Origin of the sequence: Pseudomonas sp. zfem005 (assembly GCF_032621735.1) — a bacterium.
GTDB classification, from domain to species: Bacteria; Pseudomonadota; Gammaproteobacteria; order Pseudomonadales; family Pseudomonadaceae; genus Metapseudomonas; species Metapseudomonas solani.
This window is the reverse complement of the sequence record NZ_JAVYJE010000004.1, coordinates 230,687-286,577: the sequence shown is the minus strand read 5'-3', so window position 1 is coordinate 286,577 and position 55,891 is coordinate 230,687. Positions and strand designations below refer to the sequence as shown.

At 65.7% G+C, this 55,891-nt stretch carries 50 protein-coding genes and 1 pseudogene (2 of these 51 cut by a window edge); 22 read left to right on the top strand and 29 right to left on the bottom strand.

Annotation, left to right across the window (positions count from 1 at the left end; all coding sequences use genetic code 11):
* The 10 genes from RTW82_RS10890 to RTW82_RS10845 form a co-directional block, all read right to left on the bottom strand.
* Positions 1-306 carry the 5' end (the start) of a response regulator gene (locus RTW82_RS10890; RefSeq protein ID WP_021217481.1) on the bottom strand. Its footprint begins 324 nt before the window's first position, so 306 of the gene's 630 nt are visible here — the first part of the coding sequence; its start codon is at positions 304-306; its stop codon lies beyond the left edge, outside the window.
* Positions 303-2,126 carry a PAS domain-containing protein gene (locus RTW82_RS10885; protein ID WP_316925094.1) on the bottom strand — a complete coding sequence of 608 codons (1,824 nt, stop codon included), beginning with the start codon at positions 2,124-2,126 and terminating at the stop codon, positions 303-305. Before RTW82_RS10885 ends, RTW82_RS10890 begins: the two co-directional genes overlap by 4 nt.
* Before the next feature lie 189 nt (positions 2,127-2,315).
* Complete coding sequence (locus RTW82_RS10880; RefSeq protein WP_316925093.1) at positions 2,316-3,062, bottom strand: substrate-binding periplasmic protein; 747 nt, start codon at positions 3,060-3,062, stop codon at positions 2,316-2,318.
* Positions 3,063-3,382: 320 nt separating this feature from the next.
* Positions 3,383-3,814: a YbaN family protein gene (locus tag RTW82_RS10875; RefSeq protein ID WP_316925092.1), complete on the bottom strand. Its 432-nt coding sequence runs from the start codon at positions 3,812-3,814 to the stop codon at positions 3,383-3,385.
* A complete protein-coding gene (locus RTW82_RS10870) occupies positions 3,795-4,382 on the bottom strand; it encodes a biliverdin-producing heme oxygenase (protein ID WP_316925091.1) in 588 nt (195 codons plus the stop codon). Before RTW82_RS10870 ends, RTW82_RS10875 begins: the two co-directional genes overlap by 20 nt.
* Positions 4,383-4,520: 138 nt before the next feature.
* Positions 4,521-7,145 (bottom strand): TonB-dependent receptor, encoded by a 2,625-nt coding sequence (locus RTW82_RS10865; RefSeq protein ID WP_316925090.1) that lies wholly within the window; start codon positions 7,143-7,145, stop codon positions 4,521-4,523.
* A gap of 695 nt (positions 7,146-7,840) precedes the next feature.
* On the bottom strand, positions 7,841-8,863 hold the full coding sequence (locus tag RTW82_RS10860) for a FecR family protein (protein WP_316925089.1): 1,023 nt from the start codon (positions 8,861-8,863) through the stop codon (positions 7,841-7,843).
* Positions 8,860-9,339: an RNA polymerase sigma factor gene (locus RTW82_RS10855; RefSeq protein WP_371877160.1), complete on the bottom strand. Its 480-nt coding sequence runs from the start codon at positions 9,337-9,339 to the stop codon at positions 8,860-8,862. The genes RTW82_RS10860 and RTW82_RS10855 overlap by 4 nt, the downstream gene beginning before the upstream one ends.
* Before the next feature lie 175 nt (positions 9,340-9,514).
* Complete coding sequence (locus RTW82_RS10850; protein ID WP_316925088.1) at positions 9,515-10,015, bottom strand: VOC family protein; 501 nt, start codon at positions 10,013-10,015, stop codon at positions 9,515-9,517.
* Positions 10,016-10,095: 80 nt separating this feature from the next.
* A complete protein-coding gene (locus RTW82_RS10845) occupies positions 10,096-10,983 on the bottom strand; it encodes a formate/nitrite transporter family protein (protein WP_316925087.1) in 888 nt (295 codons plus the stop codon).
* Between the two features lie 222 nt (positions 10,984-11,205).
* Between RTW82_RS10845 and RTW82_RS10840 the strand changes: the two genes are divergently transcribed.
* Positions 11,206-11,532, top strand: coding sequence for a hypothetical protein (locus RTW82_RS10840; RefSeq protein ID WP_316925086.1), 327 nt, complete (start codon positions 11,206-11,208; stop codon positions 11,530-11,532).
* Positions 11,533-11,562: 30 nt separating this feature from the next.
* Here RTW82_RS10840 and RTW82_RS10835 read toward each other — a convergent pair whose 3' ends face one another.
* Positions 11,563-12,126, bottom strand: a complete 564-nt coding sequence (locus tag RTW82_RS10835) for a GNAT family N-acetyltransferase (RefSeq protein ID WP_184490486.1) — start codon at positions 12,124-12,126, stop codon at positions 11,563-11,565.
* Positions 12,127-12,341: 215 nt separating this feature from the next.
* Between RTW82_RS10835 and RTW82_RS10830 the strand changes: the two genes are divergently transcribed.
* Positions 12,342-12,545 carry a hypothetical protein gene (locus RTW82_RS10830; protein WP_021217469.1) on the top strand — a complete coding sequence of 68 codons (204 nt, stop codon included), beginning with the start codon at positions 12,342-12,344 and terminating at the stop codon, positions 12,543-12,545.
* Between the two features lie 292 nt (positions 12,546-12,837).
* Here RTW82_RS10830 and trhA read toward each other — a convergent pair whose 3' ends face one another.
* From trhA to RTW82_RS10815, 3 genes are all read right to left on the bottom strand, one after another.
* A complete protein-coding gene (trhA, locus tag RTW82_RS10825; protein ID WP_316925085.1) occupies positions 12,838-13,455 on the bottom strand; it encodes a PAQR family membrane homeostasis protein TrhA in 618 nt (205 codons plus the stop codon).
* 126 nt (positions 13,456-13,581) lie between these two features.
* Positions 13,582-14,499 (bottom strand): polyphosphate kinase 2, encoded by a 918-nt coding sequence (gene ppk2, locus RTW82_RS10820; RefSeq protein ID WP_043246035.1) that lies wholly within the window; start codon positions 14,497-14,499, stop codon positions 13,582-13,584.
* A gap of 171 nt (positions 14,500-14,670) precedes the next feature.
* Positions 14,671-15,048, bottom strand: coding sequence for a hypothetical protein (locus tag RTW82_RS10815; protein ID WP_021217465.1), 378 nt, complete (start codon positions 15,046-15,048; stop codon positions 14,671-14,673).
* 290 nt (positions 15,049-15,338) lie between these two features.
* Between RTW82_RS10815 and RTW82_RS10810 the strand changes: the two genes are divergently transcribed.
* Positions 15,339-16,208, top strand: a complete 870-nt coding sequence (locus tag RTW82_RS10810; protein WP_265168665.1) for a LysR family transcriptional regulator — start codon at positions 15,339-15,341, stop codon at positions 16,206-16,208.
* Between the two features lie 46 nt (positions 16,209-16,254).
* On the opposite strand, the gene RTW82_RS10805 is transcribed toward RTW82_RS10810, so the two are convergent.
* Positions 16,255-18,105: a zinc-dependent metalloprotease family protein gene (locus RTW82_RS10805; RefSeq protein ID WP_316925084.1), complete on the bottom strand. Its 1,851-nt coding sequence runs from the start codon at positions 18,103-18,105 to the stop codon at positions 16,255-16,257.
* 21 nt (positions 18,106-18,126) lie between these two features.
* A complete protein-coding gene (locus tag RTW82_RS10800) occupies positions 18,127-18,807 on the bottom strand; it encodes a hypothetical protein (protein WP_021217462.1) in 681 nt (226 codons plus the stop codon).
* An 801-nt stretch (positions 18,808-19,608) separates the two neighbouring features.
* Between RTW82_RS10800 and RTW82_RS10795 the strand changes: the two genes are divergently transcribed.
* From RTW82_RS10795 to RTW82_RS10760, 8 genes are all read left to right on the top strand, one after another.
* Complete coding sequence (locus RTW82_RS10795) at positions 19,609-20,301, top strand: hypothetical protein (protein ID WP_316925083.1); 693 nt, start codon at positions 19,609-19,611, stop codon at positions 20,299-20,301.
* 20 nt (positions 20,302-20,321) lie between these two features.
* Positions 20,322-22,172: a zinc-dependent metalloprotease family protein gene (locus tag RTW82_RS10790; RefSeq protein WP_316925082.1), complete on the top strand. Its 1,851-nt coding sequence runs from the start codon at positions 20,322-20,324 to the stop codon at positions 22,170-22,172.
* A gap of 421 nt (positions 22,173-22,593) precedes the next feature.
* Positions 22,594-23,643: a putative 2-aminoethylphosphonate ABC transporter ATP-binding protein gene (locus RTW82_RS10785; protein ID WP_316925081.1), complete on the top strand. Its 1,050-nt coding sequence runs from the start codon at positions 22,594-22,596 to the stop codon at positions 23,641-23,643.
* A 13-nt stretch (positions 23,644-23,656) separates the two neighbouring features.
* Positions 23,657-25,372, top strand: a complete 1,716-nt coding sequence (locus tag RTW82_RS10780) for a putative 2-aminoethylphosphonate ABC transporter permease subunit (RefSeq protein ID WP_410478788.1) — start codon at positions 23,657-23,659, stop codon at positions 25,370-25,372.
* Positions 25,373-25,387: 15 nt separating this feature from the next.
* Entirely contained in the window at positions 25,388-26,215 is an 828-nt protein-coding gene (gene phnX, locus RTW82_RS10775) for a phosphonoacetaldehyde hydrolase (protein ID WP_316925080.1), read from the top strand.
* 56 nt (positions 26,216-26,271) lie between these two features.
* Positions 26,272-27,291, top strand: coding sequence for a putative 2-aminoethylphosphonate ABC transporter substrate-binding protein (locus RTW82_RS10770; RefSeq protein ID WP_316925079.1), 1,020 nt, complete (start codon positions 26,272-26,274; stop codon positions 27,289-27,291).
* A gap of 97 nt (positions 27,292-27,388) precedes the next feature.
* A complete protein-coding gene (locus RTW82_RS10765; protein ID WP_316925078.1) occupies positions 27,389-28,519 on the top strand; it encodes a TIGR03364 family FAD-dependent oxidoreductase in 1,131 nt (376 codons plus the stop codon).
* Positions 28,520-28,680: 161 nt separating this feature from the next.
* Positions 28,681-32,148, top strand: a complete 3,468-nt coding sequence (locus tag RTW82_RS10760; RefSeq protein WP_316925077.1) for an AAA domain-containing protein — start codon at positions 28,681-28,683, stop codon at positions 32,146-32,148.
* Between the two features lie 3 nt (positions 32,149-32,151).
* Here the strand turns inward: RTW82_RS10760 and RTW82_RS10755 are convergent, their stop codons facing one another.
* The 5 genes and pseudogenes from RTW82_RS10755 to RTW82_RS10740 form a co-directional block, all read right to left on the bottom strand.
* A complete protein-coding gene (locus tag RTW82_RS10755; protein ID WP_316925076.1) occupies positions 32,152-33,432 on the bottom strand; it encodes a hypothetical protein in 1,281 nt (426 codons plus the stop codon).
* A gap of 243 nt (positions 33,433-33,675) precedes the next feature.
* Positions 33,676-34,215, bottom strand: a complete 540-nt coding sequence (locus RTW82_RS10750; RefSeq protein ID WP_316925075.1) for a cysteine hydrolase family protein — start codon at positions 34,213-34,215, stop codon at positions 33,676-33,678.
* Positions 34,216-34,411: 196 nt separating this feature from the next.
* A complete protein-coding gene (locus RTW82_RS31680; RefSeq protein WP_410478794.1) occupies positions 34,412-34,849 on the bottom strand; it encodes a CZB domain-containing protein in 438 nt (145 codons plus the stop codon).
* 45 nt (positions 34,850-34,894) lie between these two features.
* Positions 34,895-35,227, bottom strand: a pseudogene (locus RTW82_RS31675) (methyl-accepting chemotaxis protein); the annotation flags it as partial.
* A gap of 486 nt (positions 35,228-35,713) precedes the next feature.
* Positions 35,714-37,147, bottom strand: coding sequence for a PLP-dependent aminotransferase family protein (locus RTW82_RS10740; RefSeq protein WP_316925073.1), 1,434 nt, complete (start codon positions 37,145-37,147; stop codon positions 35,714-35,716).
* Between the two features lie 210 nt (positions 37,148-37,357).
* On the opposite strand from RTW82_RS10740, the gene RTW82_RS10735 reads away from it, so the two are divergent.
* On the top strand, positions 37,358-37,609 hold the full coding sequence (locus RTW82_RS10735; RefSeq protein ID WP_316925072.1) for a hypothetical protein: 252 nt from the start codon (positions 37,358-37,360) through the stop codon (positions 37,607-37,609).
* Positions 37,610-37,722: 113 nt separating this feature from the next.
* A complete protein-coding gene (locus RTW82_RS10730; RefSeq protein ID WP_316925071.1) occupies positions 37,723-38,019 on the top strand; it encodes a DUF2892 domain-containing protein in 297 nt (98 codons plus the stop codon).
* Between the two features lie 443 nt (positions 38,020-38,462).
* On the opposite strand, the gene RTW82_RS10725 is transcribed toward RTW82_RS10730, so the two are convergent.
* The 3 genes from RTW82_RS10725 to RTW82_RS10715 are packed head-to-tail and all read right to left on the bottom strand — an operon-like array spanning position 38,463 to position 43,787.
* Complete coding sequence (locus RTW82_RS10725) at positions 38,463-41,549, bottom strand: efflux RND transporter permease subunit (RefSeq protein WP_316925070.1); 3,087 nt, start codon at positions 41,547-41,549, stop codon at positions 38,463-38,465.
* Positions 41,546-42,643: an efflux RND transporter periplasmic adaptor subunit gene (locus tag RTW82_RS10720; protein WP_316925069.1), complete on the bottom strand. Its 1,098-nt coding sequence runs from the start codon at positions 42,641-42,643 to the stop codon at positions 41,546-41,548. Before RTW82_RS10720 ends, RTW82_RS10725 begins: the two co-directional genes overlap by 4 nt.
* Positions 42,636-43,787: an efflux RND transporter periplasmic adaptor subunit gene (locus RTW82_RS10715; RefSeq protein ID WP_316925240.1), complete on the bottom strand. Its 1,152-nt coding sequence runs from the start codon at positions 43,785-43,787 to the stop codon at positions 42,636-42,638. Before RTW82_RS10715 ends, RTW82_RS10720 begins: the two co-directional genes overlap by 8 nt.
* A 215-nt stretch (positions 43,788-44,002) precedes the next feature.
* Here RTW82_RS10715 and RTW82_RS10710 point away from each other — a divergent pair, with 215 nt between their 5' ends.
* On the top strand, positions 44,003-44,230 hold the full coding sequence (locus RTW82_RS10710; protein WP_263402597.1) for a hypothetical protein: 228 nt from the start codon (positions 44,003-44,005) through the stop codon (positions 44,228-44,230).
* An 8-nt stretch (positions 44,231-44,238) separates the two neighbouring features.
* On the opposite strand, the gene RTW82_RS10705 is transcribed toward RTW82_RS10710, so the two are convergent.
* Together RTW82_RS10705 and RTW82_RS10700 are read right to left on the bottom strand one after the other, a co-directional pair.
* A complete protein-coding gene (locus tag RTW82_RS10705; RefSeq protein ID WP_021221853.1) occupies positions 44,239-44,466 on the bottom strand; it encodes a DUF2188 domain-containing protein in 228 nt (75 codons plus the stop codon).
* A gap of 130 nt (positions 44,467-44,596) precedes the next feature.
* A complete protein-coding gene (locus RTW82_RS10700; RefSeq protein ID WP_316925068.1) occupies positions 44,597-44,872 on the bottom strand; it encodes a hypothetical protein in 276 nt (91 codons plus the stop codon).
* A 671-nt stretch (positions 44,873-45,543) separates the two neighbouring features.
* On the opposite strand from RTW82_RS10700, the gene RTW82_RS10695 reads away from it, so the two are divergent.
* Positions 45,544-45,852, top strand: a complete 309-nt coding sequence (locus RTW82_RS10695; RefSeq protein ID WP_184490469.1) for a hypothetical protein — start codon at positions 45,544-45,546, stop codon at positions 45,850-45,852.
* 64 nt (positions 45,853-45,916) lie between these two features.
* Entirely contained in the window at positions 45,917-46,219 is a 303-nt protein-coding gene (locus RTW82_RS10690; RefSeq protein ID WP_316925067.1) for a hypothetical protein, read from the top strand.
* 54 nt (positions 46,220-46,273) lie between these two features.
* Here the strand turns inward: RTW82_RS10690 and egtB are convergent, their stop codons facing one another.
* Positions 46,274-48,388 (bottom strand): ergothioneine biosynthesis protein EgtB, encoded by a 2,115-nt coding sequence (egtB, locus tag RTW82_RS10685; RefSeq protein ID WP_316925066.1) that lies wholly within the window; start codon positions 48,386-48,388, stop codon positions 46,274-46,276.
* Positions 48,389-48,916: 528 nt separating this feature from the next.
* On the opposite strand from egtB, the gene RTW82_RS10680 reads away from it, so the two are divergent.
* On the top strand, positions 48,917-49,354 hold the full coding sequence (locus tag RTW82_RS10680) for a phosphotransferase system, HPr-related protein (RefSeq protein ID WP_316925065.1): 438 nt from the start codon (positions 48,917-48,919) through the stop codon (positions 49,352-49,354).
* 146 nt (positions 49,355-49,500) lie between these two features.
* Here the strand turns inward: RTW82_RS10680 and RTW82_RS10675 are convergent, their stop codons facing one another.
* Entirely contained in the window at positions 49,501-50,178 is a 678-nt protein-coding gene (locus tag RTW82_RS10675) for a TetR/AcrR family transcriptional regulator (RefSeq protein WP_316925064.1), read from the bottom strand.
* Positions 50,179-50,335: 157 nt separating this feature from the next.
* On the opposite strand from RTW82_RS10675, the gene phlG reads away from it, so the two are divergent.
* Complete coding sequence (phlG, locus tag RTW82_RS10670; protein WP_316925063.1) at positions 50,336-51,220, top strand: 2,4-diacetylphloroglucinol hydrolase; 885 nt, start codon at positions 50,336-50,338, stop codon at positions 51,218-51,220.
* 41 nt (positions 51,221-51,261) lie between these two features.
* On the opposite strand, the gene RTW82_RS10665 is transcribed toward phlG, so the two are convergent.
* Positions 51,262-51,864 (bottom strand): TetR/AcrR family transcriptional regulator, encoded by a 603-nt coding sequence (locus RTW82_RS10665; protein ID WP_031288662.1) that lies wholly within the window; start codon positions 51,862-51,864, stop codon positions 51,262-51,264.
* A gap of 522 nt (positions 51,865-52,386) precedes the next feature.
* On the opposite strand from RTW82_RS10665, the gene RTW82_RS10660 reads away from it, so the two are divergent.
* From RTW82_RS10660 to RTW82_RS10645, 4 genes are all read left to right on the top strand, one after another.
* Complete coding sequence (locus RTW82_RS10660) at positions 52,387-53,469, top strand: hydroxymethylglutaryl-CoA synthase (protein WP_316925062.1); 1,083 nt, start codon at positions 52,387-52,389, stop codon at positions 53,467-53,469.
* A gap of 29 nt (positions 53,470-53,498) precedes the next feature.
* On the top strand, positions 53,499-54,695 hold the full coding sequence (locus tag RTW82_RS10655) for a thiolase family protein (RefSeq protein ID WP_184490463.1): 1,197 nt from the start codon (positions 53,499-53,501) through the stop codon (positions 54,693-54,695).
* A 12-nt stretch (positions 54,696-54,707) separates the two neighbouring features.
* Positions 54,708-55,148: a Zn-ribbon domain-containing OB-fold protein gene (locus tag RTW82_RS10650; protein WP_263402605.1), complete on the top strand. Its 441-nt coding sequence runs from the start codon at positions 54,708-54,710 to the stop codon at positions 55,146-55,148.
* A 203-nt stretch (positions 55,149-55,351) separates the two neighbouring features.
* A protein-coding gene (locus RTW82_RS10645) for a type III polyketide synthase (RefSeq protein WP_263402606.1) crosses the window boundary here: on the top strand, positions 55,352-55,891 show its 5' portion. The gene runs 510 nt beyond the window's last position; 540 of the gene's 1,050 nt are visible here — the first part of the coding sequence; the start codon lies at positions 55,352-55,354; its stop codon lies beyond the right edge, outside the window.

The following is a 55,891-nucleotide window of genomic DNA, read 5'->3' as shown; positions in this document are numbered from 1 at the left end:
CAGGTAGCCGCTGGCGCCAGCGCGCAGGGCACGTTGGGCGATCTGTGCCTCGTTGTGCATGCTCAACACCAGGATCGGCAGGCGCGGGTAGCGGCCGTGCACGCGGCTGATCAGGTCCTCGCCGCTGAGGCCGGGCATGCTCATGTCCAGCAGCAGCAGGTCGAACTCGCCCAGCCGCAACTGCTCCAGCACCTGGGCGCCGTTCTCCGCTTCCGCCGCCACCTGCAGGCGGGTGTCGAACTCGATGAGTTGCTTGAGGCCGCCGCGCATGATGGCGTGGTCGTCGGCGATGAGGATGCGGGTCATGCCGTCTCCGTAGGCTCGTTGATGGGGAAGGTGGCCTGCACCGTGGTGCCCTGGCCGGGGTGGCTGAAGATCACCACTTCGCCCCCCAGGCTGGTGCCGCGCTCGCGCATGCCGGCCAGGCCCAGGGAACGCTTGCCGACCTTGGCCGGGTCGAAGCCGTGGCCGTTGTCGGTGATGTCCAGCACGTAGCGGTCATCGACCTGCTCCAGGCTGACCACCGCCCGGCTGGCACCGGAATGGCGAGCGATGTTGGTCAGCGCCTCCTGGACGATGCGGAAGGCGGTGGTGGCCTGGCTGTCGTCCAGGGCCGGTGCGCCGCTGTGGGCCACCAGCTCGAGGGTGATCTGTGTGTGGTGGCTGCGGAATTCGTCGATCAGCCATTCCAGGGCCGGGTAGAGCCCCATGTTCAATGCCGCCGGACGCAGGCTGGTGGCGATGAAGCGCACCACGCCGATGGTGCGGTCGCACAGGGCCATGAGCCGCTCCACGTCCTCACCGAGCCCCGCGGCCTGCTCGCCGTACTTCAGGCGCAGCAGGGAAATGCCCATGCGCAGGGCGGTGAGGTGCTGGCCCAGTTCGTCGTGGATCTCCCGGGCGATCAGCTTGCGCTCCTCTTCGCGGGCGCTTTCCCGGCGGCTGGACAGCTCGCGCAGCTGGCGGTTGCTGGCGGCCAGGCGGCGTTCCGCCTTGCGGATGCCGCTGACGTCGCGGGCCACCGAGATGACGCTGGTCACTTCGCCTTCGGCGTTGCGCTCCGGCACCAGTTGCATGAGGTAGTGGATCTGCTGGTCACTGGGGCCGTCGATGCCGTGGATCAGTTCCTCTTCCATGGACTCGCCGGTGGCGGCGACCTCGCGCACCAGGTCGCCCATGATGTCGACCTGGGAGTTGTCGCCGAAGACTTCCCGTGCCGGTCGGCCACGGGCCTCCACCAGAGGCAGGCGGCACAGGGCTTCCAGGGCCGGGTTGGCGTAGAGCAGGCGGAAGTCGGGGGTCAGCCGGCCTATGGCGTCGGGCGTGTTCTCGATCAGCGCGCGGAATTGCCGCTCGTTGCGCAACAGGGCGTTGGCGATGCGCCGCCGCTCGGTGAAGTCGTGCATCAGCACGAGGCTGTAGGGGCGCTGGTCGTAGCGGAAGCGGTTGAACTGCATCGTCACATAGCGGGGGAAATCCTCCCCTGGGACGTGCAGCTCGCAACTGAGCACGCGCTGGGTGTCCAACGCTTCCTGCAGGCCATCCTCCCGGGCGAACAGTTCGGCGAACTGCTGCGTCAGCAGGGCCAGCACCGGTGCCAGCGGCTGCCCGACGAGGTGTTGGCGCGGCTGGCCGATCAGTTGGCAGGCGGCTTCGTTCAGGTAGCGGATGTTCTGCTCGCCATCGAGCAGCAGGACGCCATCGGCGGTGTAGTCCAGGGCGAAGCTCAGCAGGTGCATCTGCTCGGCCCGCTCCCGGTGCCCGGCAAGGGGTTGCAGGCGCACCAGGTAATGGGTGGGCTGGCTGCGACCGTCCTCGACCATGCTCAAGCCCAGGTGCAGCCAGCGATGCTCGCCGGACGCGGTGATGAAGCGCATCTCGCCACAGGACAGGTCGTCGTGCTGGCGATGTGCCCGGTCAAGGGCCTCGCCCAGTGCCTGGCGATCCCTGGGGTGCAGCAGGCTGTCCAGGGGCGTGCCGATCAGGGTCTGCCGGGAGCGCCCGAGCAGTTCCTCCGAGGCTCGGTTGACGTGGCGGACGGTGCCGTCCAGTTCCAGCAGGGCCAGCCCCACCGACGACGACTCGAATGCCCGACGAAAGATCTCTCCCCCAGCGCTGTGGCCCATGACTCCCCCGATCACGTGCGATGCGACTGACGGAGTATGGATCAGTGGCGAAATGCTGGCAGATTTTTGCTCAGGCCCGTCACTGACGCTGCAGTGACAGGGTGTGCTCCGGGGCATGCAGGGGGCAGATGGCCGCACCCGGGGTCCCACCTCGCGGCCGGGGGCGGCGTGCATCGGGCGCGGTGGGGGTCAGGGGGTGGGGGGCTCGACGCCTTGCTCGCGGTAGATGGACACCACCTCGCCATTGCGGCGCATGGCCTCCAGTTCGCGACCGAGGCGATCGTAGATCGCCGCGCGGTCGCTTTCGTAGAGCTTCTTCGAGACGGCGAAACGGTTTTCGACGCGGATCGGTTCGCGCAGCCCGGCGTAGGTGTAGTCGCTGAAACTGATGTTTTCAAAGGCCGTGTCGATGGCGGCCTTGTCCAGGACGGCGATGGTGTCGATGCGACCGGCGCGGAACATCCGCACCAGGATGTCGTCGTCCACCGCCGGCTGCTTGTGCAGAGCCTTGTCGGCGTCGAAACGCGGGAAGTACAGGGTGCTGCGCTTGACGCCGATGCGCAGGGGCGCCAGGTCCTCGTAACGCTCCACCCGTTGGGTGGGGCGGATGGTGAAGAGTATCTGCTTGTTCTGGGTGCCGATGCTCGGCAGGTAGTGCAGGTAGTGGTCGCGCTCCGGGTCGGGCAGTACCCGGGGCAACACGTCGATGCGCCCTTCACGCAGGTCCGCCAGGCTGCGGGCGAACGGCGCATAGCGCCACTCCAGTTGCAGCCCGGCGCGCTCCGCGGCCACTTCCAGCACCTTGACCAGGGGGCCGGTGGGGCGCCCGTCGATGCTCCACATCTCGGGCGGGCGGTCGCGCAGGTCCACACGCAGGGTGTCGGCCTGTGCCAGCACCGGGAGCAGCAGGATCAGGAAGGCAGAAAGCAATCGCATGGGAGGTTCTTCTATTTATTGTCCGTGCCCGTCGAGGGACACGCATGCCTGAACTGTGGTGCCGAAACCGCAGCGGCGCAACTCGACTCTCGTAGGGGGCGTCTTCGCCAGGCAACGCGGTGGGAGTGGGCACGAAGCCATGCGGGTTTCACCCGAGCCCGTGCTGGTGCGTCGTACCCCAGGGCGGCTGCTGTCGCCAGGCGGGCTGCAGGGATGATCGGCGCCCGACCTTAAACCGCGCCTGCTGGCTCAGCCCCGTGGCTGAGGGGGAGGCCGTGTGCGAATCGACGATGACGGCTATGGAACCACGCGGAGAGGGGTCAGCGTCGGTCCGGACGCGACCAGATCCACAGGTTGCCGAGCAGCATGCCGGCCATGACCAGGTAGAGCCAGGCGCCGTGGGGCAGGCTGATGAGCATGATGGCCAGGGCCAGGAGCATCGAGGCGCTGGCGGCGAGCTTGGCACGGCGGGCGATAGCGCGGCCGTTGCGCCAGTTCTTGAGGATGGGGCCGAACAGGCGGTGGTTGTCCAGCCAGTTGGCCAGGCGCGGCGAACTCTTCGAGGCGGCCCAGGCGGCGAGCAGGACGAATTCGGTGGTGGGCAGGCCCGGCAGCACCAGGCCGACCATGCCGACGCCCAGGCTGGTGTAGGCCAGCAGGGCGAAGAGCAGGCGGCTGATGCGCGAGCGCGATGGAGCGGGCGCGGCGACCGGGAGGTCGCCGGCCAGGGACTCAGGCGGGGGTGTCGGCACTGGCGTAGGCGTGTTGCAGCAGCTCACGGAAGCGGTTGAAGGCGGCGAGGGCGCCCTTGTCCACATCGGCTTCCTGTTCGGCGCTCAGTTCCAGGCCGTCGAGGGTACGGGTGAAGCTCTTCCAGCCTTCGGCGCGGCCACCGGCGGGTTCACCCAGGTGACGGGCACCGACTTCTTCGGTCAGGCCCAGTGCGGCGACGCGCTTGATCAGGAAGGCGGCGCCGAGCTTGGAGCCTTCGGAAACGAACAGCCAGCCCAGGGCTTCGGCGAAGCTGGGGTTCTGCACGGCGCCGGCGACCGGGGCGGGTACGTCGGTGTCCAGGTCGGCCAGGTCCAGGCGCGCCTGCTCGGCACGGCAACGGGCGGGCAGGTCGGGGAAGACTTCGACCAGCACGGCGTCCTGGTACAGGCTCTGCAGCTCGGCCTGGAACAGGTACTGGGCGACCACGAAGCGGGAGAAGTTCTCGCGGTTGGCGAAGGGATCGTTGGCTTTCACCGCCTGGTCCAGCTCGGCGTGGGGCGCGTGGGTGATCTGGTTGATGCGTTGGGAGCGGAGGGTGCTGGTCATGGAGTCATCCTGAAAATTGGCTTCTGTTGACGAGACGAACGAGCCTGTCCATCGCGTAAAAAATGCCCGCAAGGGGGTGTCGCGCCTGGCGGCCTCCCCATCACGCCGAAGCGGGAGGGGAGGCCTTGCCGTCGGCGATCAGATGTCCCAGACGAGGTTGACGGAGAAGTTGCGGCCCGGTTGGGTCAGGCGGTCGAGGTTGGCCGGGGCGGTCACGCCGGCCTCGCCGACGCCGTCGTAGCCGCGCACGTCATCCCACAGCCAGTACTTCTTGTCGGTCAGGTTGTAGAGGCCGGCGTTGACGGTGAGGTCGTCGGTCAGCTTGTAGTAGCCGGTCAGGTCGAGCATGCCGAAGCCCGGGGTGGCGAACTGGCTGGGGCTGCCATCCGGGGCGTTGAAGTTGTCCTCGTCGATGCGCGTCTTGCGCTTGACCAGGGTCCAGCTCAGCTGGGTGCCGAAGGCGACCTGCTCGTAGCCCAGGCCGAATACGCCGGTCAGCGGGTTGATGCTGTTCAGCGGCTGGCCGGTTTCGTCGTTGCGGCCACGGGCATAGGCAATGGAGCCCTGGGTGTAGAGGCCCGGGAATGCACCGAAATGCTCCAGGTCCAGGCGCCCCTTGACCTCCATGCCGCGGATGCTGGCACGGCCGATGTTCTTGCTCTGGAACACGGTCAGGCTGCCGCTGCGGCCGACGGCATCGTTGTCGAGGAAGTCGCGGTAGCGGTTGTAGAACACCGCCACGTCGAAGCTGCCACCTTCGAAGTTGCCACGCAGGCCGGTTTCCAGGCTGCGGCTCTTCTCCGGTTCCAGGTCCGGGTTGGGTTCGACGATGTAGCCCAGGGAGGTGTTCTCGAAGCGACCGTACATTTCCTTGGCGTTGGGGGTACGGAAGCCTTCGGCGTACTGGCCGAACCAGGTGTAGTTGTCGTCGAAGGCGTAGGTCACGCCGAACTTCGGCGATACACGCTGCCAGTGCTTGGTTTCGTCACTCGGGCGGAAGGTGCTGGTACCGAGGGTGCGCAGGTAGTCCGGGGTCAGCTCGGGCTCGAGGTCGGTGCGGTCATAGCGCAGGCCGGGGAGAAAGGTCCACTGGTTCCAGCGGATTTCATCCTGGGCGAACAGGGCGTAGGTCTTGACGGTGGGATCGGGGAAGTCGCTCTGCGGGGTCAGGCTGTCACTGGCGGTGGGGCTGACCTGGCCGACGCGGTTGGTGCACGTGCCGATGGAGGTGTAGCAGAAAGCGGTGCCGCTGCGCAGGCCGGTGACTTCCTGGTGCTTGAGGTTGAGGCCGTAGATCAGCAGGTGCTCGGTATCGCCGACGCTGAAGGCCTTGTCCAGTTGCGCATCGATCACCCACAGACGGTCCTTGTAGTAGGTGTCGCGGTAGCGCATCACGTCACGGGAGATGACGCCGGTGAAGGGGTTGCTGGGGACGTAGCGTTCCTGGGTGCTCTGGTCGGTCTTGGCGATCTGGTAGTTCAGGCTCCACTTCAGGTTGTCGGCCAGCAGGCTGTCGAGGGCGACGGTGTGTTCCAGGCCGAAGCGCTCGCGGGTGATGGTGTCGTTGCCGCTGCGCGACTTGTAGTAGCCGGAGCCCACGCCGATGGTGGGGGCGTTGAAGGGACCGCCGACGGCGCTGAGCTGGTTGGTGTCGCGGTCGTCCTTGTACTTCTCGTAGGTCAGTTGCAGGCGGTCGGTGTCGTTGTAGTTCCAGCCCAGCTTGGCCAGCACGTTGGTGGAACGCACGTCTTCCGGGTTGGCTTCGGTGCGGTCCAGGCCGGTGCCGCCGTGGCCGCCGAAGGATTCGGTTTCGTGACCGTTGCGCTGGGACAGGTGCAGCAGGGCGTCGAACTGTTCGTGGCGGCCGGCGACGGTGGCCGAGTTGAGCCAGCTGTCGTCGGCGGAGCTGTAGCCGGTCTTCAGGCGGGCACCGACATCGCGGCCGGGCTTGATGATGTCGTCGGCATCCAGGGTGAAGTAGCTCACCGCGCCGCCGATGGCGTTGCTGCCGTAGAGGGCCGAAGCCGGGCCGCGGAGGATTTCCACGCGCTTGACGATTTCCGGGTCCACGTAGTTGCGGTGGGTCTGGGCGTAGGGGCCGTAGAAGAAGCTGGCCGGCACTTCGACGCCGTCGATCTGGGTCAGTACGCGGTCACCGTCGATGCCACGGATGTTGTAGCCGCTGGTGCCGGCGCGCTGGCCGGCACCGCCGACGGAGACGCCCGGCTCGTCACGCACCAGGTCGCGGATGTTGTCGACGTTCTTGCGGTCCAGCTGTTCGCGGCTCTTCACGCTGACGGTGACCGGCACGGTGCTGGCGCTCTGCTCGTGGCGGGTGGCGGTCACGGTGGTGGGGTTCAGCTCCATGGCCAGGCCCTTGGCCGGGGTGCGTACCAGCACCACGCTGCGCTCGCCGACGGCGCGGTATTCCAGGCCGGTGCCTGCCAGCAGGCGCTGCAGGGCCTGTTCGGCCGGCAGGCGGCCATTGACGCCGGGGGACTGCACGCCAGCGGCGAGATCGGAAGAGAGGCCGACCTGCCAGCCGCTCACGGCGCTGAAGGCGTTGAGCGCTTCCACCAGGGGCTGGCGGGCGATGGCGAAGCTGTAACCGCCCTGGCTGGCCAGCTGGGTCGGCGCAGCACCGGTTTCGGCGGCCTGGGCGATGCCGACGGGCAGGCTGCCCAGGGCGATGGACAGGGCCAGCAGCGACACGCCGGTGGGGGCGGACAGGCGCAGGGTGGGGCGGTTTGAGCGGGTGGTCATGGGAGCGGCTCTCTTCGGTCCGTTAATCGCATTTCTAATGCGAATCAGTGTCATTGGCTTTTGACGAGACGAACGAGAAATCGCAATCGCGTAAAAATAATTTCGGAGTTATTCCGACGGGGCGTGACAAGGCCCTTAGGCGCGTGTCGGGCGAGGCCTCCGAACCGGCAACAGGGCTGCGCCCTGGTGAGCGCGAACGCATGGCCGCGCAGGGTGGATGACGCTCTTTTCATCCACCAGCGGAGTGACCGGCGAGCCCGAATGGTGGACCGATGAAGCGCGGTCCAGCCTACGCGCGGTTCATCGTCCTCATGCCCCTGCCCCCCTGCGAACGGGAGGCCTCCGAACCGGTACAGGGCTGCGCCCTGATGAACTCGAACTCATGGCTGCGTAGGGTGGATGACGCTCTTTTCATCCACCAGCGGAGTGACCGGCGAGCCCGAATGGTGGACCGGTGAAGCGCGGTCCACCCGGTCAGTCGTCCTCATGCACCTGCACCCCCGCGAACGGGAGGCCTCCGAACCGGCAACGGGCTGCGCCCTGATGAACTCGAACTCATGGCTGGCGCGTGGATGACGCTTTTTCATCCACCAACGGAGTGACCGGCGAGCCCGAGGCAGCCCTGGGCCGGGCGCGATTCAGCAGGGGTGGGAAGGAGAGGCGCGGGGTGGGTGCGGCTGAACCGGCCCACCCATTCAGTCGAGGATGACCAGGGCAGGGAATTCGTGGAGCTTGGCCGAGGTGATGTGGGCGAGGGAGCGCACCACGCCCAGGGGATCGTCCAGGCGGTAGTTGCCGGTGACGGTGCGCTCGCCCAGGCGCTCGTCGGTGCTGATGATCCAGCCCGGGTAGTAGCGGCGCAGCTCGGCCAGTACTTCACGCATGGGGCAGTCTTCGAACACCAGGCGGCCCTTGACCCAGGCCAGTTGGTCGGCCTTGCCATGGCGACGGTCACCGAAGCCGGCGGGCCCGATACGGATGCTGTCGCCGGCGCTGAGGCTGACGCGGGCGTTGTCTTCCCGCGAGCGCAGGTCGACTTCGCCACGCTCGACGCTGACTTCGGCCTCGTCACCCAGGTAGCGCACGGCGAAGGCGGTGCCGCGCACCGAGACCTGCACCGGGCCGGCGTCCACCTCGAAGGGGCGGTTGCGGTCGTGGGCGACGTCGAAGTAGGCCTCGCCCTGGTAGAGGCGGGCACTGCGCTGCTGGTCATCGATGCGGCTGGAGAAGGCGGTGTCGGTGTTGAGCAGGATGCGCGAGCCGTCGGCGAGCTCCAGGTTCTGGCGCTGGCCGACCTCGGTGAGGTGGTCGGCGCGCAGGCGCAGCAGCAGGTCGCTCTGCAGGCCCACGCCCACCGCCAGGAGCAGCACGGCGGCTGCGGCCAGGGGCTTGAGCAGGGCGCGGCGGACCGGGCGCTTGTGTTCACGGTCGAGGCGAGCGGCGGCGGCGGTGAGCAGCGGCGATTGCCAGAGGCTCTGGGCCAGGCGGAAGGCCAGGGCGTTGTCCGGCGAGGCGGCCATCCAGGCCTCGAAGCGGGCCCGGCATTCGGCGTCGGCGCTGTCGAGGAGGATCAGCCAGTCCAGCGCTTCGCCCAGGCGCGCGTCGTCTGCACCGGGGCCGGCTGCGGGCGGAACGGGATCGGGCTGGGGCACGGCGCCTACCTCGGATTCGGGGGCGCCTATTCTTGTCGAACCCGAGGCCGAGCGGAAGTCCTTCATGTCGGCGGATCCAGGCGGCTGAGCAGGTTCATGCAGATCGCCATGATCAGCTTGAGTTCCTTTTGCACCGTGCTGGGCGACACATCCAGCTCTTCGGCGATCTCCGCGTAGCCATGCCCGTGCAGGCGGCTGAGGATGAAGATGCGCTGCTGGCGCTGGGTCAGCTGGGACAGGGTGCTGCCCAGGCGCTGCAGGAGCTTCTCCGCGTGGAGCCCGTCCTCGGCCGAGGAGATGGGTGCGGCAACGGCTTGGATGACGTCGTCGGGCACATCGTCCATCAGCGTGCGCGATTGCATGCGCATGTGCCGCAGGTGGTCGAGGGCGAGGTTGCGGCCGGTCTGGAAGAGGAAGGGTTCGAGGTGGTCGATGGGGCGTTCGGCCAGGGTGCGGGCGACGCGCAGGTAGGTCTCCTGCACCAGGTCCTCGGCGACGCTGGGGTTCTTCACCATCCTGGCCAGGGTACGCAGCAGGGGCATGCGCTGGGCGAGGAATACGCTGTCGAGGTTGGAGGAGGTCACTGCAGCATCCGGCCACTGGAAAATGGCGCAAATGATAATCAGTTTTATTGGTGTCGGCTAGCGATCGCGTCCCGCACTCTCGCCATCGCCTGGAGGCCCCGTCCCGTGGGGCTCCAGGCGCCGTTCGCTCCGCTCAGCGGCCGTCGAAGGCCTGCTGCAGGGCGGCGATATCCAGCTTCTTCATGCCCAGCATGGCCTGGAAGGCGCGTTGGGATTTCACCGCGTCCGGCGCCTGCAGCATGGCGGGCAGTACCTGGGGCACGATCTGCCAGGACAGCCCGAACCTGTCCTTGAGCCAGCCGCATTGCTGGGCTTCCACCGGGCCGCCGGCACCCAGTGCGTTCCAGTAGTGGTCGACCTCGGCCTGGTCGCGGCAATCCACCTGCAGCGAGAGGGCTTCGTTGAACTGGAACAGCGGGCCGCCGTTGAGGGCGGTGAAGGCCTGGCCGTCCAGCTCGAAGGCCAGGGTCAGCACGCTGCCGGCGGGGCGGCCGTGAATCTCCTTGCCGGCCTCGCCGTAGCGGGTGACGGCGGTGATCCGCGAGTCGGGGAAGATGCCGATGTAGAAATCGACGGCGGCTTCGGCCTGGTGGTCGAACCACAGGCAGGGGGTGATGCGCGGACGGATGGGCATGGCGGTTCTCCAGTGCGGGCCGGCTCGAGGATAGCCGGCATACCCCTGGTCGTCTGGCGTGGCGGCGGATCGACAACCGTTCAGCGGCGGGTGTCCTTGCGCCGGGGCGGGGGCTCGGTATCCCGGGTGGGCCGCGGGCTGTCGCCGTCGCTGCGCACCTGGGCGTGGCTGATCAGGGCGAAGATCAGGCTGCCACCGACGATGTTGCCGGCCAGGGTGGGGCCGGCGAAGGTCAGCCAGAATTCGCGCCAGTCCAGGTGCCCGGCGAACACTAGGTAGGAGACCTCGGCCGAGCCGACCACGATGTGGGTGAAGTCGCCCAGGGCCATCAGGTAGGTGATGAGGATGATGATCCACAGCTTGGCGCTCTCCTGGGAGGGGATCATCCAGACCATGGTGGCGATCATCCAGCCGGAGACGATGCCCTTGGCGAACATCTGGTTGACGTCGTTCTCCATCACCTTGCGGCCGATGTCGAGGAAGGCGGCATCGGTGGCGGCATCGAAGATCGGCAGGCGCAGCATCACCCAGGCCACCAGCAGGGTGCCGGCCAGGTTGCCGGCGAGCACCACGCTCCACAGGCGCAGCAGGCGCCCGACGTTGTTCAGGGTGGGTTTGCTCATCACCGGCAGCACGGCGGTGAGGGTGTTCTCGGTGAACAGTTGCTGGCGCGCCAGGATCACCGCGAGGAAGCCCGCCGAGTAGCCGAGGCTGGCGATCACCTTGCTCGCCTCGCCAGCGGGCAGGCGCGCGTTGAACAGCCCCATGGCCATCAGCGACAGGCCCATGGTCAGCCCGGCGGCCAGGGCCGACCACCAGAGCGCAGCGGCGTTGCGCTCCAGCTCCTGGTCGCCCTGGGTGCGGATGATCTCGTGAAGGACGGCGGCCCGGGGTGGCTGGTTTTCGTCGACGTCCTGTTTCTCCCGGGCGGACAACCCCGGTGTCTTGCCGTCTTTGGCCTGGTTCATGGCGACTCCGCTGGTGATTGGCGTATCGGTTGATCGTCGGAACGCCCGGGAAGTTCGCCGCTTGCTGCTTGTCAGCTCACGCGGGCTGGCTACTCTTTCATGACCAAGTCGCTACGCCGGAAGGCCTGGCGACCACAGCGAGGCGCGGCCGCCCTTGGCGAGGGCTGCGGTCACGTCGGCAGTTCGCTACCAGGCCTTCGGCTTTCAGGGCAACGAAAGAAGATGGGATGGGACCTGAGCAAGCGCAGCGGCACCGAGCGCACCGGGCTGATTACCGACCTGGCGTTCCATGCGGCGGAGCAGGGCGAGCCCGTTTACCAGGACAGATCGACCGGCTGCGAGGACACCCAGCAGGCGTGCACCTACTTCAACATGGATGGCATGAGCGTGTGCATGGTGGGGCATATCCACGTGCAGCTGAGGGTGGCACGCACGGGCGCCGGATCATCGGCAGGCTGGCTGGGTTGGTCGGCGCGCCTGGCAGAACCGCGCTTCGCTGCATTGGCAGGCGCGGGCCATGGTGTGCCGCCGGGATGGCAGGCCCGCTGAGGGGCCTGCGTGTGAAGGAGGGATGAGCGGTTACAGGTCCAGGCGGTGGATCACCTGGGTCGGGTCTTCGGCATCGCGGCGACGCTGCAGGCCGAGCTTGCGGGCCAGGCCGCGCATGCCGGCGTTGCTCGCCGAGTCGATGGAGTAGAGCTGGCGGAAGCCGTTGCGCCGGGCGCTGTCCGCCAAGTGTTCGAAGAGGATGCTGCCGAGGCCGCGGCGCAGCCATTCATCGGCCACGGTCACGGCGAATTCGCACTGGCCGAGCTCGCCGACCTTGGCATAGCGGCTGATGCCGACTTCCAGCAGTTCGCCGTCCACATGGGCCAAGGCCACCAGGGCGACGCGGTCCTTGTCGTCGACATCCATGAGTTGGTTGAGCAGTGCCGGAGCCACTTCGCGGAACTCACCGAGGAAGCGGTTATGACGGGCCTCCGGTGACAGGCGGTTGATGAAGGCGCGTTCGCGCTCGCGGTCCTCTTCACGCAGGGGCCGGATGAGCACATGGGTGCCGTCTTCCAGGGGCTCGATCCAGTAATCGCCTCGCGGTGATTGGTGCAGCGGCTTGGCGACAAGGGCGGAGTTGAGTGCGGACATGGCTGTCTCCAGGTAAGGGAAAAGGGGCGGCGCATTGCGCCTATGCCTCCTGTTTACCCTTCTGGCGGGACCTTTGATTGATCGAAGTCAACATGCACTGGACGGTGCCCTGCGCCGGGTTGTCGCAGGGGCGTCGTGGACGGGACTGACCCAGGTCAATTTCCGCTCTGCGGCGGGCAGTAGCGTAAGGACAAAGCCATTGCCGGAGAACACCCATGGACAATCGGGACTGTGCATCCGCACACGCGTTGATCGAACTGCTGCTCCTGGGCTGCGACGGCCCGGAGCGGCCATCCTCGCCGCTGCTGGCTGGCCTGCTCACGGCCCGAACGCCAGGCGCGCGGCCGTCATCCGCCTCCATGGGCGATGCCCTGATGTCCGGCGGCCTCATGCCCCGGGCCTATTCGCGTCGGGATTGAAGCCACAGGGAGGGGCTGAAGCGGGGCCGAACATCGTTGTGTTGGGCCTCGCTGCGCTCGGCGCCAACCTACGGCACCGTGCTCAACCCGAACCACGGTGCTAACCGGTGTGTAGGGTGGATGACGCTCTTCTCATCCACCAAGCGGTGCTGCCGGGAGGCACCGAGCGATGGCAGCCCTGCGGCCTGCTGGGCGAATGAATTCGCCCCTACATTTGCCCCAAGGTCGCCCTGCACTGCACGCGTAGGTCGGGTGCAACCCGGCGGTTGCGACGCACGGTTTTTGCGGGTTTCTACACCACGAAACGCAGGATCGCCACGAAGTGCAGCAGGCTGCCGGCGATGACGAACAGGTGCCAGATGCCGTGCCAGTGGCGGAAGCGGCTGTCGAAGGCGAAGAAGATGATGCCGACGGTGTAGAACACCCCGCCCGCGGCGAGCCAGGTGAAGCCGGTGGTGCCCAGGGCGGCGATCAGCGGCTTGATGGCGATGAGCACGATCCAGCCCATTACCGCGTAGATGATGATCGACAGCACGCGGGCTTCCGTGCGCGGCTTGATCTCCTGCAGCATGCCGATGATGCCGAGCGTCCAGACGATGCCGAACAGCGTCCAGCCCCAGGCGCCTTTCAGGGTGACCAGGCAGAAGGGCGTGTAGCTACCGGCGATGAGCAGGTAGATCGACAGGTGATCGAGCTTGCGCATGATCACCTTCGCCCGCCCACGGACGCTGTGATAGACCGTGGAGATGCTGTAGAGCATCACCAGCGTCACGCCGTAGATGGCGACGCTGACGATCTTCGCCGTGCCGCCATCCAGGGCCGCCAGGACCAGCAGCCAGATGGCGCCGATGCCGGCGAGCACCGCGCCCACCAGGTGCGTCCAGGCGTTGAATCGTTCTCCGTGGTACATGCATCGCTTCCTCGAATCGCTGCGACTGCGCAGCGCGGCGGCCTTTATCGCTGAAAACGCCGCGCGCCGCGAGCGTTGTGTGTCTGCGATGCATTGGCGCGCGGGCGAGTCACGCCGGAAAGGCGGTCAGTACACGTCGGGCACGAGGATTTCCCGGGGCGTCGGGTTGCGCACGTAGTCGGCGTGACGCAAGCGTTGCGGCAGCTGCACGCTGGGCTGTTCCACCTCCTCGTAGGGCATCTGGCTGAGCAGGTGGTGGATGCAGTTGAGCCGAGCCTTCTTCTTGTCGTCGGCCTGCACCACCCACCAGGGCGCCTCTTCGATGTGGGTGCGTTCGAGCATGATCTCCTTGGCCTTGGTGTAGGCCTCCCAGCGGCGGCGGGACTCGAGGTCCATGGGGCTGAGCTTCCACTGCTTGAGCGGGTCGTGGATGCGCGCCAGGAAGCGCAGGTGCTGTTCCTGGTCGGAGATGGAGAACCAGTACTTCACCAGCTGGATGCCGGAACGCACCAGCATGCGCTCGAACTCCGGCACGGTGCGGAAGAACTCCTCGTACTGCTCGTCGTTGCAGAAGCCCATCACCCGCTCGACGCCGGCGCGGTTGTACCAGCTGCGGTCGAACAGGACGATCTCGCCGGCGGCCGGCAGGTGCGAGACGTAGCGCTGGAAGTACCACTGGGTCTGCTCGCGGTCGTTGGGGGCCGGCAGCGCGGCGACCCGGCATACGCGGGGGTTGAGGCGCTGCGTGATGCGCTTGATCACGCCGCCCTTGCCGGCGGCGTCGCGGCCTTCGAAGAGGATCACCACCTTGTGCCCGGTCTTGACCACCCAGCTCTGCAGCTTCACCAGCTCGCCCTGCAGGCGGAACAGCTCCTGGAAGTAGTTGCGCCGTGCCTGGCGCCCGGGGTTGTCCTCGACGTGGTTGTCGAAGTAGGCGTCCAGGTCGTGGCCGTCTTCCAGCAGCTCCAGTTCGAGTTCTTCGTCGCTGTGGTCCAGCAGCTCGCGATGGATGCGCTGTGCCAGCAGGTCGTTGCCAACGCTCATCTGCCACCTCCTTGGTTTATCGATTTTGCGGAGGTTATGACTCTTTTGTGACATGGAAGTGACAGGGGCCCTGAAACGAGTGAGCCCGCGCAGGCGCGGGCTCGTTGCTCGGGGAGGGAAAACCCGGCGCCCCGTACATCCCTGTACTCAAGGCGACGGGGGGAAACGCTATCAGCTGCAGGGGGCCTGGGGGCCGCCGGTCATGGTTTCGACGTTGTTGAGGATCTCGTTGCCCTTGTTGATCTTCTGGGCGTTCTCGACGTCCTGCATGGTGTAGCTGTTGTAGCCATTGTTGGCGTTATTCATGTTGGCCTTGGTCTGCATGATGCTGGTGCCGATTTCCAGCAGGCTGCGGCCGGTGGAGATCAGGTCGGCAGTGGCATTCGGGGTGCAGGGGGCGTTGGCCGAGGCGACCTGGGTGCCGGCGGCGGCATTGTTGGTAGCCGGGGGCGTGAACAGGCCTTGGGTCTGGCCATTCTGGGGGATGCAGCCGGTGGTGAGCAGGGTGGAGGCGAGGGCGAAACCGGCGGCGATTCCTTGGAGTTTCATGGGGGCATTCCTTTGGTGCGTGATCCGGGCCTACCTGGGCGGCAGGTGTCGTTATCGGCGTGGCGGCAGCACGGTGCCGCGGGACCCGGAGCGGGCGGGCGGGCCATAGCGCCTGCAGGGGAGTCTAGGGAGGGAGGCGAAAGGCTTGAATAGTACGGGTGTGCTAGTGCCTGTGAACCATTAGCCACTTTGCGTGTGTCGGCCAAGGTTCGGGGCGCCACGCCCTGCATGAAGTCGGCTCGCCGTCGCGCTTATAATCGCCGCCTCCCTTCTATTGGAAAGCAGCCCTCATGCTCAGTGCCGAGCTCAAGGCGTTCTACATGGTCGCGCGCCTGGGCAGCATCACCCAGGCCGCCAAGAAGCTAGGCCTGAGCCAGCCGACCGTCACCACCCAGATCCGCAACCTGGAAGGCCAGTACGCCGTCGAGCTCTTCCATCGCGGTGGCCGCCGGCTGACCGTGAGCGAGGAGGGTGCGCGCCTGCTGCCCATGGTCAAGGTGCTGCTGCAGCAGGAAGCCGATATCGAGTTCTTCCTGCGCAACAGCGGGCAGATGCAGGGCAGCCTGCGCATCGGTGCCACCTCGCCTTATTACATCCTCGGGCTGGTGCGGACCTTCCGCGAGCGCTACCCGCAGATCGAGGTCTCGGTGGAGATCGGCAACTCCCAGCAGGTGCTGGAGGCGCTGGAGGAATACCGCGTGGACCTGGCCGCCTCGTCGCAGAAGCTCGACGACCAGCGCCTTACCCGCCTGGTGCTGGGCAGCGACCCCCTGGTGCTGGCGGTGCACCGCAGCCACCCCCTGGCCGGGCGCGTGTCGGTGGATATCGCCGCCCTCAAGGGCCACAACCTGCTGATGCGTGAACGCGGGTCGATCACCCGCCAGCTCACCGAGGCGCTGCTGGAAAAGGCCGGCCTGGACATCGGCCCGCTGCTGGAGATCGGCAGCCGTGAGTCCATCCGCGAGGCGGTGATCCGCAATATCGGCATCAGCATCATCGCTCGCCACGAAGTGCCGGATAACCCCGAGCTGTGCGTGATCGAGCTGGAGCAGGCGCCGCAGATCGACGAATACCTCTACTGCCTCAAGGACCGCCGCCAGGCGCGTTTGCCGGCGGCCTTCATGGCCCTGGGGCGAGAGGCCTGCGAAGAGGGCCGCTGAAGGGCCCTGCAGGAGGGAAGCCCCCGGCAGCGCCGGGGGCCATGGCTCAGAGCCGGTTGAAGCTGACGTTGTCCAGGTACAGGGACTGGTCCTTGCGGGTGCCCAGTACCAGCAGTTCCACGCGGCGGTAGGTGCCGGCGGGGATCTGCACGTCCTGCTGCAGGCGGCTCCAGGTGCCACCCAGGGTGGGGCTTGCACCCAGCGGCAGGTAGCGACCCTGGCCGTTGGCATCCTCCAGGTAGAGGTAGCCGTAGGTGAGGCCCTTGATGCCGGCGTTGCGGCCGATCATCACGTCGGCTGCCAGGCGGTAGCCGAAGCCACCCTGCACCTTGCCCTGCAGCGGAATGCTGGCGCCGCTGCCTTCGTACAGGCGGGCGTAGCTTTCCAGCGAGGTACCGGTGTTGCCACCCAGGGCGACCAGGCGGGTGGTGCCATGGAAGCCGGCCCAGCCGGCCGCGCCGTTTTCGAAGTTCCAGCCCAGCTTCGAGGGAACGGAAGGCGTGGTCGGGGTGGTGGGCTTCGGCTCGGTCACCTCGGTCAGCTCCACCTCATCCACCAGCACGCTCAGGCCGTCACGGCTGATCAGGCCGACGTAGGTGGTGCGCGGCGGGGTCTGGGCGCGGGTGTAGGTGAAGGTGCGCTCCAGGGTGGTGAACTCGGTGCTGGTGACCGACTGGGTCAGGCCGGAAGCGTTGCTGTAGCTGATGCGGTCGTTGGCCTCGTGGAGGACGCCCAGGTAGATGTTGCCGCGCGCATTGGTGCCCTTGAGCATGACCTTGGCGCGCAGGCGGTAGCGGGTGCCTTCACGCAGGGCGGCGACCGGGGTGGCGAGGATGTCGCTGCCGCCCTTGGCCAGCTCGAACAGCAGGGCGTTGTCGCGGCAGGTCTTGCCGACGTTCACCAGGCTCATGCTGGCGCTGCCCAGCAGGCCCTGCCAGCCGTCCGCGGTGCGGAATTCACCGTTGGCCACCAGGCCCTTCAGGGCCGGCTTGTTGCACCAGGCCGGGGTCGGCGTGGTGGGCGGCGTCGTCGGTGGCGTGGTCGGGGTGGTCGGCGGGGTGGTGGGAGTGCCCGGGTTGGTGGGGTTCTGCGTCTCCGGCACCTTGGTCGCCCGCAGGGCGGCGATCTGCGTGGCCATGGCGTTCAGCGCGCGAGCGGCGTCGGCCTGGTTCTCCTGGCCGCAGGCCTGGTTGGCGCAGCTGCTGTCGACCACGCGCGGCGAGGAGAACAGCGGCGCCTGGGCGCGGGCGTTGAACACGTGGGGGTAGCCCATGATGGTGGAGAACTGGCCCTGCACGCCGTAGCCACGGCTCCATTCGAAGGTGCCCTGGTGCCAGCTGGACTGGTAGTAGCCCTCGGTCATGTCCTGCTCGTAGGAGTGGCGCAGGCCCATGTTGTGGCCGATCTCGTGGGCCATGGTGCTCAGGCTGCAATCCACGCCTGTGATGGCGTAGGCGCTGTTGGCGGAGCCGGATTGGAAGGTGCCGCTGTTCTTCGGCCCGGAGAGCACGTAGCCGATGCCGCACACGCCGTAGCCCTGGCCTTCCTGGGTGCGGCCGATGAGGTGGACCATGTCGGCGCCATAGGTTTCACGCAGCTGCTGCACGCGGCTGTCGGCGGCGAAGGCGGCCAGGTCGCGGCTGGAGACGGTGGGGTAGCTGGCCCAGTCCAGCAACTGGCGGTGCACCAGGCGCAGGCGCAGGTCGACGTTGCTTTTCTTGTAGGCGTTGTTGGCGTACTCGATGTAGCTGGCGATGCGCGCATCCATGTCGCGGCCGTTGGGCAGCGCCTGGGCGTCCTTGGTGTAGAGCACCAGCAGGTCCACGGTGCGGGGTTCGGCGGCATGGGCGGCCTGTACGGCGACGGCCAGCAGGGTGCCGATGAAGAGTCTTTTCATGGTGGGACGTTCCTTGTGGGATCAGCCTTGGGCGGGCGGCGGCAGGGGCGGCAGTTGCTTGGCGTCGGGGGTGATGATCGGGTCCGGCGTGGCGCGCATCAGCAGCTCGTTCTGGTCCGTCACCTGGGTGGCACCGGTGGCGTTGTCCACCACGAAGGACAGGGTCTGCTCGGTGGTGGCGAGGGTGATGTGGGTCTCCAGGCGGCCCTTGACCACGGTCAGGGTGTCGGCGTCGCTGCCGCCTTCCACCGCGCCGGTCCACACGGCGGTGGTGCCGGTGTTATGGGTTTGCTCCAGCGTGGCGCGCAGCGGCTCCGGCTGGCCCGGCACGCCCAGTTCCAGGGTGCGGCCCACGGCGAAGGTGCCCAGCAGCTCGGGGGCTACCTGGGTGCGGTACACGGCCAGCCCGTCCTGCTCGGCGGCCTGCAGGGAATCAGCCGTCCACAGGGCCAGGGGCGCGTCGGAGGCGCTGTCCGGCGCTGCAGCGGACGATGGATTTGCCGTGGCCTGGCCGCTGGTCTGGACCGCAGCCTGTGCCCCGGCTGTGCCAGGCAAGGACGGGAGGGACACGCTGCCCGCGCCGGTCGGGGCAGAGGCGACGGGCGCCTGCCCACTCTGCGCGGGGGTGTCCTGCAGCAGGACGGCGAGCGTCGTGCCGGCCGTCACCAGGGCGACGGCCGGGTAGAGCCAGATTTTCCGCATGGGTTCTCCTTTCATGCACCCGGCCTGGGCCGGGTAGTGGTGATCCGCCTGGGCACGTCCGTGATGCGCAGGCGGGTTCAGTCGACGAGCAGGCAGGCTGGCCATTGAACTCAATGACGAGGCCAGGGGCTGTTCAGTCGAGTTAGTGAAGTAGCGCCCCGATCAGGTGGGCACTCCTTATTCAAACGCGTGACGTCGGTTTGAATTGAAAAGTGTGTTTTCTACTATCAGATTGCCAGCGTATTAAGTTGCGCAAGTTCAACTAACGGAGACAGTGAAAAAGTCAGGCGCAATAATTGGAGCTGTTTCGCAACGGGTTGTAATCAAAGGGTTTTGTCGAACAATTACATCGGTGATGGCGACGGGTTATCAGCTGTTTGCTGCGGGATGTCGCCGGATTTCGCAATTACCCACGATTGGCGCCGGGGCTGTCAAACCAGCAATGTGCGAGAAATCCCAATTATTCCGACGGCCATTGAGTAGCGGGTTAAGGTGGCGGCTGGTTCACTTGCGGAAGTTGAACGCGTTCAACTTTATTTATGCCGCTCAACGTTCCCACGCTCCCGAATATCGACGTCAGGCAGCACAGCAGCGCAATGGTGTGATCCGGCGCCTGGCTAATAGCGAAAGCGTATTTATGCCCCATGCAGGCACTGTGATATCAATTTTCTGGCGTCAATAAATCGAACAACTGGCCGTTACCCCTCGCAACGGTCGAACCTGTTCCACGGTTCGTCAGGGATGCTCTTCCGTGGTTTCGCTGCCACCCGGCTGTGCCGGGTGAAACATGGGAAGGTGGTCATGCCCCGTACGCTCCTCTACCTGGCGGTTGCCCTGGTCACATCAGGTGTCACCTTCGCCGTCCTCCTGCGCGATACCCCAGCGGTCCCGGCCGTTACCCAGCACACCCCATCACCGACACCCCCGGCAGCTCCGTTGCCCGTCGCCCCGGCCATGGCGGGCGCTCCGGTGGCGGCCAGCCCGATGCCAGCCGCCGTGAACGTGGTGCCGGCACCCCACGTCGCCCCGATGCCGGTGGTGGACGCCCCCGCCGACACCCTGGTCGAACTCTGGGACAGCCACTCCCTGGTGCCCGAGCAGCAGCAGGAGATGACCCTTTACCGCACCCAGGTGGCGACCACCTCCCTGGGCGAACTGGCCGTCGGCAAGACCCTGCAGCTGGGTGTGCCCGGCCGCCAGGCACCGCTGCGCGCCACGCTGGACGAAACCCACAACACCGGCGGCGCTGCCGTCTGGAGCGGCGCGGTGGAGGGTGGCCAGCCTGAAGACACCCTCACCGTGGTGAAGGGCCAGCTGGAGACCCACATCACCCTCGCCACCCGCGATCAGACCCTGTCCATGGTGGTGGACAACGCCACCGGCAGCACCCTGGTGACCGACCAGAACCAGTTGCTGATGCGTGCCACCCCGGACGCCCTCGTGACCCCCGATTCCACGCCGTTGCAGCCCCTCCCGCCGCCGACCCGCGGCTGAGCGCTACAGGAACGATGACCATGAAGAAACTGCTCGCCTGCCTGGCCCTGCTCCTGCTGGCCCCCTTCACCCAAGCCGCCACCACCGAACCACGCACCGTCGACATCCTGGTGCTCTACACCAAGGACGCCCAGGCGCTGCCAAACGGGCGGGACATGAACGCCCGCATCGCCAGCTACATCGAATTCGCCAACAACGCCTACAAGAAAAGCAACGTCAACCTGCGCCTGCGCCTGGTCAACGCCCAGCCGCTCACCTGGGCCAGCTACCCGACCATCTCCGACAAGGACCTTTCCGCCTTCGCCGCCGACAGCCGCGTGCAGCAGCTGCGCGAGACCTATGGCGCCGACGTGGTGCAGCTGATCAGCCGCACCCAGGTAGGGCAGGGCTATGGCGTGTGCGGCATCGGCTACGTGCTCTCCGGGCCGAAGAACAGCGGCACCTTCCAGAACGGTGCCTGGGCCAGTGCCTACGGCATCACCGGGGTGGACTGCAGCCTCAGCACCATGGCCCACGAGATCGGCCACAACATGGGCCTGCGCCACTCCTATGAGCAGGACCAGACCGAGGGCTACTACACCTACCTGGCCCGTGGCATCCATCAGGGCACCTACGAGTGGGGCCGTGGCTACGGCGTGCAGGGGCGCTTCTCCACCATCATGGCCTACCCCCAGGTGTTCAACGCGTCCGTGCAGGCCCCGCTGTTCTCCACGCCTACCGTGGTCGATACCACCTGCGCCAACCAGGCCTGCGGCCGTGCCAGCTTCGCCGACGCCGCCCGCGCGTTGAACGACATGGCCGCGCAGATCGCCGCCTTGCGCCCGACCAAGGTGCCCGAGACGGTCAACCCGACCTCGACGCCCACGACCCCCACCACGCCGACCACACCCACCACTCCCACGAAGCCCACCCCGCCGGTCACCACGGCCTGGTGCGACAAGCCGGCGCTCAAGGGCCTGGTGGCCAACGGTGAATTCCGCACCCTGGACGGCTGGAAGGCCCTGCTCAACCTGGCCAAGCTCAGCACCCTCAACGTCGGCAAGACCTGCCGTGACGACGCCCTGCAGTTCGAGCTGCCGGCCGGCCGCGACGATGTGCTGGCCACCTCGGTGGGCGCACTGAAGGTCGGCGCCACCTACCGGCTCAAGGCCAAGGTGATGCTCAAGGGCACCAATGTGCGCGGCAATGTCTACCTGGGCATGCTCCACGAAGAGAATGCCGGCATCAGCTACAGCACGGCCAACGGTGTGATCAAGTCGGTGACCAGCAGCGAGTTCACCCCCATCGACGTCACCTTCGTCTACCAGCCGCCGGCCAGCGTCATCCGCAACACCTACCTGGGCCTGGTCAGCGTCAACCGCCTGGCCGTGCTGCTGGATGAGGTGGAACTCAGCGAAGTGACCCCCGCCAAGCCCATCACCCCGACGACCGCGGCCGCTTTTGGCTGGAACTTCGACAGTGCCATCGGCGAGTGGACGGGCTTCTACGGCAGCACCCGGCTGACCGCCCTGGCAACCACCGGCAAGTCCCTGGAGGTCTACGCCCGCAAGGCCGACGGCACCGGCGCCAGCCTGCTTCTGGCCGGCAAAGTGCAGCCGGGACTGTCCTACCGCTTCGCCGCCGACGTGATGGTGAGCCGCACCGCCAGCGTGGCCGCGCTGGCTTATGCCTACCTCTACCTGGAAGACAGCGCCGGCAACGGCCGGTTGCTGTCCCTGGGTGTGGTCAATACCAAAGGCGGCGCCTGGGGCAAGCTGCAGCAGAGCTTCCAGGTGCCGGCCGGAAACTACCGGCGCATGGAACTGATGGTGCTCAGCACCCGCTCCGACCAGTCGCTGTACCTGGACAACGTCAGCCTCAACCGGCTCTGATGCCGGCAGTCCGGCGCCCGGACCGGGGCGCCGGCTGCATCTGTACCTGGGACATCACGTCCCAGGGCACGGAGTCATCGACTCCATCGGAGACGTTCGAGCAAAGGCTCGACAGGATGAGTGGGTGCCGCAGGGGCGTGTGTTCAGCCGCTCGGCGCTGCAGGCGAATCCTGGCGGTTGCAAAGAGCCGCATGCCGCAGCGCGACTTGCTCAAAAAGGCGCTCTCTCCAGCGCTGCCGCCTTCCACCTTCAGGCTCTCGGCTTCCAGCTCTCTCACCTGGCCTATACCAAATCCACCAATGCCACTATCGGTGGGCTTGGGGTTATCGCCACATAGATTTCGCATTGCCTCCCTAGCATCAGCCTCGTCGAGTCGTACCGCGCTTCCTGCGTTACGCCCACCGTTCTACGAGGTCATGTCATGCATCACGCCGCCCATCTCCAGGTCCGCGACATCCATAAGCGCTTCGGCAGCTTCACCGCCCTGGATGGGGTGTCGCTGGATATCGCCGAGGGCGAGCTGGTGTGCCTGCTGGGGCCTTCCGGCTGTGGCAAGACCACCTTGCTGCGCTGCATCGCCGGGCTGGAGCGCCAGGACAGCGGCAGCCTGCACATCGGCCCGCGCGACATTTCCACCCTGCCGCCCCAGGCCCGTGACTACGGCATCCTCTTCCAGTCCTACGCACTGTTCCCCAACCTCAGCGTGCAGCAGAACATCGCCTACGGCCTGGCCGGTGCCAGCCGCGACGAAGCCCGCCAGCGGGTGGCGGAGATGCTGGAGCTGGTGGGCCTTGCCGGCAGCGAGAAGAAATTCCCCGGCCAGCTGTCCGGCGGCCAGCAGCAGCGCGTGGCCCTGGCCCGTGCCCTGGCGCCGTCGCCATCGTTGCTGCTGCTGGACGAACCCATGTCGGCGCTGGACGCCCGTGTTCGCGAGCACCTGTGCACCGAGCTGCGCCAGCTGCAGAAGAGCCTGGGCATCACCACCCTGATGGTCACCCACAACCAGGACGAGGCCATGCTCATGGCCGACCGCATCGCGGTGATCAACCAGGGCCGCGTCGAGCAATACGGCACCCCGCGGGAAATCTACGAAAGCCCGGCCACGCCCTTCGTCGCCGAGTTCGTCGGCCAGGGCAACTGGCTGCCGTTCCAGGGGCGCCAGGATGGCCACGCGCGAGTCGGCGAGCTGAGCCTGCGCCTGCCGGAAGCCGCAGGGGGGGCCGAGCAGGGCCGCCTGTTCTGCCGCCCCGAAGCCATCGCCATCGACCCGCAGCAGGGCGATGACAACCGCTTCCGCGCCCAGGTGCGCGAAATCACCTTCCTCGGCAACCGCTGCCGCCTGAGTTTCGAACTGGAGCAACTGCCTGGCCATCCGCTGCTGGCGGAGCTGGACCCGGCGCTGCTGCCGCGCCTGGGCGGTGCCGATATCTGGGTGGCCTTGCCGTCGCGCAGCCTGCAGGTGTTCGCCTGAGATGGCGCGGGTGATGGAAATGCCGGCATCGCTCAAGACCGCTCCAGTGCGGGCCGCACGCAGCGACCTGGGTGACCGCCTGTTCGTGGTGGGCGGCAAGCTGCTGCTCCTGGTGCTGCTGACCTTTGCCGTGCTGCTGCCCCTGGCGGCCATCTTCTGGCGTGGCTTCAGCGGTGAAGCCGGGCAGGGCGGTGGCCTGGTGGCGGCGCGTGAGCTGCTGGCCAGCGCCAACTTCCACTGGCTGCTGGGCAACAGCCTCAAGGTGTCACTCAGCGTCGCCGCCATCGTGGTGCCGCTGGCTTACCTCTTCGCCTATGCGCTGCAACGCACGCTGATTCCGGCCAAGGGCCTGTGGCGGGGCATTTCCCTGCTGCCGCTGCTGGCGCCGTCGATGTTGCCGGGCATCGCGCTGATCTACCTGTTCGGCAACCAGGGCCTGCTGCGCGGCTTGTTGCCGGACAACATCTACGGTTTCTGGGGCATCGTCCTCGGCCAGGCCATCTACACCTTTCCCCATGCGCTGATGATCCTGCTGTCGGCGCTGTCCCTGGCCGATGCGCGCCTGTTCGACGCCGCCTCCAGCATGGGCGCCGGGCCCTGGAAGGCCTTCCGCAGCATCACCTGGCCGGCCACCCGCCAGGGGGTGTTCGCCGCCTTCTGCCTGGTGTTCACCCTGTGCATCACCGACTTCGGCGTGCCGGTGGTGGTGGGCGGTGACTACCAGGTGCTGGCGCTTGAGGCCTACAAGGCCGTGGTCGGCCAGCAGCAATTCGGCCGGGGCGCGCTGATCGGCATGATTCTGCTGCTGCCGGCGCTGCTCAGCTTCGGCGTCGACGCCTGGCTGCGCCGCGGCCAAGGCGATTCCATGAGCGGTCGCGCCCAGGTCTACCACCCGAAACCCTCGCGACTGCGCGACGCCTGCTTCCTGGCCCTGGTGCTGCTGGTCTGCCTCGCCCTGCTGGCGGTGCTGGGCATGGCGGTGTACTCGTCGCTGGTGAAGTTCTGGCCCTACAACCTGTCGCTGTCCCTGCGTCACTACGCCTTCGAAGAGAGCGCCGGCGGCGGCTGGCTGGCCTATCGCAACAGCCTGACCATGGCCAGCTGCACCGCGCTGTTCGGCGGCGCGCTGATCTTCACCGGTGCCTACCTGATGGAGAAGACCCGCGGCCAGGCCGGCCTCAACCAACTGCTGCGCATGCTCAGCTTCGTGCCCATGGCGGTGCCCGGGCTGGTGCTCGGCCTCGGCTACGTCTTCTTCTTCAACCTGCCGGCCAACCCGCTGCACGGCCTCTACGGCAGCATGACGCTGCTGGTGGTCTGCTCCATCGCGCACTTCCTCACCACCGCGCAGATGACCGCCACCACCGCGCTGCGCCAGCTGGACGGCGAGTTCGAAGCCGCCGCCCTGTCGCTGAAGATGCCCCTGTACCGCCACTACCTGAAGGTGACGCTGCCCATCTGCCTGCCGGCGCTGCTGGACATCGTCCGCTACCTGTTCGTTTCGGCCATGACCACCGTGTCCGCCGCGATCTTCCTCTACAGCCCGGACAGCGTGCTCGCCGCCGTCGCCGTGCTGAACATGGACGACGCCGGCAACGTCGGCGGCGCGGCCGCCATGTCCACCCTGATCCTGCTCACCTCGGCCGCTGTCTCGCTGCTGCTGGCCGGGGCCTCGCGCGGATTGCTGCGCCGCTCCCAGGCCTGGCGCCAGACCGCGCCCGGCCACTGATCCACGGAGAACACCATGCATTACCAGACCCCCACCTACCTGCAGGCCGCCATCCTCGACTGGGCCGGCACCGTGGTCGACTTCGGCTCCTTCGCGCCGACGCGGATCTTCGTCGAGGCCTTCGCCAGCTTCGATGTGGAGATCAGCCTCGAGGAGGCGCGCGGCCCGATGGGCATGGGCAAGTGGGACCACATCCGCACCCTGTGCGACGTGCCGGCCATCGCCGCACGCTTCGAACGCCGCTTCGGCCACCTGCCGACGGACGAGGACGTGACCGCACTCTACGAGCGCTTCATGCCCCTGCAGATCGCCAAGGTCGGCGAGCACTCGGCGCTGATCCCCGGCGCCCTGGAGGCCATCGCCGCCCTGCGCGCCAGGGGCCTGAAGATCGGCACCTGCTCCGGCTACCCCAAGGTGGTGATGGACAAGGTGGTGGAACTGGCCGCCGAAGCCGGCTACCGCCCGGACCACGTGGTCGCCACCGACGAAGTACCCAAGGGCCGCCCGAGCCCGGCCCAGGCGCTGGCCAACGTCATCGCCCTGGGGCTAGACGACGTCGCCGCCTGCGTGAAGGTGGACGACACCGAGCCGGGCATCCTCGAAGGCCGTAGCGCCGGCATGTGGACCGTGGCGTTGCGCTTCTCCGGCAACTTCCTCGGCCTGGATTTCGCCGCCTACCAGGCCCTGCCGGCCGCGCGCCTGGCCGAGGAGCGCGCTCGCATCGACGCGCTGTTCGCGCCGAGCCGCCCGCACTACCTGATCGACACCATCGCCGACCTGCCGGGCGTGATCGACCTGATCAACGCACGCCTGGCGCAGGGCGAAACCCCCGCCAACGCATAACCACAGCAAGCCAAACCTGACCACAGCACGCCAAACCCTGACCAAAGGAGCTTCACATGTTCAAGCGTCTCGCCCTCGCTGCCGCCGTCGTCGCCGGGTTCTCCCTGCAGGCCCAGGCCGCCACCGAGCTGACCGTCTATACCGCCCTGGAAGCCGAGCAGCTGAGTGCCTACAAGAAGGCGTTCGAGAAGGAAAACCCGGATATCGAGATCAAGTGGGTGCGTGATTCCACCGGCATCATCACCGCCAAGCTGCTGGCCGAGAAAGACCGTCCCCAGGCCGACGCCGTTTGGGGCCTGGCCGCTTCCAGCCTGGCCATCCTCGATGCGCAGGGCATGCTGGAGAAATACGCACCCAAGCACCTGGACGCCATCGGCGCCAACTATCGCGACGCCGCCAACCCGCCGGCCTGGGTGGGCATGGACGTGTGGGCCGCCACCATCTGCTTCAACACCGTCGAAGCCGAGAAGCTGGGCCTGGAAAAGCCGGTGAGCTGGCAGGACCTGACCAAGCCGGAATACAAGGGCAAGATCGTGATGCCGAACCCGGCGTCCTCGGGCACCGGCTTCCTCGACGTCAGCGCCTGGCTGCAGACCTTCGGCGAGAAGCAGGGCTGGCAGTACATGGATGACCTGCACCAGAACATCGGCCAGTACGTCCATTCCGGCTCCAAGCCGTGCAAGCTGGCCGCCGCCGGCGAGTTCCCCATCGGTATCTCCTTCGAATACCCGGCCGTGCAGCTGAAGCGCCAGGGCGCGCCGCTGGACATCGTCCTGCCGAAGGAAGGCCTGGGCTGGGAAATCGAAGCCACCGGCGTGATCAAGGGCACCCAGCACGCCGACGCCGCCAAGAAGCTCGCCGACTTCTCCGCCAGCCCTGCCGCCATGGAACTGTACAAGGAGAACTTCGCCGTTCTCGCCCAGCCTGGCATCGCCAAGCCGCAGACCGAACTGCCTGCCGACTACGAGCAGCGCCTGATCAAGAACGACTTCGCCTGGGCGTCGAAGAACCGCGACAGCATCCTGGCCGAGTGGCGCAAGCGTTACGACGGTAAGTCCGAGAAATTGCCGCAGTAACAAGTCCGACCTCCGCTCCCACCCGCTCCACACCTTCTCCCTGCGGGGAGAGGGTTGTGGGGAGGGCAGGGGCGGCCCTGTTTTCCTGGAGAACTCCATGCCCATCCAAGACACCGATATCGCCATCGTCGGCGCCGGCATCCTCGGCCTTTCCCACGCCTACGCCGCCGCCCGCCGTGGCCTCAAGGTCAGCGTGTTCGAGCGCAGCGACCGGCCCCTGGGCGCCTCGGTGCGCAACTTCGGCCAGGCCCTGATCACCGGCCAGGCCCCCGGCCCCATGTTCGCCCTGGCCCGTGAGGCGCGGACCCTCTGGGCCGAGCTGGCTGAAGTGGCCGGCTTCCACATCCGCCGCAACGGCTCCCTGCTGTTCGCCCGCACCGAAGCGGAAGAGGAACTGCTGGAGGCCTTCTGCGCCACCCGCGCCATCGAACACGGCTACCGCGTCGAACTGCTGCGTGGCGAGCGCCTGCACGACCTCTACCAGGGCCAGTTCAGCCACCACCGCGTGGCCCTGCACGGCCTGGACGACCAGCAGCTGTATTCCCGCGAAGCCATCCCGGCGCTGGTGAACTACCTGCGCGACGAGCTGGGCGTGACCTTCCATTTCTCCACCCTGGTGCGCGACGTCGAGCAGAACCGCGTGCACACCAGCGCGGGCAGCTGCCGCGCCGAGCAGATCATCGTCTGCTCCGGCCACGACTACCTGACCCTGCTGGCCGACCAGATCGCCCCGCTGCAGCCCAGCGTCTGCCGCCTGCAGATGCTCCGCGCGCGCCCGGCGGTGGACATCGGCTTGCAGCACGCCGTGCTCACCGGCCTCAGCTGCGTGCACTACGGCGCCTTCTCCGACCTGCCGGAAGCCGAAGCCATCCGTGGCCAGATCGAGCAGTACACCCCCGAGCTGGAGCAGCACGGCATCCACCTGCTGGTCAGCCCCACGCCCCATGGCGAGCTGATCATCGGCGACTCCCACGACTACGGCCGCGACGCTTCGCCCTTCAACGCCGAGGCCGTGGACAACCTGATGCTCGACCTCGCCGAACACACCCTCGGCACCCGCCTGCAGGTGCTCGAGCGCTGGCAGGGCGTCTACGGCGCCCGCGGCCCCGGCCCGTTCTCGGTACTCAAGGCCATCCCCGGCGTCACCGCCGTGCTGATGCACACCGGCCTCGGCATGAGCATCGGCCCGGCCCTGGGCGAGCGCACGGTGGCGTCGTTGTTGGGGTGAAGGCGGTCGGGCGCGGCACTTTAAAGTCCTTGCTCCCACCGGGTGGAGCGGTGGTTCTGCAGCGGGAGGCGATCGGTTTTTTGCTTGCGAAGGCAGCCATGGAATAATCGCCTGCTCGGGACCACCGTTGGAGAGCGCAGGTGCAAAGGACTGTCAGCGTCTTGGATTACATAGCGGCATCACTTGCTGATGCTCAGAATTTAATGCCGGACCTCTCCGGGCTTTGTCGAGAACTGAGCCTGGATGACATTTTGCAGGGACGTCTGTCAGAGCTGGCAGCCCGGAAAATGCAGGCGGCACGTAAAAGCAAGGAAAGCAGAGACACTCGAGTCGAGGAAGAGAAATGGCCGGTGCGGGTGACGCTTTTCCCTCTGGTCTATGGGCGTCGTGCCGAGCACGCGGAGCTCGATAAAAAGCTTCCTGAACAGATCGCACCGATATTCTTCAATGCACTCTTGAGCCCAGATGGCAGTCTTGCTCTGGATGAAAAAGACTGCCTACCGTCGATTCCCAGGAATTTACTCGAGCCTACCTTTCTGCCTGTATCCATTGGCGCCCTCGATGATCTGGATAAGGCACGCTCCCAGTTGCCACAGCAACCAGACAATTGGCATGCCTTGTTGAAGGTCACCCACGACTTGTTGCAGCAAGTCTCCGGGTACGACTGGGGGACGCTGGAGATCGAACAATACGAATTGCAGGAGAATGCTGGCATTGCCCTCGCTGATGGAAACAGAGGGGCTACTCAGCACATCCAGGCTTTGGTCGGTGAATTGCGCAAGGACAGCGGAGCTCAGGCGAAGACCCCGCTCCTTGCTTCCCTTATGGAGGCCGCCGTACAACGCCCTTTGCTCGAGCTGGAGGCCCAGCTGGACCTCGGCACTGAACACCTTGGGCAGATGGAGTCTCGCTACGGACTGTCCGACTCGCAACGGGAATCGCTGGCGCATTTTTTTGCTCTGCCCGACGCCGTCACGGCGGTAGATGGACCTCCCGGGACCGGGAAGACCACCTTGCTACTGAGTGTGATTGCATCGCTGTGGGTGCGCAGAGCGCTAGAGAAAAGCGAACCGCCATTAATAGTCGCTAGCTCCACGAACAATCAGGCGGTGGTGAACATCCTGGAGGCATTTGCCAAGGTTAAGGAGCCGGCGGGCGAACTGGCCGGGCGTTGGCTCGATGACGTGAAAAGCTACGGCCTGTACCTGCCAGCAAAGAGCCGGGAAAACAACACCTTCAGTTTTCCTGTTCACATGCTCAAGGGCATGGCGAAAGATTCGAGCTACGAAGCCAAGTCGTTCGAAACGGTAGAGGGATTAGAGAGCGCTCGCCGCGGCTTTCTGAGCAAGGCTCAGCAGGCCCTGGGCGAACTGGCGGCACCTACCCTCGAGAGCGTGGCGGCGGCGTTGCATGCCCGTTTGAAGCAGCGATGCGACATGATCACCGTGGTGATGCGCAAGCTCATCACGCTGACTCGGCTCTGCAAGGGCCTGCCTCCTACAACGGAGCGCATCCTGGCGCTGGAGCAGTCTACAAGAGCACTGCTCGAAAGCTCTCAGACCAATCTTGAGCGACTTATCGAGCAGAAGAAGCACTGGCACGCCATCAACCTTGCATGGCAGCAGCACTGCCATGATGAGAGCTGGTGGATAGGGCTGTTATCCCGTCTTGGGATCACCACATCTCGGCGCCGTCGTGATGAACTATTTCGGGCGACGGTCATGCAAAGCCATGACTGGATTGCCCAGCACTTGCTTGAGATGGATTTGCGCCAAACATTCGGTGGCTGGTTGACCGAGCGAATCAAAGCGATAGCTCATCGGAAGGTTCAGGCTCAGGCAGAACATGATCTGCATCGTAAAACGATGGAAACCCTCCGTGAACTGCTGAGTTTCTTGAGCGATTTCTGTGGCAAATCCAAGCGCCTCAGCCTTGAGGGTGTGCAATCGGCCCTGGATGTAGGTCCACGTTTCGAGGCCTTCAAGCTGGCTACCCACTATTGGGAAGCGCGCTACCTGATGGAAGTGGATGCGTTGCTGAAAAAATACCGCAAGGTGGAGGACAGTAAATCGGCGGACAGGCTGGAGCTGCAATACCGACGCCTGGCAAAACTGTACCCCTGTTCGGTTGCGACCCTGCACAGCTTGCCTTCGCGCTACACGGGATGGAGTGGCGTCGTGCAACCGATGTTCGGACGTATGGATCTACTGATTGTTGACGAGGCTGGGCAAGTGCCGCCTGAAATCGGTATGCCGGCCTTCGCATTGGCCAAGCGTGCATTGGTGGTGGGCGATGTGAATCAGATCTCTCCCGTTCATGGCCTGCCAGCCAGCATCGATAGGTCTAACGCGCACCGTTATGGCCTTCTCCAAGCAGGCTGGGAAGGTTTTCGGAAAACCGGCATGGCGGCCTCAAGCGGCAATGTGATGCAGATTGCTCAGCAGGCAACGCCCTTTGCAAAACACCCGCAGCGTGGTTCTGGAATGTTTCTCTGCGAGCATCGCCGATGCTGGCCGGAGATCATTGCAATCAGTAATGCCCTTGTTTATCAGAACTTGCTGCAACCTTGCCGTGATGACGACGGGAGCCGCTTGTTCTCTCCGACTTTGGGCTATGTCCACCTGGCTGCACGGGACGAGCGGGTCGGGAAAAGCCGCCGTAATCTGGTCGAGGCTCAGGCCATCGCTCGCTGGCTAAGACGCCGCAGAAGCGAAATCGAAGCGGCATTCGCAAGTGAGGGCAAGCAGTTCGGTGAACTGGTGGCGGTGATCACACCCTTTGCTGCTCAGAGCCATGCAGTCAGGCGGGAACTGGATGAGCACCTGGGGAATGGACATGGCATCACGGTTGGCACCGTACACAGTCTGCAGGGCGCAGAACGGCGCCTGGTGATCTTCTCCCCTACATACGGCGTTGGCACGGCACCGGGGAGTACGATGTTTGATAAGGATTACGGCTCATTGCTCAACGTCGCTGTGTCACGTGCTCAGGATGCATTCCTGGTGTTCGGCAACATGCATCTGTTTCAGCCGGGGCACAGCAATCCTGCATCTGTCATGGGACGGTTCCTTCTGGAAAACGAGAAGCACGAGCTGAAGGATGTCGATGTCGAGCTTCTGACGCCATCCATGGGGCTTGCTCCGACCGTACTGATCAGGGACCTCGAAGGACACCGGAAGATACTGCGATCAGCTTTTGAAGGTGCCCGTCGCAGGCTGATCATCGTGTCCCCTTACCTGTCTCGAAGCGCCCTGAAGGCCGATGCGATAGAGGAGCAGATACGACACGCATGCCAGAGGGGTGTAAACGTTGTCGTGATCTCTAACAGCCGTCTAGCGGGCTCTCGGAAAGACTTCGGCGAGTGCATTGACGACCTCAAGGCAGCAGGGGCGAAGTACTGTGATAGTCAGGGACAGTGCGTTCACAGCAAGCTCTTGCTGGTCGATGAACAATGGCTCACGGTCGGCTCTTTCAATTGGCTTTCTTCCCTACGTGTCGCCAGTGATTACCGTTATCACGAGTCGAGCATGCGCTACGACGGCGAAGAAGCGTTCGTCATGATCCAGCGGAGTCTGACGGACCTCCGTGAGTTGATTCGTCCTTACTCAAGGGGCACTACCGTTCATTGAGTTCTACCTGTGGCGCCGGCCGACCAGGCTGGCGATTTTCTCGGGTCCGCTTTGGCGCAGAGGTTCTTTGGGGCGTTCGTCCACTTTGCTGGCGATCACATCCCATATCTGCCGTAGCCGTTTGACGTGCAGGTCATCGCGGATCACCGAGACCAGCGCTTCGACCTGATCGCTCAGGTCCAGGGCCACTTCACCGTGCCCTTTTCGGCGTTGTCGTGAGGGCAGGGACAGTGGCGGCGTGCCGGCCGGCGGCACGGGAGGTGGCAGTGCCGTCGATGCGCTGTCCGGGTCCAGGATTCCCAGCAGGCGGGCTTTGAGCACAGGGCTGTCGAGCATCTTTTCCAGATCGAAGATGGTGCGGATGTTGATCTGCCGCAGCTGCAGAGTCTTCTCTGGGCCAACGGCCAGGATCAGCTGTGCTTGAGCTACCCAGTCGATCACCTCGTAGAGCCCGTAGGGCGTCTCGACGAATATCTGGATCGGGTTGATGGTGGCGAGGTTCTGCACATCCTCTATCTCGAACTCCTCCAGACGAAACTTCATGAAGGCGTCGATGCCGAGTATCACGTCGAGGGGCAACTCCTCCTGCAGGGCGCGGCTGTGCTCGCTGACGCGCTTGAGCCGGATCCAGGAGAACTTGGCGATCACGACATCGATGAACAGTGCCGGGTACATGCCCACCAGAAATGCCAGGGCGATGGCGAACCTGTCCGCGTTGAGCGCGTGGAAGATCTGGCCGCGGTAGAGCACCGTGGCCACCAGTACGCCGAGAACAAGGTGCAGTGTGGAGCGGAAGAACGAAATGGGTGACAGGTCGAAATTCGCCACCCGGCGAATCAGGTACTGCGCGCTCCAGATGTAGCCGCCAAGAAAGGCAAAGCAGATCACCGAGAGCAAGTGACGACTCTGGTCTGCCATGGGGCCTTCGAGGAACAGCGCGGCCTGGTTGAACGCCGCCGGCTCCGCCATGACCGCGAGAATTCCCAGCGTGGAGGTGAACACGTAAAGGAATACCGGTAGTACGTAGTCGTAGGGCCGTGCGCGCTTCTTCAGCAGTGGGTTGGGTTCATGGAGGTCGACGGGGCTGTACTTGTATTTGACCAGCTCGAAGGAGGGGATGATCAGCGGATCGCCGGCCTCCCGGCGGGCGAAGCCGAACAGGTTCTCCAGATCGCTGATGATCTCGTAGCGCCGCGCGCGAATGTTGCTGCGACCGATGAAGATACCGAGCGGAAGCAGGCCGCCCAGGACGAGGGCGACGAACATGGAAAAATAGCTAGGCATGCTTTCCTCCTTGAAAGACGCCGACTCCCTCACTCCCGGCTGGTTGCCCTTTGGATTTTCAGAGCCCTCATCCCGCTTGGCAAGCACTCCGCAGGCGCGAAGTGCCGGCTGCTAGCACCGTTTGCGATGGGCTTATAGGGAAAAGCTCGTAAACCGCCTGACCTGTTACACCACCGATACGGGGAAGCGCTGCGAGCCCAGAATGGTCGCCCGGGCCGTAGCCCGGGCTTCCGCCCGGGAGCCTCAGAGAAAACTCACCTCATCGGCCTTCATCAGCCTGGCAAACGGCCCCGACAATGTCAGGTTGTGATGGCGGATGATCGCGGCGGCGTCCAGCGCGGGGGTGTCCATGCAGCTGTGGGCGTCTTCCGCCAGCACCACGCGGTAGCCCAGGTCGGCGGCGGCGCGGCAGGTGCTGTCGACGCAGTACTGGGTCTTCATGCCAACGATCACCAGCTCGCCGATGGCGGCGTCGCGCAGCCAGTCGTCCAGACGGGTGCCGGAGAAGCAGCTGGGGCGGTTCTTGTCGAAGATGCGGTCGCGGGCAGGGTCTACCTCCAGGCGCGGGTGCAGTGCCCAGCCCTTGCTGCCCGGCGCCACCGGCGAGCCTTCCGGCCCGGCGAAGCGTGCGGCGAAGATCGGCGCACCGGCAGCGCGGGCACGGGCGATCAACTGGTTGACCCGGGTCAGCAGCAGCTCGGCCTGCCAGGGCTTGTCCGGTCCTTCATAGAGCGCCACCTGCATGTCGATGATCAGCAGGGCGGATTTGCGCGGGGCGTGCATGGCATTTCTCCTTGAATGCCAGCGCCGCCGGGGCAAAAGAAAAGGCCCCGTCCATCGCTGGCGGGGCCTTTGGGGTTCCTTGCGCTATCCGCTACGCACACCCGCTCGCCCCGCACATGGCGGTGGTAGTGGTGGTGGCGGTACGGCGTGCGGATGCGTTCATGGCGTCGATAGTGCTGGGGGGCTTGTGCGGCTGTCAATCGGCGCCGACAACTCTCAGCAAGGGGGCCGCCACAGCGCTGCGGGCCGGCACCTGCAAACCCTTTTCATGTTCCGCCAGGACCTTCTTGACGATGTCCATCACCTCGACGTTGGAGTCTTCCATCAGCGCCAGCTGCTCGAGAGTGGTGTCGAGCCGGCCCTCGGCGAAGGCGTCAATGGCGGCGGCGCCGGCGTGGTGCACACGTTCGTGGGGGCGTTCGATCAGGCGGAACTGGAGGTTGCCGCGCAGCGCGGCGTTGCCGTCGCCGTAGTACCAGCGGCCGAAGGGGCATTGTTCCTCGGTCGGCAGCACGCTGGCGTCCGGTTCGCCGCTGAGGATGGCGTCGTAGACCGAGGCCTTGAGCGAGAGCTCGGCGAGGTTTGCCAGTTCGATGCCGGCGCGGAAGAAGGATTGGCCGATCTCGTGGTGCATGCGCTGGGCCTGGCCGTGGACGTCGAGCATGGCGCCGCTGGCTTCGGTGGTCATGGCGTGGAAGTGGTTGGCGCTGTCGACGTGGAGGCGGATCTCGTCCTGGGCGGTGTGGATCACCGCCTGGATGTCCGCCGTTTCGCGGACGATGTCCTGGGTGGCGCTGGCGGTTTTCTCGGCCAGGTCGCGGATCTCCCCGGCGACCACGGCGAAGCCGCGACCGGATTCGCCGGCGCGGGCCGCTTCGATGGCGGCGTTGAGGGCCAGCAGGTTGGTCTGGCTGGCGATGCTGCCGATGAGGCCGACGATGCGGTCGATCTCGCCAGCGCGCTGCACCAGTTCCGAGATGCGCTGGTTGAGGGTGGCCAGGCCGTTTTCCATGCGCTGGGATTGCTCCTGCAGCACGCCGAACTTGAGCTTGTTGTGGATGGCCGCGCTGGCGACGTCCTGGGCGCGCTGGTGGTTGTCGTCCAGGCGCGCGTTGAGGTAGCTGAAGGAGTCGCCGACATGGCCGATGGAGCGGCCGAATTTCAGCAGGTTGCCGGCCAGGCCCTTGTAGAACGCGAGGTCCGTTTGCAGCCGGGTGTCGTCGCGGCTGGCCTGGAGTGCATCACGCAGTTGCGCGGCTTCGTGCTCTGCGGCGTCGAGGCGGGCGAGGAGGGCCTGGTTCTGCTGTTGCAGCCGCTGGTGGCGGCCGGCACTGACGAAAAGCATGTCTCACCTCCGGTGAGCGAGTGGAATTGCCTCTACCTGTCAGTTTTCGTGCCAGCGCCAGGCGCCCGCAGTCACTGGGCTGCAGGCGGGTGCGGTCATATCGACCTGTTGTCGGGATGACTCGAATGCTGTCGCATTGACAGCATTCGGGCTTCAGGCGATGCGCAGGAGGATGTCGCGCACGCGGTCCAGGGCCGGGTCGATATCCAGGGTTTCGATGGCGCCGAAACCCAGCAGCAGGCCGGCCTGGGGGGCTTGCTGGTGATAGAAGGGTGCCAGCGGGTAGAGCCCCACCTCGACCTTGCGCGCCTGTTCCATCAGCAGCGGCAGGTCGATCGGCACCTTGCACAGCAGCGCCATGTGCGCCCCGGCCACCGCCGGCACGGCTGCAAACCAGGGCGCGAGGTCACCCGATACCCGCGCCAGGATGCGTTCGCGACGGCTGCTGTAGACGGCGTGGCAGCGACGGATGTGCTTGTGCAGCGAGCCTTCGTCGATGAACTTGGCCAGGGCCCATTGGGGCAGGGTGGAGCTGTGCCAGTCGGTGATCTGCTTGACCTTGATCAGCGGCTCCAGCAGTACGTCGGGGAGGATGGCGTAACCCAGGCGCAGCTCCGGCAGCAGGGTCTTGGAGAAGGTGCCGACATAGGCCACCACGCCGTGCTCGTCCATGCTTTGCAGGGAATCGGTGGGGCGACCCTCGTAGCGGAACTCGCTGTCGTAGTCGTCTTCGATGACGATGGCGCCGAGTTCGCGCGCCCGCTGCAGCAGCGCTTCGCGCCGTGCCGGGCTCATGGGCATGCCCAGGGGGAACTGGTGCGAGGGGGTGACGTAGATCAGCCGCGTGCCATCGGGAATGGCGTCCACGCGCATGCCTTCGGCGTCCACCGGGATGCTCACCACCTGGGCGCCCTGGATGCCGAACAGCAGACGCGCCGGGGTGTAGCCGGGGTCTTCCATGGCGACGACGCTGCCGGGTTGCAGCATGACCCGGGCGAGCAGGTCCAGGGCCTGCTGGGCACCGCTGCAGACGATCACATCATCCCCCGTGCAACGCACCCCACGGGCGAAGCTGATGTGCCGGGCGATGGCCTGACGCAGGGCTTCCACCCCCTCGGGCTGGCCGTAGAAACCTCGGGCGGAGGCCATCTGCCGCAGGGCATGCTGGGTGCAGCGGCGCCAGTCGTCATGGGGGAACTGGCTGCGTGCGGTGGCGCCGCCGATGAAGTCGTAGCGCAGGGTGCCTTCCAGGGTCGGGTGGCGGAAGGGGATGGGGACGTCCTGCCAGTGGCGGATGAAGTCCGCTTCGGCCAGTTCCGAGGCGAAGCGGCTGCGCACCCGCGTTGCCACCCGGGCGTTGACGAAGGTGCCGCTGCCGATGCGGCCCACCAGGTAGTCCTCGTAGGTGAGCTGGGCGTAGGTATCGGCCACCGTCTTGCGCGAGATGCCCAGTTGCTCGGCGAGCAGGCGGCTGGGTGGCAGCCGGGCGCCGCTCGCGAGGCGGCCGTCCTCGATGGCGTCGCGCAACTGGCGGTAGAGCTGCTGGGCGAGGTCCTTGCGGCCATTGATGACGATGTGCAGTTCCATGGTGACTCCGGCGGGTGGTGGCGGGAGATTACCGATGGGGCGGGGTGGAGAGAAGGCTTTCGCCGCGCTCCGTGGCGATGCGTTTCGTCGGGCCGGGCGGCCAGGGGGCGGGCCTGCGCTAAGGTGAAGGTCCGCATGCCCGTCGGGCATCCACCTGCGAGGGAGCGGCCGCTGCATCCAGGCGGCCACTCCGCGAATGGAGGCACAGCCATGAACAGCAGCAACCAGCTCACCCATCGCGATCACATCATCACCGCGCACCTGATCGAGCACCCGGGCATTCCCACGCCCTGGGCCGGCGGGCTGCACATCACCGCGCCCGATGGCAGCCGCACCCGGCGCATCCCACTGCCCGCCAACTCGGCGTTCCTCGCCGAGGAAGACAGCGCCCGGCGTGCCTCCCTGGCCCACGGTCGCTGGCTGGTGGACCAGAGCCTCGACCACGGCCACAAACCCGCGTGACCCCCGCGGCGCCGTCGCTTTCCGGCGGCGCCGCGCTCCGCTCGTCCAGCACTCTGAACCCTGCACGCACCTGGCCAGTCGTTACTACAACCCCATAGAGCCAGGAGAACACCATGGTCGCTTTCGAACCGCAGTCCCGCGAAAACGCTGCCCGCCCCCATAACGTCGAGGGCTGGGAACGCTTCCTGAGCATCGCCGGTGGCTTGGTGATGGTCGGCACCGGCCTGCGCCAGGGTGGCCTGGTGGGCTGGCTGCGCGCCGGCACCGGCGGCGTGGTGCTCGCCCGTGGCCTCACGGGGCAGTGCCCGGCGAAACGGGTGATCGCCGAACGCCGCGACGAGATCGAAGCGCTCAAGGCGCGCATCGAAGAGGCCGCGGCCAAGCTGGCCGAGCTGCATCGCAACGCCTGAGTCGGCCCATCGCGAATGAATTCGCTCCCACGGGTTGAGGCACAGCCCGTAGGAGCGAGCTCTGCTCGCGAAGCGCTTGTGTGGTGCTGGTGGGCTGAAGCCCACCCTACGACTGAAGTCGCCCCTACAACCTTCCCTGTCTCGGACCATGTGGTTGCACGCCTGTAGGGTGGATGGCGCTTTTTTCATCCACCAGGGGTGCCTGGCATGGCACCGATTGGTGGACCGATGGAGCGTGGTCCACCCTACGGCGGTGCTGCGCRCCGCTGGGCGACTGAAGTCGCCCCTACAACCTTCCCTGTCTCGGASCTTGCGGRTGCACGCCTGTAGGGTGGATGACGCTTTTTTCATCCACCAGGGGTACCCGGCATGGCACCGAATGGTGGACCGATGGAGCGTGGTCCACGGCGGTGCTGTGCACCGCTTGGCGACTGAAGTCGCCCCTACGCCTCCTGCGGGTTTTGGGCCGGGGGCGTGTCGTCGTCCGGTTCGTGGATGCGGTACCAGGCGACGTAGAGGGCGGGGAGGAAGAACAGGGTGAGCAGGGTGGCGATGATGATGCCGCCGATCATGGCGAAGGCCATGGGGCCCCAGAACACTTCGCGGGCGATGGGCAGCATGCCCAGGCTGGCGGCAGCGGCGGTGAGGAGGATGGGCCGGGTGCGGTGATGGGTGGCTTCGATCACCGCGTCCCAGGGGTTGGCGCCCTCGCGCTCGAACTCGTCGATCTGGGTCACCAGGATCACCGAGTTGCGGATGATGATGCCGATCAGCGCCAGTACCCCGAGGATGGCCACGAAGCCCAGCGGCGTGCCGGTGGGCAGCAGCGCGAGCACCACGCCGATCAGCCCCAGGGGTGCCACGCTGGCCACCAGGAACATCTTCTGCACGCTCTGCAGCTGGATCATCAGGAAGGTGGCCATGAGGAACAGCATCAGCGGCACCACCTGGCCGATGGGGCCCTGGGCCTTGCCGCTTTCCTCCACCGTGCCGCCGGGGGTGATGCGATAGGAGGCGGGCAGCTTGGCGGCGAAGTCGTCCACCTCGGGCTTGAGCCTGGCCATCAGGTCGGTGGGCTGGATCTCGCCGTGGACGCTGGCCTTGAGGGTGATGGTGGGCTTGCGGTCGCGGCGCCACACCAGCGGCTGCTCCAGTTCGTAGCCCACGGTGGCGAAGGCCTTGAGCGGGATGGAGGTGCCGTTGGGGGTGACGATCTGCAGGTTTTCCAGGGTCTCCGGCGAGTTGCGTTCACCCTCGGCGGAGCGGCCCACCAGGTTGACCAGGTAGATGCTGTCGCGCACCTGGGTGATGGTGGCGCCGGTAACCACGCCGTTCATCATCTGCGCCACATCCTCGGAGGAGAGGCCCAGCTGGCGCGCCTTGTCCTGGGCGATGTCGATCTTCAGCACGCGCCCGGGCTCGTTCCAGTCGTAGATCATCTCGCCGACGTTGGGGTTGGCATCCAGCCGCGCGGCCAGCGCCATGGCGTAGTCGCGCACCTTGTCGATGTCCGGGCCGCTGACCCGGTACTGGATCGGCCGGCCCACCGGCGGGCCCATCTCCAGGGGCTGCACGTAGCCGCTGATGCCGACGAACTCGTCGCGCAGGCGCTGCTTGAGGCGGGCGGAGAGGCGCTGCCGGGCGTCCATGTCCTTGGCGACTATCACCAGCTGGCCGTAGTAGGGGTTCTGCAGTTGCTGGTCGAGGGGCAGGTAGAAACGCACCGCGCCTTCGCCGATGTAGGAGCTCCAGCGCTGGATGTCGTCATCGCCCTTGAGCTTGGCCTCGAAGCGGTCCATCACCGCGCGGGTCTCGGCGATGCTGCTGTTCTGCGGCAGGTTCAGGTCCACCAGCAGCTCGGGGCGGTCGGAGGAGGGGAAGAACTGCTGCTGGACGAACTGCATGAGGAACAGCGAGCCGCCGAACAGCGCCACGGTGAGCAGGATGGTCGCCCAGCGGTGCCCCATGGCCAGGCGCAGGCCGCGGTCCATGAAACGGGTCATACGGCCCTTCTTCTCTTCCTTGTGCTTGAGCGTGGCGGGCAGTACGTGCACGGCGATCACCGGGGCGAAGAGCACTGCGACCACCCACGACAGCAGCAGGGCGACGGCGATCACCGCGAACAGGGTGAAGGTGTATTCCCCCGCCGAGCTGGCGTTGAGGCCGATGGGCACGAAGCCGGCCACCGTCACCAGGGTGCCGGTGAGCATCGGGAAGGCGGTGGAGGTGTAGGCGTAGGTGGCGGCGTCGTGCCGCGAGTCGCCCAGTTCCAGGCGGGTGACCATCATCTCGACTGTGATCATGGCGTCGTCCACCAGCAGGCCGAGGGCGATGATCAGTGCGCCGAGGGAGATGCGCTGCATGGTGATACCGCTGTACTCCATGAACACGAAGACCAGGGCCAGCACCAGGGGAATCGAGCAGGCTACTACCAGGCCGGCGCGCACGCCGAGGCTGATGAAGCTCACCACCAGGACGATGATCACCGCCTCGAACAGCGCGCTGGTGAAGCCGCCGATGGCTTTCTCCACCACCTCGGCCTGGTTCGACACCTGGTGCACGCCAACGCCGATGGGCAGCTCGTTGGTCACTTCCTGCATGCGCGCATGCAGCGCCGCGCCGAAGGTCTGGATATTGCCGCCGTCGCGCATGGCCACGGCCAGGCCGATGGCCGGCTCGCCGTTGAAGCGGAACAGCGAGGTGGGCGGGTCCTGGTAGCTGCGCTGGATGCTGGCCAGGTCGGCGAGGCGGTAGAAGCGGTCGTTGATGCGCAGGTTCACCGCCTCCAGGTCCGCCTGGGAGCGGAATTCGCCGGAGGTGCGCACCGAGATGCGCTCGGCGCCGGCCTCGATCACCCCCGAGGGCGTGACGCTGTTCTGTGCCTGCAGGCTCTGCATCACCTGGCGCTGGTCGAGGCCCAGGGCGGCCAGCTTGCGGGTGGAGAAGTTGAGGTAGAACACCTCGTCCTGCTCGCCGATCAGCTGCACCTTGCCCAGGTCCTTGACGCTGCGGATGTCCAGGCGCACGCGCTCGACGTAGTCGCGCAGCTGGCGGTAGCTGAGGCCGTCGCCGGTGAAGGCGTAGAGGCTGCCATAGACGTCGCCGAACTCGTCGTTGAACGCCGGGCCTTGCAGGCCCTGGGGGAATTCGCCACGGATGTCGTCGATCTTCTTGCGCACCTGGTACCAGATGCCGGGGATCTCGGTGCCGTCGGTGGTGTCCTTGAGGTAGACGAAGACGGTGGATTCACCCGGGCGTGTGTAGCTCTTCACGTAGTCGAGGCTGTCCAGCTCTTCCAGCTTCTTCTCGATGCGGTCGGTGACCTGTTCCAGGGTGTCGTTGACCGTGGCGCCGGGCCAGCGGGTCTGGATGACCATGGTCTTGATGGTGAAGGCCGGGTCTTCCTCGCGGCCCAGCTCGAAGTAGGAAAACACCCCCATCACCAGCGCCACGGCCATCAGGTACCAGGCGAAGGACTGGTGCCGCAGCGCCCATTCCGAGAGGTTGAAGCCGCCCTTGGCATCACTCATGGCCGATCCCCTTCATCCAGTTTCACCGCTTGGCCTTCCTTGAGGCTGTTGACCCCGGCGCTGACCACCCGCTCGCCGTCGGCGAGGCCCTTGCCTATCAGCACGCGATCGCCTTCGCGGCGCAGCACTTGCACCTCGCGGCGGCGCACCACGGCGGCTTTCTTGTCCACCACCCAGACCTGCCCGCGATCCTCCGGGGCGCCGGGCTCGGCGCGCACCAGCACGCTGGCGGGCAAGCTGACGCGGGGTGCCACGGGGCTGCTCAGCTCCACCCGCACCGTGGTGCCGAGGCGGAAGCTTTCCGGGGTCTGCTCCAGGCTCAGGCGCACCCGGCGGGTCCGGGTGGCGGCGTCGGCCTGGGGCGCCATTTCGCGGATGTGGCCGGTGGTGCTGGCCTCACCCTGTAACTGGGCGACCACGGTGAAGCGGGCGTCTTCGGGGATGGCCCCGGCGAGGTCGTCCGGCAGGTCGAACACCGCTTCGCGCACTTCCGGGCGAGCCAGGGTCACCACCTCCTGGCCGGCGGCGACCACCTGGCCGGCCTCGGCGCGCCAGGCGGTGACCACGCCGTCGAAGTCGGTGGTCAGGCGGGTGTAGGCGAGCTGGTCGCTGGCCTGTTGCTCTGCGGCGCGGGCCTGGTCGAGGCTGGCGCGGGTGGTCTTCAGGCGGGTGCGGGCCGCGTCGAGGTTGGCCTTGGCGCCAACGCCCCGGGCGAACAGCTCTTCCTGGCGGCGGGCGTCGGCCTGGGCGTCTATCCACTGCGCTTCGGCGCTGGCGCGATCGCCCTCGCTGGCACGCAGGCGGTTCTGCTGGTCGGTGGGGTCGAGGGTGGCGAGCAGGGCGCCCTCGGCCACCTTGTCGCCGACATCCACCGCGCGGGAGGCGATACGCCCGTTGGTGCGGAAGCCCAGGGTGGTTTCGTAGCGTGCCTGGATGGTGCCGGCGAAGTGGCCGACGCTCTGCTGGTGCTGGCTCTGCACCACCAGGCTGAGCACCGGGCGGGGCGGGGGTGGTGGCTGTTCCTTCTCGCCACAGCCGGCGAGGAGCAGGGCGGCCAGGGGCAGCAGGCAGGCGCGGCGGGTAGCGTCATTCATGGGGCACGCTCCCTTCGACCTGGGGCTGCGGCGCGGCCTGGTCCTCACGCACGGCGGCGGCCTTGTCGGGCTCTGCCGCCTGTTCGGCCCGGGCGATTTCCACGCGCTGGCCGGGGTGCAGCAGCTGGCCACCGGCGATCACCACCTTCTGGCCCGCCTCCAGGCCCTTGCCCACCAGCACCTTGCCGCTGGCGTAGCGCACCGCGCCGACCTTGTGCAGCGATACCCGCTGCTGCGCATCCACCAGCCATACCGCCGGCTGGCGCCCGGACTTGGACAGCGCCGACCAGGGCAGCACCACACCGTCGCCGCTGCGGGGCCTGAGCAGCGTGGTAACCACGGCGCCGAGGTTCATCTGCGGCGGCACCTGCTCCAGCGCCACCTTGACCTTGAGGGTGCCGCTCTGCGGGTCGATGGTGGGGGTGATTTCGCGCACCTGGCCCTTGGCGCTGATGTCCGGCTGGCCGAGGAGGGCGACGACCACGTCCTGGCTTTCCAACTGCTGGTCGAACAGTGATTCGTAGACGTTGAACACCGCATCGCGCTCGCCTTCACGGGCCAGGGTGAAGATCGGCACCGTGGCCTGCACCACCTGGCCGACTTCCGCGTGGCGGGTGGTGATCACCCCATCGGCGGACGCCTTGAGCTCGGTGTAGGCCAGCATGTCGCGGGCGTTGGCGGCCTGGGCTTCGGCCGCTTCCAGGGCGCTGCGGGTGGCGCGTAGTTGCGCCTGGGCCTGGTCGAATTCGCTTTGGCTGGTGTAGCCCTTGGGCAGCAGCTTGCGTTGCCGCTCGAAGTTCAGTTCGGCCTCCTTGAGCTGGGCGCGCTGGGCTTCCACGGCGGCATTGGCGGTGTCGAGGTTGCTGCGCTGCTCCTGCGGGTCGAGGCGCGCCAGCACTTGCTGGGCCTTGACCTGATCGCCCACGTCCGCCAGGCGCTCGATGATCTTGCCGCCGACACGGAAGGCCTGTTGCGCTTCGACGCGGGCCTGGATGTCGCCGGTGAGGCGAACCTCGGCGCTGAAGTCGGCGGCTTCGATGCTCTGCACCAGCACGCGCTGCACCGGCTTGGGTGCCTCGTGTTCCTGGCAGCCGGCAAGCAGCACGGCGGCCAGCAGAAGGCCGGGGGCCATGCGGGTATTCATCGGTGACGGGGTATGCGGCGGGATCATCCCTGGACCAAGCCTCCTGTTGCGAAAGCGACGTGAATGGCGCCGAGCGTGCAGCGAAGCGGCGGCGTCGATGGCATTTCGAGGGAAGCGGCAGGAGGAAAGTTCAAGTCGGGAGCGGGGGATTGCAATGAACTCGCGGGCGCTTGCGCCAGTCAGCTCAGGTATACCCGCCAACGGAGGTCATCGTCATGGCGCACTGGACCATCACCTACAGCAAGGACAACAACACCGCGACGCTGGACAGCAAGGCGACGAGCAAGCCCGACATGGAAGATGCCAACCGCGAGCTGCTGGAGTGGGCCCGCGCGAATCTGCAGGCCGGTGAGTTCGCGGAGAGCGAGGACCCCAGCAGCGAGCCGGCGATGCAGTTGCTCAAGCGCTACGGCATCACCCTGACCGGTATCTCGCGGTCCTGACCGAGGCGCTAGCCGCTCGCCTGGTCGTGAAAGCGGCGGGCGGGCGGGTAGCGCAGTTCCTGTTCGACGCTGCCGTCTTCGCTGTGCACCTTTACCGTCCCCGCACGGTTCTGCATGAAGTTGCCGATGCAATCGAGCAGCTCGGATCGTTCGCTGGCGGTCTTCGACGGGCGCGTTGCACCTTCCTTGCGCAATTCCCACCCCTTGTCCGTCGGGGAAATGTGATAACAGCCCATGTAGATCTCCAGTTCATTCCAAATCGACGGTCTTATCGCCGTTCGCGCACGCAGGCGCCTCCCAAGCACCTATAGAGCAGGGCTACGCCGCACAGGTTCCGATCTTTGTGCATGGCGATGCCGGGCTGGCTCAGAAGCCTTCGAGCCGCTCTTCGTCATTGGCGTCCGTGGCGTTTTCCAGCATCCGCTCCAGTTCATCGATCAGCGGCCCGCAGAGCGTGTCGAACTGCTCGCGGCTCGCCCAGTGCCGGGGGAACAGGCCGGAGATGACGGTCAGTTGCCCGCTGCGCAGGTCACGGAGGGAGAGCACCACCTCATCGTCGCGAAACTTCACCACGCACATATGGCTGTCCAGCCGTGCATCCAGCCTCTTCTGCAACTCTTCGCCGGAAGGTTGAAACGCCATGGCTACATCCAAGTACAAGTTGATCCATCCAAAAAATAAGCCCGACGCATGCCGCAGCGACCGGGCCTCAAGTTGGTATACACGTGAGTAGTAATTGAGAAGGCCGGGAGGCCGTGTGAGTTCAGCTTGAATAGGGGGGCGGACGGGCCCGTTCGTCTGTTGGAATGTTTTTAATATCATCGAGATGCCGCGTTGATATCAGGTTGTTTCTGCTGGTGAGCAACAGTTGCCGATATGTCTTTGGAGTTGTTAGGGGTGGCTCTTCCAAGTGCTGTATGAACCTGGCGTACATCCCCGCAGGCGCCGTATTGGGTCGAAAGGGCGGTGATCGGCCGATATTGCAGGATCGCGCCCTGCACCCCTGTCGTGCACGACGCACCACATTGAATCCCTCGCACTCGAGACGCATTGCAAGTTGCCCGAATCGTGCATTTTGCTCGTGCAAGTTGCACAGGTAATACCTGCTTGAAGTGCACCGGTTCACCGGTCTTTTGGGTTGTTTGCCATCAACACGATATCGAGACGTACAACTTTTATCGCGAAAAAGGCCGCTGATCTGCAAGAGCGGCGGAATAACTTCTACTGGCATGTTTATCGCTAGCCGCTAGTGCTCCCCTGGGGTGTTTCGGACCTTTTCCAGGCCTGTTTTCAAGGCTTCTGGAGGTAACAGGATGATCACTTCGCTTGCACATCTGACCCTGTATTCCCCCGCGCTCGCCGAGGGTGCCGTGCGGCTCGACCACCGCTCCGTGACCCTGGACTTCGGCGTGCCGCAGTTCGATGGCTGGGCTGCGCTGGATGGGCTTTGCGGCCATATCAGCATCGAGGGTGCGACACCGGAGAATTGGAACCGCACGCGATTGATCGAACTGGAACCCCTGGACCCCAGCCTGGACAAGGCGATTTTCGAGGTGATGGTCGAACGGCCATCGCCAAAGGGGGCGGACGGCACATCGGTATTCCCGGTGCGCATGCTCTGACCCACGGCATAGGGCACGGCCCGAATTCACGAGGCCGGCATAAGGCGTAACAAGGAGTGAATCGATGAAGGCTGCATTGTCTGGCAAGGAACTGGATCTGTTGCTCGCACGTGCCATCCCCAGCTGCAAAGTGGAGAGCAGGACGCTCACCGATGGCACCTTCAACCTGATGGTGCACAACCCCGCGACCCACGAGCACTTCACCGTGGCCGGCCTCAATCATGGGGACTACCAGGACCTCGGCTCCGTGCTGCGCCTCGGCAAGCAGGTGTTCGAAGACATGGTGCTGCTCCAGGCCGGCAGCAGCAGCCGGCGCATCATCAAGCTCGCCAGTGCCCAGCAGGCTGAGGCCCGCCAGGCGCTCTGACGCGTGCCGCCGGGGCCGTTCGCGCCCCGGCTTCCCTCAGGTTCCCCTAGCGGATCAACTCCCTTCCAGCACGAATATCCCCACCTGCGGCTCCGGGCTCAGCCAGTGGCGGGCCAGGTGCCAGCCGGATTCGGCTGCCATCTCGGCGATGCCTTCCAGGCTGTACTTGTGGGAGCACTCGGTGTGCAGGCGTTCCCCGGCGGAGAAGTGGAAGCGCCGGCCGGCCGCACGCACCTCCTGGTCCTGATGGCTGACCAGGAACATCTCCATGCAGCTGTCCTGCGGGTTCCAACGGGCCAGGTGGGTGAAGGCGTCGACGTCGAAGTCGCCGCCCAGCTCGCGGTTGATGCGGGTGAGCAGGTTTTTGTTGAACTGCGCGGTGATGCCATCGGCATCGTCGTAGGCGGCCTCCAGGGTGGCGACGTCCTTCTGCATGTCCAGGCCGAGAATCAACCGCGCCTCGCGCCCGAGGAAGCGCCGCACCGAACGCAGGAAGCGCAGCGCCTCCGCCGGTGTGAAGTTGCCCAGGGTGGAGCCGGGGAAGAATGCCACCCGCGCCCGTGAGGCCACCGCGGGCGGCAGGTGCGGCAGGTGGGTGAAGTCGCCGACCTGGGGCAGCACCCGCAGCTCGGGGTAGGCGCCTTCGAGCATGGTCGTGGCCTTGCGTAGAGCGGATTCGCTGATGTCGATGGGCAGGTAGAGGCCGATCTGCGGCGCCGCGTCCAGCAGCAGGCGGGTCTTCAGGCTGGCGCCGCTGCCGAACTCCACCAGCGCCGCGCCACGGGGGATGACCGTCGACAGCTCTTCGGCGATCTCGCGCAGCAGCGCCGTCTCCATTCGCGTGGGGTAGTACTCGCGGGTGCGGCAGATGGCTTCGAACAGCTCGGAGCCCGTGGCGTCGTAGAAGTATTTCGGCGGCAGGCTCTTGGTCGGTGCACCCAGCCCGCTGCGCACGTCTTCGGCAAAGCCTTCGTGTTCGCTGGCGTCTTCACCGGTGCGTGCGTCGCGGGCCAGGCGCAGCCCGGAGAACATCCAGCGTTGCGCCGGGTAGAAGAAATTGCGGTAGCTGGGCCGCGCATGCCCGGCCGGGGTGATGCTGGCGCCGCCCCGCAGGACCATCTGGCTGACCATGAACTTGCCGTTGTACTCGCCCACGGCCCCGGTGGAGGGGTGGAAGCCGGGGTAGGGCGTATAGGCGCTGGCGGTCCATTGCCAGGCGCAGTCTTCCACCTGGCCGAGCAGGCCGGCGCGGGCGGCGACTTCCCATTCCGCCTCGCTGGGCAGGCGCGCATCGGCCCAGGCCGCGTAGGCGCAGGCTTCGTAGTAGCTGATATGGGTGACGGGGGAGGCGTCTTGCAGCGGATGCAGGCCGCCGAGGCCCATCTCCATCCAGCCCTCATCGCCGCGTCGCCAGTACATCGGGGCTTCCCAGCCTTCTTCCTGCACCCGCGCCCAGCCTTCCGAAAGCCAGAGGTCGGCGCGGGAATAGCCGCCCGCCTCGATGAAGGCCAGCCACTGGGCGTTGCTCACCAGTCGGTCGGCGATCTGGAAGGGTTGCAGGAACACCTTGTGACGCGGCCCTTCGTTGTCGAAGGCGAAACCCTGGCCGTCGTGGCCGATCTCCACCAGCCCACCAGCCAGGGCCACGAAACGCGCGGGCCGATCACTGCCCGGCTCGCGCCAGCGGGGGCTGTAGGCGGGCTGCAGGGGCGAGAGGCTGAACAGGTGCAGCACATCCATGAGCAACAGTTCCTGGTGCTGCTGCTCATGGGCCAGGCCCAGTTCCACCAGCGCGATGATCTCGTCCGTTACGCCGCCCTGCAGCAACACATGCATGTTCTCGTCGATGTAGCGCCGGTAGGCCATCAGCCGGGCCACCGGTGGGCGGGTCAGCAAGCCCCGTTGCGGGCGTGGCTGGCGCGGGCCCAGGGCTTCGTAATAGGAGTTGAAGAGGTAGGCGAAGGTGGGGTCGAAGACCGTGTAGTCGGGCAGGCGCGGGGCCAGCAGGAAGGTTTCGAAGAACCAGGTGGTGTGGGCCAGGTGCCATTTGGCCGGGCTGGCGTCGGGCATGGACTGCACGACCATGTCTTCGTCGCTAAGGGGTGCTACCAGGGATTCGCTGTGCTGACGGACTTGCAGGTAGCGATCGAGCAATGCGGTGCTGTTCATCGGCCTCTCTCTTCAGTGCTGTTGGCAGGACTGTTGGATGCGCGTGATGGCGATGCCCAGGCGACGGGCAGGGCGGCGGGCCCCGAACGGGGTTATAGGGTCTGATGCTTTGGGTTCTAAGAAAGTTCGTGTGGTTTTCGTCGGCCCCACTCAGGGGGAATGTGGGCGTCGACCTGATCTTGATTTCATGTCGAGAAAAATAATTTAACTGATTGATAAATAGGTAATTTATTTTTTTTGTCGGTGTGCGGGGCGCGCTTGTCGCCAGAATTCCACTGCCGCGAGCGGCACCTGCACGAAATGGGACCTGGAATAGCCGAAACGCGGGTGGAAAAGACCGAATTTCCTCTCTAGTGACTTTAGATATGAGTCGTAACTCTATGAAAAATATGACTATAAAAATCTTAATGTGAATTCTAGGTTTATCTGGAGCTGGGCCTTGCGCCTGGAGCACAGGCCGTCGATCAGCCTGAATCTTTGCGGCCATGGGTCGGTCCACCCTGAACACGCTAAAGCAGGAGAGACGCCATGAGCAGCAGCCAGCGCAAGCCCTATACGCCCCGCGAGATCGATGACATCGAGGACCGCATGGGCTCGATGGAACAACTGGATTTCAGTGACCGCAAGGACGAGCGCCAGGGCAGGGTGGGTGACCTGCGTCCCGAGGAAGAGGTGGAGCGCGAGTTCCCCGACCGTCGCGTGCGTGAAGCCGGCATGAGCGGTGGCGAAACCCTGGGGCGCAGCCTGCACGAGGACGGTGTTTCAGCCGACGACCTCAGCCCCGAGACGCTGATCGATGAGAACGAGACCCGCACCGGTCGTGGCCAAGGCGGTGTGCTGCCGGCGGACAAGGACCTGTCGGTGGTGGGTGGTGCCGACATCGGCGCCGGTGATGGCCTGGACGAGGCCGAGGAAGCCCGTGCGCGGCCACTGGACGACAAGCCCTGGGATGGCGAGGCGGAGTAGCCCGCAGACTCCGGGGAAGCCTTGCGTAGGATGGGTCGGGCGGCGTTCCGCGAGCAACGCGAAACCCATGCGGTGTCGACAACAGGACGTAGCCTGGGCTTCAGCCCGGGAACGCTCCTAGCCAAGCCCCCGGGCTAAAGCTCGGGCTACGGGGTTGCAGCCTTGCGGTGGTGCTCGCCGATCGCCGCGAGCCCGCCCAGGGCGTACACCAGCATGTGCTCCAGCAGCGGCTGCGGCTCCGTGTCGAGGCCGGGGAGCACGGTGGTGCTGAGGCTGTCGTGGGCGATCAGCAGGAACAGGCACGGCGAGAAGATATTCAACGCGCTGCGCAGTACGGCCGGGTCGTCCTCGGGAAGGCTCAGCAGCTCGCCGATGATGCGGCGGGTGGCGCGGGCCTTGGGGAACGACTCTTTCTTCAGGACGGCCGGCAGCAGCGGGGAGGGCGAGAGCAACTCCCGCGCCAGCACCTTGGCCGGCCAGGCCAGGCGTGGGCTGCCGAGGCTGGCCAGCAGCTCGGTGATCAGCCGGCGCAGCTTGTCCTCGCCGGAGAGTTCGCTGGCGGTCAGTGCTTCCAGGGTCTCCAGGGTCATGATGCGCTGGTGGGCTTCCAGCAGCACGGCGGTGTAAAGGCCGTCCTTGCCCTCGAAGTGATAGTTCACCGCCGCCACGTTGGCCTGCGAACGGGCGCAGATCTCCTTGCTGGTGGCATTGGCGAAGCCGCGCTCAGCGAAAACCTGGCCGGCGATCTCGAGAATCTGCTGGCGCGTGGCCTGGCCATCCTGGCGAGGCGCGCGGCTTGGGGCCTGCTGCTCGGTAGTTGTCATGGAGCCGACTCTTCTTGTCTTAGTTTAAATTCAAATTTGACTTTGCTTTTGGCCTGTCCTAGCGTCTCTGGGGCCGACATCGCCTTGCCTGGGCGGTGAGATATGTGATCCACCCGCACCTGGTCCTCATCGAACCCAACGATGCAGGTTAACTTCAATGCAAACACGTGTGATGGTGCCATTCAGTTATTTTTCCTTGCCCATGCAGAAGCAGTTCCTGCGCAATCGCGAGGCGATCCGCGGCAAGCCCTATGCGCGCTTCTTCAGTGGCGATATGCGCGTCCCGCTGTCCGCCACGCGCCTGCTGCAGCAGGGGCCGTTGCCCCTGGAGCAGACGCTGACCCCCTCGGTGGACGACATCAACCGGCTGCTCGACCCGGACTATGCCAGCGCAGAGGCCGGGTACGCCCTGCTGGACGGGCCGATGGCCTATGTCCAGAGCCGCAAGTTCTTTCCGGGCTGCACGGCGCAGATGTTCGAGTGGTGGTTCCTCTGGCATCCGCTGGAAGCCGAGCGCTACATGCTCTGGTTCCCTTATGCCCATGTGAAGAACCCCTGCCTGAACGCCCATAAGCTCTGTGACACCGACCGCTGCTTCAAGCACCGGCTGTATGGCAACAGCTTCTGCGCCACGGAATACGTCGGCTCGCGGCTGATGGACCTGAAGATCGACTTCCACGACCCGGCGGAGCTGGGCCTGGACCCGGCGTTGTACCGCGAGGCGAAGATCGATGGCAGCGTCAGCGCATTGATGAGCCTGGCCCAGGAGCCGGATGTGCCGGTGTCGCTGATGGTCCATCTGTTCAAGGAGACGGAGGAGGGGATGTGGCTGACCAGCCGTTACTGGGTCGGTGCGCATCCGTCGATGGCGCGGTTCCCCGGGGCCGAACGCGCGGAACAGCTGCTGGCGGGGCTGGGACTGGATGCCGCCGGGCTGGAGGAGCTGGCGTTCGAGTTCGCGGTGCATGACCTGTGCGAGTTCAACCATCTGGCGAGCTTCCTGCCGGAACTCTACCGCGAGTTTTCAGGCCACCCGGCCTGACGTTTGAGCGACCCGCGATCCCTGCGGGTCTCGTTCTGGCCTCAAGCGGTGGGGGAGGCGCAGACGCCGTTGATCAGCAAGTTGATGAAATCGTCGATGTCCTGTTCGGCGCGTAACTGATCGGTGAGCAACCGGTACCAGCAGAAGCCGAAGATCATATCGAGCAGCAGGTCCTGGTTGATGTCCTTCGGCAGCTCGCCGCGATTCACCGCATTTTCCACCAGGCGCTTGGGCACTTCCCGGCGCCGCTCCATGAACTGGTCCTTGAGCTCTTCGAGTGTCTCCGGGTCCAGCTGGGCTTCGGCGATGACGCTGCGGAAGGCCAGGCCGCAAATGGTTTCCCGCCAGATATTCCAGAGATTGTGCAGCAGAAAGGAGAGATCTTCGCGGAATGAGCCCAATTCCGGAAAGACCCTGACCTGCTCGCTTTCCTTCTCGTAGACCTCCGCAATCAGCGCGGCCTTGTTCCGCCACCAGCGATAGATCGTCGGCTTACTGGCGCTGGCGCGTCGAGCAACGGACTCGATGCTCAGTCCGGCATAGCCGCTTTCCATCAGTATTTCCGTCGTCGATTTGAGGATGGCTTTGTGCGCATGCGGGCTGCGCAGCGAGCCGATGGAGCTCCTGGAGCGGGTTCGAGTCAAGGCAAAGTCCCCATAGAAAATGTGTTGACAAACGGATTCTAAGGTATAGGCTCGTTTTTACGAAACGATACGGACCGTTTCGAGTAGTTATTCTGTAACAGAATCCCTCTTGAGATGAGGGGACCAGGTCGGCGGTCACATATCACAGGCAGATAGACCCTAGGCTACCGGTTTCCCAATCTCATAGGTAACTGAAGCAAAATTGTTTCCTAAAATAGATACGGTACGTTTCGTATCTTGTTGAGAGGGTAAGAAAGACCAGTAGATACCCGCGCAGTGCCTTCAAAGCCTCAGCCGCGCTGAAAACAGCGCGCGCAAGCGCGAGACTTCGCGTGATGTACATCGGTGCCCGGGTGAAAGCGGACGCCGTGGACGCGTGCGGCGAGCGAATGGAGTTCTCGCTCCCGACTATCAGAACAACAACAAGCAAGACTTTCTTTTCGAGGTGATTTGCGTGCTGCCTATCCCGGACGGCAAGGGATGGCTCGTCTCAATGAAAATGTGCTCAAGAGGATATAGACCGTGCAAAAGACAGGAATAGTCAGCTACGGCTACGGGTTGCCAGTGTGCCGCCTGAAAGTCGAGGACGTGCTTAGTGTGTGGCGCAATGCCGACCTGAGATTGGTCAAGGAGCAGTTAGGAATAACCGAGCGTGCGGTGCTGCAGCCGGACGAGGATGTCATCACCCTGGGCGCCCAGGCGGCACAGCAGGCGCTGGAGCGGGGCGGCATCGCCGAACTCGAAGCCCTTTACCTGGGCACCTGCACCAACCCCTATGAATCCCGCGCCTCGGCGGCGGTGATTCTGGAAATGCTCGGCAGTGGCTACGACGCGTTCTGCGCCGACGTCCAGTTCGCCGGCAAGTCCGGCACCTCGGCGCTGCAGATCGGCCACGCGCTGGTCGCCTCGGGCATGGCCCGCAACGCCCTGGCCGTCGGCGCCGACACCATCAACCGCAACACCGCCCCGGGCGACCTCACCGAAGCCTATGCCGGCGCCGGTGCCGCCGCGCTGCTGCTGGGCCGCGACAACCTGATCGCCGAGTTCGACGGCATCGTCTCCTGCGCCGCCGACGTCGCCGACAACATCCGCCCCCAGGGCGAACGCTACATCCGCTCCGGCATGGGGCTGGGCTCCGACAAGAACAGCATCGGCCTGGAAGAGCAGACCGCCCGCGCCGTGCACGGCCTGCTCAGGAAGCTCGGCACCTCCAGCCATGACTACGACTACGCGGTGTTCCAGCAGAACCTCGTCTCCACCCCCCGCTCGCTGGGCCGCCACCTCGGCTTCGAGCCGCGCCAGATCGAGCCCGGCATCTACGCCGGCAGCGTCGGCGACACCGGTTCGGCCAGCCCGCTGCTGGGGCTGATCAACGTGCTCGACCAGGCACGGCCGGGGCAGAAGATCCTCCTCTCGTCGTACGGGTTCGGCGCCGGCAGCGATGCCATCGCGCTGACGGTCACCGACGCGATCCTCGCCTACCAGCAGCGTGCCAAGCCGCTGCGCAAGGTGCTGGAGAACAAGGTGTACGTGGATTACGGCACGTCGATCAAATACGAATTCAAGTATTTGCGCGCCGACTACGCCCTGACCGCCTACCTCTAGAACAGCCCGTACCTGCAAGGAGCACAACCATGACTGCACGTCGCGTTGCAATCGTGTCGGCCGCCCATACGCCGAAACCCGGCAACTCCCGCGTCCGGCAGACCTTCAAGGAAATGATCGTCGAGTCCGCCTACCAGGCCATCCACGCCGCGAAGATGCACCCGCGGGAGATCCAGGGTGTCGCCTACGGCTACCACGGCGAAGGCATTTCCGAATACGGCGGCCTCGGCCCGACCCTGTCCGACGCCCTGGGCATCAGCCCGGCGCCCACCTTCATGAGCACCGCCAACTGCACCAGCAGCTCGGTGTCGTTCCAGATGGGCCATCAGATGGTCGCCTCCGGGGAGTACGACATCGTCCTCTGCGGCGGCTTCGAGAAGATGACCGACCACTTCAACTACGCCGAGTACATCGGTTCGAGCACCGAGTGCGAGTACGACTACTTCCTCGGCATCTCCCACACCGATGCCTTCGCCCTGGCCACGGCCGAGTACTTCCACAAGTACGGTTATGCCGGCCGTGAGGCGGACGTGCTCGCCAGCTTCGGCCGGCAGATGCGCATCTACGCCCACAACACCCCGGGCGCCACCCGCTTCGGCCAGCCGATCCCCAGCCTCGAGGAGCTCAAGCGCACCGAGGCCTGCGGCTCCATGCTGGCCTGGGGCGAGGCGAGCGGTTGCGCGATCCTGGTGGCCGAGCACCTGGCGCACAAGTACACCGACAAACCGGTGTTCATCCGCGGCTGCGCCTACACCGGCGTGTCGCACTACTACGGCACCCGCTACCACAACCCGACGCTGAAGTACCCGGGCCTGCCCCAGGACGTGGGCATGGCGGTATCGGCCAACTCCATAGCCTGCGCCGAGCTCGCCTACAAGAAGGCCGGCATCACCGCCAAAGATATCGATGTCGCCCAGGTCTACGACCTGCTCGGCGCCGGGCTGATCCAGATGGAATCCATGGGCGCCTGCAAGCCCGGCCAGGCCGGTGATTTCGTGCGCGAGGGCGGCATCGCCCTGGACGGGGAACTGCCGCTCAACACGGATGGCGGCAATATCGGTCGCGGTCACGCCTCGGGCGCCGACGGCATCCTCCACATCACCGAACTGTTCCGCCAGTTGCGCGGCGAGTCCCAGAACCAGGTCCCCGGGGCGCGCATCGCCGTCTCGCAGAACCTGGGGGGCTATGCCGCCCACAACTCGGTGATCGTCCTGTCCAACGACTAAGGAGTGTCGACCATGTCTCTCTACCCCGAACAGATCCACCGGATGACCACCGCCAGCATGCTCCGCGAATGGCGCGAGCATGGCGGCAAGTACCGGCTCGAAGGCACCCGTTGCGACGAGTGCCACGAGATCTTCTTCCCCCGGCGCACTGTCTGCGGCGCCTGCAACTCGCTCAAGGTCAGCGCCTATCGCTGCCAGCGCACCGGCCATATCGAAGTCATGGCCAATGCCGAGAACCCGATTCTCGCGGCCATGGGTTATGGCGAAGTGGTGCCGCGGCATATCGCCATGGTGCGTCTCGACGACGGCCTGGTGATCGCCTCGGAGATCGTCGACGTCGTCGACCAGGCCCAGCTCAAGGTGGGGGCGCGGGTGAGGATGGTGGTGCGCAAGCAGGTGCGTGAAAGCAACCTGGCCTGGCAGTACGCCTACAAGTTCGTGCTCGACCACTGAGTGTTCCGCTCGCGGAGCCTGCATGGCTCCGCGGCAGCCATAACAAGAACCTTTTTCCGGCGTGCGGTTTTTCGCCCTTTTCTCCTGCTGACGCCTCCCGAGAAGTGCTGGCCCCCGCCAGCGCCGACGGGCTTGGCTGTGCCTGAAGAACGGGTTTGTACCCACCGAATGAACAAATTTTGAACGATTAACGAGGATTCATCATGTCGACTCTTTGCCAGCCCCACGTACTGTTCCCGCAACACAAGATCACCCAGCAGCAGATGATCGAGCATCTGGAAAGCCTGCACAGCGACCACCCGCGCATGGCCCTGGCCAAGCGCATGATCCTCAACACCGAGGTCAACGAGCGCCACCTGGTGCTGCCCATCGACGAGCTGGCCATCCACACCGGCTTCACCCACCGCAGCATCGTCTACGAGCGCGCCGCCCGCGAAATGTCCTCGGCCGCCGCGCGCCAGGCGCTGGAAAATGCCGGGCTGACGACGCAGGACGTGCGCATGGTGATCGTCACTTCCTGCACCGGTTTCATGATGCCGTCGCTCACCGCGCACCTGATCAACGACCTCGGCCTGCCCAACTCCACCGTCCAGCTGCCCATCGCCCAGCTCGGCTGCGTGGCCGGTGCCGCCGCCATCAACCGCGCCCACGACTTCGCCACCCTGAAGGACGACAACCACGTGCTCATCGTGTCGCTGGAGTTCTCCTCGCTGTGCTACCAGCCGGACGACACCAAGCTGCAC

What these genes read in the sequence shown, in the direction of transcription:
- RTW82_RS10880 (WP_316925093.1), bottom strand. Translation starts at nt 3,062, where the DNA reads ATGCGATTGCTTTCTGCCTTCCTGATCCTGCTGCTCCCGGTGCTGGCA.
- RTW82_RS10700 (WP_316925068.1), bottom strand. Translation starts at nt 44,872, where the DNA reads ATGGCGTTTCAACCTTCCGGCGAAGAGTTGCAGAAGAGGCTGGATGCA.
- trhA (WP_316925085.1), bottom strand. Translation starts at nt 13,455, where the DNA reads ATGTACCACGGAGAACGATTCAACGCCTGGACGCACCTGGTGGGCGCG.
- RTW82_RS10735 (WP_316925072.1), top strand. Translation starts at nt 37,358, where the DNA reads ATGAACAGCAGCAACCAGCTCACCCATCGCGATCACATCATCACCGCG.
- RTW82_RS10870 (WP_316925091.1), bottom strand. Translation starts at nt 4,382, where the DNA reads ATGACCAGCACCCTCCGCTCCCAACGCATCAACCAGATCACCCACGCG.
- phnX (WP_316925080.1), top strand. Translation starts at nt 25,388, where the DNA reads ATGCATTACCAGACCCCCACCTACCTGCAGGCCGCCATCCTCGACTGG.
- RTW82_RS10680 (WP_316925065.1), top strand. Translation starts at nt 48,917, where the DNA reads ATGAGCAGCAGCCAGCGCAAGCCCTATACGCCCCGCGAGATCGATGAC.
- RTW82_RS10695 (WP_184490469.1), top strand. Translation starts at nt 45,544, where the DNA reads ATGATCACTTCGCTTGCACATCTGACCCTGTATTCCCCCGCGCTCGCC.
- RTW82_RS10655 (WP_184490463.1), top strand. Translation starts at nt 53,499, where the DNA reads ATGACTGCACGTCGCGTTGCAATCGTGTCGGCCGCCCATACGCCGAAA.
- RTW82_RS10785 (WP_316925081.1), top strand. Translation starts at nt 22,594, where the DNA reads ATGCATCACGCCGCCCATCTCCAGGTCCGCGACATCCATAAGCGCTTC.
- RTW82_RS10865 (WP_316925090.1), bottom strand. Translation starts at nt 7,145, where the DNA reads ATGACCACCCGCTCAAACCGCCCCACCCTGCGCCTGTCCGCCCCCACC.
- RTW82_RS10705 (WP_021221853.1), bottom strand. Translation starts at nt 44,466, where the DNA reads ATGGGCTGTTATCACATTTCCCCGACGGACAAGGGGTGGGAATTGCGC.
- RTW82_RS10835 (WP_184490486.1), bottom strand. Translation starts at nt 12,126, where the DNA reads ATGTCCGCACTCAACTCCGCCCTTGTCGCCAAGCCGCTGCACCAATCA.
- RTW82_RS10690 (WP_316925067.1), top strand. Translation starts at nt 45,917, where the DNA reads ATGAAGGCTGCATTGTCTGGCAAGGAACTGGATCTGTTGCTCGCACGT.
- RTW82_RS10740 (WP_316925073.1), bottom strand. Translation starts at nt 37,147, where the DNA reads ATGGAACTGCACATCGTCATCAATGGCCGCAAGGACCTCGCCCAGCAG.
- RTW82_RS10800 (WP_021217462.1), bottom strand. Translation starts at nt 18,807, where the DNA reads ATGCGGAAAATCTGGCTCTACCCGGCCGTCGCCCTGGTGACGGCCGGC.
- RTW82_RS10855 (WP_371877160.1), bottom strand. Translation starts at nt 9,339, where the DNA reads ATGCCCCTGCTGCGTACCCTGGCCAGGATGGTGAAGAACCCCAGCGTC.
- RTW82_RS10750 (WP_316925075.1), bottom strand. Translation starts at nt 34,215, where the DNA reads ATGCACGCCCCGCGCAAATCCGCCCTGCTGATCATCGACATGCAGGTG.
- RTW82_RS31680 (WP_410478794.1), bottom strand. Translation starts at nt 34,849, where the DNA reads ATGCACCACGAGATCGGCCAATCCTTCTTCCGCGCCGGCATCGAACTG.
- RTW82_RS10850 (WP_316925088.1), bottom strand. Translation starts at nt 10,015, where the DNA reads ATGCCCATCCGTCCGCGCATCACCCCCTGCCTGTGGTTCGACCACCAG.
- RTW82_RS10830 (WP_021217469.1), top strand. Translation starts at nt 12,342, where the DNA reads ATGGACAATCGGGACTGTGCATCCGCACACGCGTTGATCGAACTGCTG.
- RTW82_RS10755 (WP_316925076.1), bottom strand. Translation starts at nt 33,432, where the DNA reads ATGCCTAGCTATTTTTCCATGTTCGTCGCCCTCGTCCTGGGCGGCCTG.
- RTW82_RS10675 (WP_316925064.1), bottom strand. Translation starts at nt 50,178, where the DNA reads ATGACAACTACCGAGCAGCAGGCCCCAAGCCGCGCGCCTCGCCAGGAT.
- RTW82_RS10715 (WP_316925240.1), bottom strand. Translation starts at nt 43,787, where the DNA reads ATGAATACCCGCATGGCCCCCGGCCTTCTGCTGGCCGCCGTGCTGCTT.
- RTW82_RS10795 (WP_316925083.1), top strand. Translation starts at nt 19,609, where the DNA reads ATGCCCCGTACGCTCCTCTACCTGGCGGTTGCCCTGGTCACATCAGGT.
- RTW82_RS10780 (WP_410478788.1), top strand. Translation starts at nt 23,657, where the DNA reads ATGGAAATGCCGGCATCGCTCAAGACCGCTCCAGTGCGGGCCGCACGC.
- RTW82_RS10710 (WP_263402597.1), top strand. Translation starts at nt 44,003, where the DNA reads ATGGCGCACTGGACCATCACCTACAGCAAGGACAACAACACCGCGACG.
- RTW82_RS10770 (WP_316925079.1), top strand. Translation starts at nt 26,272, where the DNA reads ATGTTCAAGCGTCTCGCCCTCGCTGCCGCCGTCGTCGCCGGGTTCTCC.
- RTW82_RS10730 (WP_316925071.1), top strand. Translation starts at nt 37,723, where the DNA reads ATGGTCGCTTTCGAACCGCAGTCCCGCGAAAACGCTGCCCGCCCCCAT.
- RTW82_RS10725 (WP_316925070.1), bottom strand. Translation starts at nt 41,549, where the DNA reads ATGAGTGATGCCAAGGGCGGCTTCAACCTCTCGGAATGGGCGCTGCGG.
- RTW82_RS10840 (WP_316925086.1), top strand. Translation starts at nt 11,206, where the DNA reads ATGGGATGGGACCTGAGCAAGCGCAGCGGCACCGAGCGCACCGGGCTG.
- RTW82_RS10650 (WP_263402605.1), top strand. Translation starts at nt 54,708, where the DNA reads ATGTCTCTCTACCCCGAACAGATCCACCGGATGACCACCGCCAGCATG.
- RTW82_RS10860 (WP_316925089.1), bottom strand. Translation starts at nt 8,863, where the DNA reads ATGAAGGACTTCCGCTCGGCCTCGGGTTCGACAAGAATAGGCGCCCCC.
- RTW82_RS10720 (WP_316925069.1), bottom strand. Translation starts at nt 42,643, where the DNA reads ATGAATGACGCTACCCGCCGCGCCTGCCTGCTGCCCCTGGCCGCCCTG.
- RTW82_RS10885 (WP_316925094.1), bottom strand. Translation starts at nt 2,126, where the DNA reads ATGGGCCACAGCGCTGGGGGAGAGATCTTTCGTCGGGCATTCGAGTCG.
- RTW82_RS10765 (WP_316925078.1), top strand. Translation starts at nt 27,389, where the DNA reads ATGCCCATCCAAGACACCGATATCGCCATCGTCGGCGCCGGCATCCTC.
- RTW82_RS10810 (WP_265168665.1), top strand. Translation starts at nt 15,339, where the DNA reads ATGCTCAGTGCCGAGCTCAAGGCGTTCTACATGGTCGCGCGCCTGGGC.
- RTW82_RS10845 (WP_316925087.1), bottom strand. Translation starts at nt 10,983, where the DNA reads ATGAACCAGGCCAAAGACGGCAAGACACCGGGGTTGTCCGCCCGGGAG.
- ppk2 (WP_043246035.1), bottom strand. Translation starts at nt 14,499, where the DNA reads ATGAGCGTTGGCAACGACCTGCTGGCACAGCGCATCCATCGCGAGCTG.
- RTW82_RS10815 (WP_021217465.1), bottom strand. Translation starts at nt 15,048, where the DNA reads ATGAAACTCCAAGGAATCGCCGCCGGTTTCGCCCTCGCCTCCACCCTG.
- RTW82_RS10790 (WP_316925082.1), top strand. Translation starts at nt 20,322, where the DNA reads ATGAAGAAACTGCTCGCCTGCCTGGCCCTGCTCCTGCTGGCCCCCTTC.
- phlG (WP_316925063.1), top strand. Translation starts at nt 50,336, where the DNA reads ATGCAAACACGTGTGATGGTGCCATTCAGTTATTTTTCCTTGCCCATG.
- egtB (WP_316925066.1), bottom strand. Translation starts at nt 48,388, where the DNA reads ATGAACAGCACCGCATTGCTCGATCGCTACCTGCAAGTCCGTCAGCAC.
- RTW82_RS10805 (WP_316925084.1), bottom strand. Translation starts at nt 18,105, where the DNA reads ATGAAAAGACTCTTCATCGGCACCCTGCTGGCCGTCGCCGTACAGGCC.